Here is a 48,006-nt window from a genome sequence, read left to right as displayed (position 1 = left end):
CACCGCAGGTCCTGCAATGGCCGGCTTCGCCATCCGGACCAGCTTCGCCGGCCACGCCAGCCTTGGCGCAAAGGCCGCTCATGAACTAAGATTTGCCTTGGACCACCCGGTGGGGGCCGACCAAACTCACGTGATGGCATTGCAAACTCCCCTTTGGCTGCTCGAACGGTCGAGCCAGGCAAGAGACACGAAAATGCAAAAGCCCGGGAAAAAAACTCCGAGTCTTCGAGACGCTCCAAGTGGCGCGAAATGTAGGATTGAGCGCTGGCTCACAAAGCTAAGCTATGCGTCGTGCGCAGCGGGCACCGTAAAAGCAAAACGCCCTCGCTGGAAAGCCGAGGGCGTTAACCTTTTTATCTGTGCTTGGTATGCTCCAAGTGTAGGCCGCGCGTCAACCCCTATGGGGACGCGACCCGTGGCAATCGCGGGGGTCCGTGACGAACGTCGGAAAGCCGGCTCGCACACCAAGAGCGATCGGATCATTTCAGGGTGTCGGACGGCACATGCCAGCGCTGCATGAGCCGAATAGGACCAGTCCACAAGATGCACGGGTCCGCGATTGAGTGCCAAAATCAGATCGCGCAGATCCAGAAGCTGTCCCTCGGTCCCGGAGGAGCGCATCCCGTACGGTCCTAATCCTGCATATTTGCGGGATACGGAGATGGCTTCGAAATGCACACCCAGACGGTCTGCGACGGGAGCGAGGGTTTCCACGTCGCGGGCACGCCATGGGCCAACAGCACAGGCCGTCCCGTGCTGATATGGCGCAGCTGCAGGGTAGCGCCTTCCACGATGAACGCTTGGTAGTGTGGCTCAAGCATGGAAATACCTCGGTCAGTGCTTCAACCGGCAAGGCTGGGTGACCGTCACCACTCTTGAACATGAAGACGCAATATCGGCCACTTTACCGGCCCAACGCGGTGCACCTTGGGCGGCCGGGCACCGCGGAGGCGATGACCATGGCCGTTTGTGAAACTACAAGCGGCCCTGGCAGGCACGTCCGTATGACGCTCATGATCTCCTTTTCAGGAGCGGCCAGCAGCACCAGGCAATTGCGCAGATCTGCAAGATCATCAGTGTGGCAATTGCGATTGAATACGCTCGTTCTGGAAACCATTGCGACGTTCGCGAGAGGAATAGCCCTAGGCCATACTGCAAGGCAAAGGTTGTGAGGATGACTGCCGTGTTCATCAGTGTGTTGGAGCGCCCCACGAAGGCAATTGGCTGCGAGCGAGCCACGTGAGCGTAGGAAAGGGTTACGGCATTGTAGGTCAACGCGAAGAGGATCCAGAATGCAGGAGCGATTGGAAGCGGCGCAAGGAGGATGCCAATTTCGGCCGCGACGAACAGGATCGCGTTGCCGAGCACCACGTGCGTCAGATGAAAGCCCATACGCTCGACGAGGACGCTTGCCACGCCGCCCGCAGCCGAGCCCACCGTCAGGGCCAAGGCCATAGCCGTCAGCGACCACGCGATCGCGTTGCTGTCATAGCCGGCTACGTCACGCAGCCAGGTCGACGCCCACAGCCCTTGCATCGCAGTGCCGGTGCCGAAGCAGAGCGCAGTCATCGGCAAATAGCGACGAAACTCCTCGTTGCGCGTTACGACTGCGAGACCTGATATCCGCTCCGCCCACGAAGTTGCCTCGTGCATCGGCGGATCGGGAGTGACCACGGCGACGGCGATGGCGACGAGTGCAGTGCCAACGGCAACGAAGACGAACAACTCGCGCCAACTCATGAAATCCATCATGAACTCCACGGGGGTCGTGGCAGCTAGCACGCCCAGCCCGCCTACGGCTAGGTAAAGGCCGTTGGCGAGTGGCGCCCGCTCCGGTACCACCCACAGGCTCGAGACTTGATAGGCTGCCACAAGGCACCCGGCGAGGCCGATCCCGATCAAGGCGCGTGCGACTACGAGGAGCGGCACAGATTCAAGGAGCCCGAAGGCTCCTATCCCGAGGGCGGCTATGAGGAGAAGGACCGCCTGAACGCGCCGAGGACCGTAGGCGTCAAGGCAGAGCCCAATCGGGATCTGCGTCAGCCCTAATCCCAAAAAGTAGGCGGCAGTGAGAAGCCCGAGCGACGCTGCATCGAGGCCTAGATCTGCCTCGAGCTTCGTCGCAAGTATCGCGTTGACCGTTCGAAAGAACAGAGACAGAAAGTAAGCCACTCCGAAGAGCAGCAGTACGGCGGCCAGCCGCCCTCGGCGCGGATAAAATACGCCTGAGGACCGCTGCATCAGAAGAGCGTTCTGGGGAGGAAAAGAACGATCGCCGGAAACACCGTCAGTATGACCACACCCAAGAGAAGCAGGATCCAAAAGGGAAGAGAGGCATATGCGGCCTGCAGCAGCGTGACACGGTTCCCTGTTATGCCGGTAAGGACATAGAGGTTCATACCGACTGGCGGCGTGAGCATGCCGATCTCGATGAGGATCGTGATGATGACGCCGAGCCAAACGGGATCGAAGCCGACGCCGGTCATGACTGGGAACACGATCGGCAGTGTCATGAGCATCAAAGAAATGCCGTCAAAGAAGCAACCGAGAACGAGGTAGAACACGCTGATCAGGACTAGAACCATGATGGGCGTAAGGTTCATGGATTCGATCCATGACATTACCTCGATTGGCAGGCCGAGGATCGAGATGGCTTGCGCGAGGATAAGGGCGCCAAGCATCACGACGCCGATCGATACAAAAACCTGCACGGAGTGGACAAACGCGTTCCACAATTTCAGAGCCGTGAGTTCGCCCCAGAGGAAGCCGAGGATGGCCGCCGCCGCGACGCCCAGTCCTGCGGCCTCTGTTGGGGTCGCTAGCCCTGTGTATATCGTACCGAGGACGGAAAAGATGAGAAAACCAATCGGCCAGATGGGCAAGAGCATCCGCAGCGCCGGTCGGAGCCCAACACGCTCACCATCGTCCGGGACGACGCCGGCGGTACGGCTCGTGACAATACCGATGTACAGCATCATCATGACCGCCAGCATCAGGCCTGGTACGAGCCCAGCGAGGAACAGCTGACCGATGGAAACCTGTTGTGTCGCTCCGTAGATGAGGAGTGACAGGCTCGGCGGGATGAGCAGGCCCAGCGTACCGCCTGCCGCGAGTGTTCCTACGACTACGCTTGGCTTGTAGCCTCGTTTCTCCAGCTCAGGGTAGGCGACCGATCCGATAGCCGCAGCAGTTGACGTGCTAGCTCCCGAGACCGCGCCGAACAGGGCGCTGACGGCGATGTTCGTATGGAGGAGCTTGCCCGGCACCCGCGTGAAAAGCGGCGCGACAGCCGAGTAGAGTTTACCGCTCACGCCGCTGACGAGCATGATCTCGCCCATGAAGATGAAGAGCGGGACGGCGCTCAGCGTGAAGTCTGTGAAGACGTTCCACACCGCGTTGACGGCAAGGTCGGTTGCGTTGCCCACAACAAACTGGAGGATCGCCATGCCGGTCAACGCGAGGCCAATGCCGATCGGGACTCCCGTGATCGCAGTAATCGCGAAACCGGCGAGGAGGATCCACCACACCATTACTCGGCTCCCAGATGAGTTCGGTCCTCGTGGCCGCTCTCCGGCACTAAGATCCTTAGCAGCGCGGCAAGGCCTGACAGGAAGCAGGATAAGGGAAGCACGGCTGTCCATGGCCATAGAACAAGGCGGCTTCCGGCGCTACGCGCGTCGAGCGCGAGCGTGATCTGCAGGTAGTCCCAGGTGAGCATGCCGAACCAGAGGCAGAAGACGGCGAGGATGGCGTAGGCGCTCCGGTCAATGAACCGCCTCGCCACAGGCCCCAAGAGGTCGGGCACGATAGTCACTGCGATGTGGGAGCGGCGGAGCGTCGCCACCGGGATACCGGCGAAGATCATCGCCGTGAACAAAAGCCCGACGAGCTCTTCGGTGAAAGCGAAAGGAGATCCGACCAAGTATCGCATGACCGATGCCAGGACGACGAAGATCGACATGCTGATGGCAAGGATCGCAGCGATGCTCGCAAGCATTGAGGCGAGCCTGTTTGACCAGCGCAGGATGGGCTGCAAGATTGTCGGCCTCCGGCCATTGTTCGGTGCGCGTGGACGTAATCGAGCGGTCGGGAGGACGCCTCTGGCGCCCGCCCCTCGCCTTGCTTATTCGATCGCCTTACTCAGCGTGTCGTAGGTGGCCTGGCCCGCCTCGCCGCCGGCTGCGGACAGTTCCTGCCAGGTCTCGCGTGCGGCATTCACGAAGGCTTGCTGGTCTTCCTCCGGGAACGGATCGAGGAGTTGGCCGCCGTCCTCCCGAAAGACCTTCAGCGCCGCCTCATCGTTGACGCCGCTGAGATAGGACGCGAAGGACTCCTGCTCGACTTCTGCCGCCGTCTTCGTGACAATCTCCTGCACCTCGGGCGACAGTGCGTCGAAGGCCTCCTGCGAGGCGAGGAGGTTCAGCGGGTGCAGAACATAGGGGAAGAGATAGCTCGCGTACGGCGCGACCTCCTGAAGCGATACCGATACGGCAAGGCCAATCGGATAAACCGCGCAGTCAATCACCCCCGTCTGCATCGCAACATAAAGGTCGTTTTGGCCTACGATCTGCGCCGAGATGCCCAGTTTCTCCAGAACGTCAACATGGAACTGCTCCCAAACACGGACCTTTTTGCCGCGAAGCTGCTCGAGGGAGCTCAGGGGCTCCTTGCACATGATGTGCGTATCGCGAACCGCGTGGCCAACGAAGCCGAGGAGCTTGATGCCAACTTCGTCGTAAGTGGCCTCATAGAGTTCCCGAAGCTCGGGCAAGATCTCCTTCAGGGTCTCGGGTTGCGCCACCACGCCCGGGGGCAGCGTGTAGGCGTATTGTGGCTTGTCGCGAGTCAGATAGCCCGGATAGAGGCCGGCCGCTTGGATGATGTTGCCGCGCGGCAGGATTCTCAGCAGGTCTGCATCCTTGACGCCGAGGCTCCCGCCCGTGAACAGCTTGACGTCAAGCGCGTCACCCGCCTGCTCGCTCACCCGGTCTGCAAAATTCTGGTACGCCTGCGCCTCCGGGCGCGCGGGAACCCAGACAATGTGCATCTTCCACTCGCTGTCAGCCGCGCGCGCGGCATCTACTCCCAGGAGTGCGGCAGACGCCGAGCTCATGAGAAAAGCCGCCAACGTGGCTTTCAGAACCAGTTGCTTGATCATCGCAAATTCTCCTGTGAGACTATTTTAGGTTCGTTCTGCTTCCACTCTCTCTACTCAGTCTCGTCTAGCCGATAGAGCTCTCGCGCCTGCTCAGCAGTGACCTTTCCGTTGGCGACATCGGCATGCACGAGACTCCTTGGTCGGTCGATCGCGGGACCGAAGCCGCCGCCACCGGCCGTCTCGATCAACACTCGGTCGCCGGGGAACAGGCGGGTGACGAGCTTGGAGGGCACGACCTCCTCTTCGCCGCTCGCACGGTAGATCACGGACCGAGCCATCATGCCCGAGTCGCCGCCATCAGCGCCGGCAGGGGCGCAGAAGTGACGCTCGCCGCGATGCGTAAAGACGACCTCCCCCGCAAGAATCTCGTATTCCCGCTCGATGCCGAGGCCGCCCCGCTGCCGCCCGGCGCCGCCGGAATTGCGGCGCAGCCGGGTCGAGTTGATTCGGATTGGGGCATCGCGCTCGAACGACTCTACCGGCAGGTTCATACAGTTCGTCGCGTCGGTCTCAATGACGTCGACACCGTCGCTTCGAGGGCCGGCGCCGCTGCCTCCGGCGATCAGCTCGCCGACGACGTAGCGCCGACCGTCGCGGTCGGTGCCGCCGAACATAAGCGCGAGCATCTCACCCGCCGCGTCCGCGCCGACGACTTCGGGCAGGATGCCGCGTAGCGCTCCAAGGATTGCTCCCGTCGCGCGCTTGATGGTGGCGGTCCGCGAGTTGACCGGCGCCGGCTCTCGCGGGTTCAGGATGCTGCCTTCGGGCAGAACAAGCTCGACCGAGCGGAAGCAGCCGCCGTTTGTAGGTATTTCAACGCCAGTGATTGTGCGCAGCGCGAAGTACGCAGCCGCCTGGCTACCCGACGGCACGACGTTGAAGGGGCCGCGCACCTGCGGGTTAGTGCCCGTGAAGTCGCAGGTGAAAGTACCGTCCTTGATTGTGACGGCGACCTCGATGCGGATCCGCTTATCGAGCTCGATCCCGTCATTGTCGTTGTAATCGACATAGGTGTAGGTGCCCTCGGGGATCTTCCGGAGCGCCTCACGGGTCATCTGCTCGGACCGGTCGAGCAGCTCGGCGAACAGCGACAGCATCATGTTGCCGCCATGGCTTTGAGCAAGCGCCGCCACGCGCTGCGCACCCACCGTGCAGGCCGACACCTGCGCGTGGATGTCGCCCATGAACGTATCGGGAATGCGGCTGTTGAGCCGGAGGATCCTGATAATTGTCTCGTCGAAGCGGTCCGGCCCATCCCGAAACTTGAGCGGGGGTAGGCGCAGGCCCTCTTGGTAGATTTCCGTGGCGTTCGTTGGGATAGAGCCGGGTGACATGCCGCCGACATCCTGGTGGTGCGTCATCGTAGCGGCAAAGGCAATTGGCCGGCCGTCGGCGAAGATCGGCATGACAAGCGCTATGTCGGGGAGATGCGTGCCGCCGAGATAAGGGTCGTTCATCAGGTAGATGTCGCCCTCCGCCATCGTTGACGGCGGGAATTCGCTCGTGATCCGGCGGACCACAGGAATCATCGTCGCGAGATGGATCGGAATGGCGACCGCTTGCGCCAGCGACTCGCCTTCGAGCGTGAACAGGCTCGCGGACGCATCGAGCCCTTCGCGCACGATAGGCGAGAAGGACGACCTGAGGAGCGTGGACTCCATCTCGTTGGCAATGCCGTCGAGCTTATTGCGGACAACCTCGAGGGTGATCGGATCGATCTTCTGCGGCATATTGTTCATCAGCCCTTGGCTCCGTCGCGGGAGAGGAGGACGTTGCCGCCCTCGATGACGCGGATCGACCAACCGACGGGCACGACAGTTGTCGTGTCGGCCTGCTCGAGCACGGCGGGTCCGACCAGCGTCACACCGGGCGCCAGACGCTCGCGGTCGTAGATCGCAGCTTCGAATTTGCCCTCGTAGCCCGGCACCACGATCTGTCGCGTCCCCTTGCACGCATTCTCGCCGGCCGCCGGAGCGGAGGGCTCATCGGAAATTGTTTCGCCGCCGGCGCGGTGGATTGCCCGCAGGTTGACGACCTGGGTAGGTGTATCCGCAGCATGGCCAAAGATGCGGCGGTGGGCGGCACGGAAGCCGTTGCGTAGCTCCGAGGCCGTATCCTCGCCGGGAATAAACGGCACCTCGAGATAGTGTGACTGCCCGACAAAGCAGACATCGGCGAAGTAGCTGATCTCGACGTCTTCCGAGCGGACGCGCTCCTTTTTCATCAGCTCGCCACATCGGTGGTCCAGCTCTTCAAGGGAGGCGCGCATTTCCGGCAGCGACAACTCGTCGACCCTGCGCGGGAAGGCAGCCGACATCTCGTGCTCGACGACTGCGGACAAGAGGCCGGTCGCAGACAGCACACCCGGGTGGCGAGCAATGAGGATACGCGTGATGCCGAGTTCGTCCGCGAGCGGCACGGCGTGGATTCCGCCCGCGCCTCCGAGCGGCAAGAGCGCGAAGTCGCGGGGGTCATAGCCCTGGCGGATCGACACAAGACGGATCCCCTCGGTCATCTGGGTGTTGACGACACGGTGGATGCCGAGCGCCGCCTCCTCGACCGATAAGCCGAGCGGTCGAGCTACCTTCTCCTCTATTACTTTATGCGAAAGTTCGGGCCTGAGCTTCACCGTTCCTCCGGCGAAGTAATCGGGATCCAGATATCCGAGGACGATCGAAGCGTCCGTTACGGTAGCGTTTTCGCCGCCGCGGTCGTAGCAGGCCGGCCCGGGCTCGGAGCCCGCTGAATGGGGGCCGACGCGAAGGCCGCCAGCGGGGTCGAGCCAAGCGATCGAACCGCCTCCTGAGCCGATAGCATTCACGTCTACCATCGGCACGCGGATGTTGTAGCCCGCGACATGACCTTCTGGACGGATCAGCGGCTCGCCTGCGCGGATCAGCGCGATGTCGGAGCTCGTGCCACCGATGTCCACGCTGATGAGGTTCGTGATACCGGCTGACTGACCAACCATCCGTGCACCGACGACTCCGGCGGCAGGGCCAGAAAGAAATAGTCGGACCGGTCGCTGACGAGCGACTTCGCTCGTTGCGATGCCGCCGCGAGATTGCATTATTTGCAAAGGCGCCGGCACGCCTGCCTGCTCCAAGCCCCGCTCGAGATTAGCGAGGTAGCGGTCAATCACCGGCTTGATGTAGGCGTCGAAGGTCGTGACTACCGTCCGCTCGTACTCTCGGAACGCCGGATCGACTTCGCACGATAGCGACAAAGCGAGGTCCGGATAGGCCTCGCGGATGATCTCGGCCGTACGCCGCTCATGCACTGGATTGACGAAGGAGAAAAGGAAGCAGATGGCGATGCCCTCAACGCCGGCCGCGACAAGGGCCGCAGCTGCGTCCAAAACGTCCTGCTCGTCGAGCGGCCGCACAATCTCGCCGTCGAAGGATATGCGCTCGCCAATCTCGAAGCGCAGTGCACCCGGTGCGAGATAGGCAGGCACCTCCGGTTCAAGCACGGCGGCATACATCGTCTGCCGCATCTGCCGGCCGATCTCGAGGATGTCCTTGAATCCCGCCGTTGTCAGAAGTCCAGTCTTAGGACCCTTCCGCTCAAGCACTGCGTTTGTGGCGACTGTTGTGCCGTGTACGAAGCGCGCGACGTCCTCCGGCGCGACATCCCATTGCTCCCTTAGCTGACGGACAGCTTCCAACACGGCACGGCTTGGATCTGCACGCGTGGTCGGGACTTTCATCACCCGCAGTGGCTGATTGGGGGCACGGCAGACGACGTCTGTGAAGGTGCCGCCAATATCAACGCCGATCTCGATCATGGTCTGGTCTGCTTCCTATCGTTCAAAACGGTCGCGGATCTGGTAATAGCGCGCCATGATCCGCATGCCGGTTCGCCGCCACGCGTGGAAGGGAACCGTGGTGAAGTCGTCGTCGCCCATCGGACCGGGATCGATTCTCTCGCCAGAGACGAGGGCCGCGAGGCGACGACCCATAAGACTGGACAGCGCAACGCCCCGGCCGCCATAGCCCAGCGCGTAGAAGACATTGTCCTCGAGCTTGCCGATGTGGGGGAAGGAGTCGAGCGTGACGGCGACCATACCGGCCCATCGTTCCTCAATCTCGATCCCCTGCAGATGGGGGTAGGTCAGCGCCAGCTGGCGCTCGAGCGTGCGGTACACGGCCGGGTCATCGCGGCGCCCGGTGATGTCTCCGCGGCCGCCAAACATCAGCTGGCCCGTAGGCAGTATCCGGAAGTAGCTGACGAGGCGCCGCGTGTCCGTAACCGGCAACTCGCATGGGAGGGTCTTTTTCCTCTCATTCGAATTCAACGGCCGCGTGGTGATGACCGAGGAGGCCACCGGAACGACCCTGCGATTGAGATCGTCTCTGGGAAGAAGAGGCCGTGTGTAAGCGTTCGTTGCCAGCACTACGCTTTTTGCTCGCACGGCTCCGGCTGGCGTCCGGGCAACCCAACGGTCGCCGTCGCGGTGGAGCGACACGACCGGGCTATTTGTCATAATGGGAACGCCCCGCGCCTCGAGTCCACGAGCGAGGCCGCGCGTGTAGTTGAAGGGGTGGAGGCAAGCGCCACGGGGGTCGAGGTAGGCGCCCTTATAAACCGTGGTACCGAGGGCCTCGGAGGTCTCATCCAGCCCCATGATCCTCGCGGTGCTGTCATTCGCGTGACTTCGCAACCAATCGACATCTGCCTGGAGGCCTGTCAGCGCAGTGTGAGTATGTGCTGGTGTCAGGTGGCCGTTTCTTTGAAAGCTGCAGTCGATCTTATAGGATTCGACGGTCTCTGCGACGCTGTCGACTGCCTCCAACGCCTGAAGGTACAGTGTGTGGGCAACCTCGTGCCCGTATTTCAGTGCCAGGGTGGAATAATTCATTTTGAACCGAGGAACGGCAAAGCCGCCGGTCCGGCCGCTCGCCCCCCAGCCGATGTCGTGAGCCTCTAGAACCAGACATTCCCTTCCCCGGCTCAAAAGCTCCCGCGCGGTGGAAAGACCGGTGAAGCCGCCCCCGATGATCAACGTTTCGGTGCTGCGGTCGCTGTCAAGGACGGAGAACTGCTCCCCGCTGTTGGCAGTGGCTCGCCAGAAAGAATCGGGGTGCTCAACACTCATCGATTGCGCGCTTCCTTGAATGACGTTCCAAACCTAGGCGGGTAAATTTTGACTTGCAATCAAAAAATCTTGTCATTTGTCCTGTAGCTTGTCAAAGCGGAGTGGAAAGAGATTGAGGAAGGCTCACATGGTTACTATGGAGCGCCGGCCGGATGAGGCGGTAGGTCGAAGCGTACGCTTCCACCGTAAGCAGCAAGGACTGAGCCTGGAGCAGGCGTCGGAGCTGACGGGTTTGTCTGTCAGCATGATCAGCAAGATCGAGCGTGGTCTGACGTCGCCATCGGTCCGCTCCCTCTATGCCCTTAGTCACGGTCTCAAAATCCCCGTCGGAACGCTGTTCAGCGATCACAGTAAGATGCCTGCAGTGGATCGAGAGGATATTCATGCAGAGGAAGAAGCGGGGCTGGTCGTGCGCAAGAATGAACGGCGAACCCTGGACTTCGGGGAGAAGCGCCTTGTGAAGGAACTGTTGACGCCCCAGCCGATCGGCACCCTCGAATTGCTCATGATCGTCCTGTCGCCGGGTGGGTCGACAGGCGACGACGTTTTCTCACATGACGGAGAAGAAGGAGGGGTGGTCCTGAGCGGTGCTCTCGAACTTTGGGTCGATGATAAGCGCCTCCTTCTCTACCCGGGAGACAGTTTTACCTTTAGGAGCCGACGTCCTCATCGCTTCAGCAATGCTGCGGATGAGGAAACGCGGGTCCTGTGGATAAATACGCCGCCAATATATTAGTAGTTGAGCAGCGGGCCTTAGGCTCCTTAAACTTAAGCGAGTATGGCTATCCACGGGCGGTGGCTAAGCTGCCTTGTAGGCGACCCAGCTCACGGCAATATCCTGTACGGCGACACCCGTGCCATCGAAGATGGTCACGTCGGTCTCGGAGCGGGAGAAAGCTGAGGCATTTGCCAGGACGCTGCCGATCGAGACCGATTTGTCGGCATGGTCCTCGTAGCCTTGGAACTCGCCCAGGAATTCCGACTGGCCTAAGTCATCGTGGAATAGGCGCGCCCTTCCCAAGAGGGCCCTTGGCAACTCGCGCTTGCCGACGGTGTCGGCCCCCATGGCGTTGATGTGCTGCCCATCGGGCACCCATTCGGGCGCAAAGAGCGCTTCTTTAGACGGCGTCACCGTAATAAGCACGTCCGATGCGCGAACAGTATCCTCCGCGCCGGTTACCACGACCTCGATGCCGGGGTGGGCTTGGCGAGTGGCCGCCACAAGAGCAGTGGTTGTCGCCGGGTTACGGCCGCAAATCCGGATCGTCGTGAACTGCCGGGCGAGCAGCGCCGCTTCGATCTGGCTGCGGGCCTGCATGCCCGTTCCGAATATGCCGAGTGTATTCGCGTCCTTTCTGGCGAGCACGTCCATGGCCACCGCCCCGGCTGCCGCAGTGCGGGCCTCAGTGAGCCAATTTGCCTCCACCGAGGCGAGCGCCAGCCCAGACGTCGCGTCGATCAGAAGAGTCGTCGACTGGTGGTTGGTCAGCCGGGCGTTGTTCCCGGTGTTTCCGGGCCAGTAGCCGCCGGCCTTGAGCCCGACAAGGCCAAGGCTGTCGTACTCCGCCGACTTGACGCCAAATGTTCCGAGACGGTTCGAGAGGCCTTCTCGGACGACCGGCAGGAGCCGGCAGCGACCTTCGTGGAGATCAACGAAGCTCTTGCGGACGGCATCCATGGCAGTGCGAAGCCCGACCACTCGACGGGCGTTTTCTTCTGATACGTGAATCATCGAATTCTCTGTGGTTCAGATGCAAAGCGTGACGATCCGGCGAGCCAGGTCGTGGCCAGGGTCGCCATAGCTCTCCATGATGGAGAAGTGGTTCTCGCCCGGCTGCACAAGGAGCCTCGCATCAAGGCCAATCGTTTGGCAGCGTTCGGCGAAGAGAGCCGACTGGGCAATCCACCCCGCACTCTCGTCTCCCCCCACGATAACGTCGACCACCGTGCGATCGCCATTGAGCGGCAGATGCAGGGGACTCAGAGGGGCAACGTCTGCCTGCGTGAGGCCGATGGTCTCGTTGATCGAGATGCTAAGAACGTGGGAGACGTCGTAAATGCCACTGACGAGGGTAACGCTCTTCATCCCGTCCGGGATTCTCGCACTCTCGACCATGCACATCGCAAGAAGTTGCGCACCGGCGCTGTGACCGGACGCCGACAGCTGCCCGACATCGCATCCGGCGTCCGCGGCGACCGCGGGGAAGGCCGACATGCACAGGCGCGTCTGACGAACAATATCGGCGAGTCTTACACTGGGACACAAGTCGTAGTTGGCGACGAAGAGGGAGATTCCGGCGGAGTTGAAGGTATCGGCCAGATAGCTGTAGTCGGCCTTGTCGCGTCCCCGCCAATAACCGCCGTGCAGGAAAAGGTGCGCGGGGCCTCCCGGAGTGCCGGGGAAGATGTCAAGCCGGTCGTTCCCCCCTGGGCCGTAGGGGATATCGTAGATTGCATCCGGTCGTCTTGCCCGCATTGAGGTCGAGGCTGCGGAAGCCCTATCGCGATAGCCGTCGGCGTCCGGGGTCGAGACCCTTGGATTGTACTGCCACTCGTGGTCTCGAAGCATAGCGTCTGTCATGCCGCGTGCTTCTCCATCAGGAGACCCCAGAGAAGCCGCCGGTACTCGATAAACCGCGCCCCCTCGCGAATGCTCTCGCCCTTGCCCGCCCGCGGACGCTCTATGTCGATATCAATGATCTGGTCGATGCGTCCGGGTCTCGCCGACATGACGACGACCCGGTCTGCCAAGATGATCGCCTCATCGATCGAGTGCGTGACGAAGAGGATTGTCTTCTTCATGCGTTCGGAGAGCGAGAGCATCTCATTTTGCAAAATCTCGCGGGTCAGCGCGTCGAGAGCACCGAATGGCTCGTCGAGGAGCAGGATATCAGGATCGATCGCCAAGGCCCGCGCGATCCCGACACGCTGCTGCATGCCGCCCGACATCTGTCTCGGATAGTGATTCCGGAACGCCGCAAGTCCGACGGTTTCCAGCGATGTCGCGATGATCTCATTGTGGCGTGCCTTCTCGACACCCCGGGCCTTCAGCGCGAAGGAGATATTCTCACCGCACGTCATCCAAGGCAGCAGCCCGTACTGCTGGAACACGAACCCCCGTTCGGGGCCCGGCCCGTCGATCGGCCGTCCCTCGATCGATATCCGTCCGCCGGACCGGCTCTCCAGCCCCTGGAGGATGCGCAGCATTGTTGTCTTTCCGCAGCCACTGGGGCCGAGGATGGTGATGAACTCGCCGGAGCGGACGTCGAGGTCGAAGCCCGCAAGGGCCTCGACCGTCGTTCCGCGCTTGTCGACGAATGTCTTCGTCACCTGCTCTATGGAGAGTGAGGACATCACGGGCTCCTGCCTGTTAGCTCGCCTACTTCTCGTAGGTACCGATTTCCGCGATGACTTCCTCGACGATCGAGGTATCGAGGACCTCCTCAACCGGCAGCACCTCGTCTTGCAGGCCTGACTCGACGTTCAACTCCTGCATGTATTCAGCGGCTGCCGGGGCAATGGTGCCGTTGGGATTCCAAATGCGTCCGTCGATGTAGAACTTATAGAACGCGTCGAGATCCTCGTCCGAGTAGTCGAAGTGCCCTTTGGCTACGGCGAGCGTCTCGTCCTTGCTCTCCAGGACGAAGCGGGTGGCGAGAAGCTGCGCCTTGATGAAGCGCTTCAGGACATCGCGACGCTCTTCGATCATCCGGTCCGTTGTATCGAACGGGATCATTACGTAGTCGGGAAGCTCGGGCCCAACGATTTCGAGAATGATGGCGTTACCGCTGCGCTCAACCTCAGGCGAATAGGAGGCGACCGTCGCGTCGACCGCGCCGGCGATGATCCCGTTGACCCGTGCGCTCGAACCCTGGATCGATACCCAGTTGATCTTGTCGATCTCCGACTGCGGAACGCCTTCCTTGTGCAGGAGCGCCAGCGTCACGACGTGCGGCAGGGATCCTGGGCTTGAAATGGCGACGTTCTTCCCAGGCAGGTCGGCAATCGACTCGATACCGGCATCCGGACGCGTCCAGAACGCATAATGCAGCCCGTTATGGATGCCGCCGACTGTCTTCAGTTCTGCGCCGCGACCGATCGCGACGAGCGTCTCGGCCATGCCGGCCTGAATAATGTCCATGTCGCCGGCGATCAGCGTCCGCACCGGGATCGAGCTGTCCGCGATATGGGTGAACTCGACCTCAAGATCCTCCGCTTCGTAGAAGCCCTTTTCCTGCGCAACGAACTCGATGACGTTCAGAAACATCTTTGCTGGGAGCGCCACCTTGACCATGTCGGCGGACAGGGCGGTCGTCACCGGGGCGGCCGCTAGGGCAAAGGCGAGAAGGCTAGTCTTGAGGGTCGATTTCATGGGCTTTCCTTTCGTTGCGAAGTGTCGGGATCGGCTATTGCCAGGCACCCATGCGATCCTCGGCGAGCTTGACCGCGTGGGTCAGCAGATTGCCGAGGATGGCGAGGATAAAGACCGGCACGAAGGCCTTGGCGGTCTGGAACTGGTTTGAATAGTTGATGATGAGTCCGCCCAGACCGGCGATCGACGTCAGGAACTCTGCAACGATCATTGCGATGATACCGCGGCTGACCGCGAGCCGCGTGCCGGATGCGATGTAAGGAACGGCGGAAGGCAACACGATGCCCGTGAAAGTCATCCAGCGGGTCGCGCCGAACGCAACGCCGATGTCGAGATAGCTCTTCTCCACATTGCGCACCCCGGCGAGCGTGTTGATGATCACCGGGAAGATCGCGAACATGACGACGATGATCACCTTGGAGGTGAAACCGACGCCGACCCACAGCATCAGGATCGGGACCAGTGCGATGAGGGGCATCGAATAGAGCGCATTGACATAAGGGTCGAACGCGACTTCGGCGGTCCGACTGGTGCCCATCAGGATGCCGATGGCCATGCCGAGCACCAGTGAAATCAGGAATCCGGCAGCAAAGACGGAGAGGCTTTCGATGGTCGCCTCGAGAAGCTCGCCGGTCAGGAGCATTTCCCAGGTCGCCATCAAGACCTGCGACGGCAGCGCAACGAGAAGCGGGTTGGCATTGCGTCCGAAGAACTCCCAGGATCCGATCAGGACGACGGCCGTGATTATCCTGATCCAATTATCCCGGCTGACGAGGGGCTTGGCAGGCAGAGTCGTCCAGATGTTGGATTTCGCTGCTGCGGCAGTTTCGGACTGGCTCACTTGGCGAAGACTCCTGTCGGCTTTCGGTCATATGAGGTGCGTAAGAAGATCATGACCACGAATTTCCGCAAGTCAAACAGTTTGTCAGACAACATGACATCAGCTATCAGATTGGAGCGTCAATGAACATTCAGGAGGCATGGTGACCGCCATTCAGCGCAATCCTGCGCCAGTTCGCGGGCAGGTCGAGGTTTACCTTCGCTCGGAGATCGAGATCGGAAACCTGCGACCAGGCGACCGCATCGTGGAGCGGACGGTGTGCGAGGCGCTCGATGTCAGTCGGCCCCTCGTCCGTGAGGCGCTACGCTCGCTACAGTCCGAGGGCCTGGTCCGGGCATTGCCCAGAGGCGGGATCGAAGTGACATCTCTCTCTCCGGAGGAGGCGGGACACATCTACACCGTCCGAAAGGAGCTCGAAGGCCTGTCGGCATTCCTCTTCGTCGCGAACGCCACGACCGACGATCGCGAGATGCTCTACCGAGCGGCCAGCGACCTCAAAGCGGCGTTCGAGGCGAACGAGGCCGAACGGCTTCTGGAGGCAAAGAACCGCTTCTATGCCATCCTTTCGGCGGGTTCAGGTAACCCTGTTCTTCAAGCGATGCTCCGCAACATCCACGGACAGATCCGGCTCCTGCGGGGAACGTCCCTGTCGGAGCCCGGACGAGCGGGCCGGATGGTCGGCGAATTGTCTGCCATCGTGGAGGCGGTGCGGACGGGAAATGCCGAGGAAGCGCGACGACTAACAGAGGCGCATGTCGCAGCGGCCTTGGACGCAACAAAGCAAGCTCTTTCCGACCGTAAGGAAAAGCGCGTGGCAGCGGCGTAGCGCGTCATTCCAGCGGTTTCCCCTGGCCATGGGCACGGCCGGGCACGTTCTGACTCGGTTCGACCGTGGCGACGGGAAAACCCCGGCCACGCCCGAGCTGAGCATGGAGCTTCCTCTCTTTCGTTCGGCGAACGTGATTCCGGAATCGCGGCGTCGGCAGTGTCGATCTTCGGCTGGCGCCGGGGCGAATCGCCCTCCGGGGCGCGCTCGCCGGCTCCGGCCCGTCAGCCGTCGCGCCCGAACTCGTAAGCCGGATCCAGATTTCGCCGCTGGATGAGGGCGGGAACTGTCGGCCCAGCTCGGGGACCCTACGAGACGGCCAGCATCGCATCGAGTGCGGAACCAGATCCGCGAGGCGATACCGCTCCGGCGAACTGGAGAAGGTTCGAGGTAAGTCCCTCTCCCACCGCCATTGGATGGCTTCGAGCCGTTGTTTCCCCCAGATCCTCACTCCCATCCCGGTGTATTCCGATCAACGGCGGATACGATTGATGTTCTTGTTCTTTTCCAATCGCTTGGGCTGCTTGGGATCCATTGCCATCTCCATCGTCCTTAGTGTCGTGGTGATGGCCCTGCTCGGCCTGTTCTGAGCGTGGCACGCAAGGCACCCGCCACGCGAATGCAAGCAGATCACAGACTGGTCTCCTGAAGCTGCATCTCTCGGTGAGCCGCCTTTGCCAGCGCTGCCCGGAGGCTGATGCCCCGGCCAGGTTCACTTTCGTATAACTCCTGCGTCCGGACGACCTCGGACTTGATGCCGAGATCGAACGCCTCGCGCTGTCGGATTATCTCTCCCGGTTCCGCTACAAGAACCCGCCGCGGCTGGACCAGCACGAGCACAAGAGAAGCTGAACGTAGGTGTCTCGGTTTTCACGTCGACACCCAGGAGATCCGCGGGGAAAAGCTTTGGTGTCGTCAGCCCGCTCCTGGGGTTGATAAACGCTGCGCCGGCTGGTTCGGCCGGCCGTCTTTCTTTTCCGCAACGTCTTCTTGGACGCTTGCTAAATCAATACAATGCTGCGTACACTCAAGCCATATAATTCCGCAAGGGAATACATGCGCTGCATTCTACCAAGAGGCTGGTCCAGACTTTAAATTTCCGTGTCCTCACCAAAGGACTACGATGTCATGAATGTCGCCGCTTGGCTGGATGGCATCGGTCTCGGCCTTTATGCGGATTTGTTTGCTGAGAACGCAATCGACGACGATGTCCTGGGCGAGCTGACGGAAGAGCACCTGAAGGAACTGCAGGTGCCGCTCGGCCACCGCCTCAAGCTGCTGAAGGCGATTGCCAAGCTGCATGGTGTCCCGCGCTCCGTCGCGTCTGACGCCGAGGCGCACAATGGGCGAGAGCCCGCATCCGAGCCGTCATCCGGTGTACCGGCCACCGAGGCGGCATCCGCCGCAGAACGCCGGCACCTGACAGTGATGTTCTGCGATCTCGTCGGCTCGACGGCCTTATCCGCCGGGCTCGATCCAGAGGACATGCGGGATCTGATCCTCGCCTACCAGGACACTGTGGCCGGTGTCGTGGCCCGCTTCGAAGGCCACGTCGCCAAATTCGCGGGCGACGGTGTGGTGGCCTATTTCGGCTGGCCGCGCGCACATGAGGACGCTGCCGAACGGGCCGTGCGGGCGGCGCGCCTGATCGTCGAGGGCGTCGGCGAAATCCAAACTCCGTCACTAAAGCCGCTGGCGGTGCGAGTGGGCATCGCCACAGGCCTTGTCGTGGTCGGCGATCTGGTCGGAGAGGGAGAAGCGCAGGAGCGCTCCGTCGTCGGTGACACGCCGAACCTGGCAGCGCGGCTGCAGGGGGTGGCGGAGCCGGGCGAAATTGTCATTGCCGCGAGCACACGTCGGCTCATCGGCGATATCTTCAGCGTCGAGGATCTTGGCGTGAGCGTTCTCAAGGGGATCCCGCAACCGATGCACGCCTGGAAAGTGCTCGGCAAAGGTGACGCCGAAGGACGCTTCGAAGCTCTGCACGGCAAGTCGCTGGTGCCGCTCATCGGACGGGAGGAGGAAATCGATCTGCTGCTGCGGCGCTGGAGTCTTGCCAAGGCCGGCAGCGGACAGGTCGTCATGCTGACCGGCGAGCCCGGCATTGGCAAGTCGCGCCTGACCCAGGCGCTGCTAAAGCGCCTGGGCAGCGAGACCAAACGCGACGTGCGGATGTTCTGCTCGAACTACCACGCCAACAGCGCGCTGTTTCCCACGATCGAGCACTTCGAACGCGCCGCCCACTGGCAGCCGGGCGAGACGCCCGAAGTCAGGCTCAGAAAGCTCGAGACCTTCATCGAAGCCTCTGGCTGCGACCTTGGCGAAACCGTGCCGCTGGTCGCCGCGATGATGTCCGTGCCGACCGGCGACCGATACCGGGTGCCCGATGGCGATACGCGCGTGCTGAAACGCGAGACGCTTGCCGCGCTTGTCCGCCTGATCGAAGGGTTTAGCAGCGACCGGCCGATCCTGATGATCGTCGAGGATGCCCACTGGCTGGATCCGACCTCGATCGAAATGTTCAACCTGGTCATCGAGCGGGCGCCGGAACTACGGCTGCTGCTGATTGTCACGTTCCGGCCGGAATTCACGAGCCACTGGGACGGTCAGGCGCATATCTCCTCGATCACGCTAAGCCGACTGGGGCGGACGGAAGGCACAGCCATCATCAACCGCGTCGCCGAGGGCAAGACGTTGCCGGCGGAGTTGGTCCAGCACATTCTATCGAAAACCGACGGTATCCCACTATTCGTCGAGGAATTGACCCGAACGGTGCTCGAAACCGGACTGCTGATCGACGCCGGCGATCACTATGATCTGAGCGAGCCGCTGTCGGCCTTCGCGATTCCAGACAGCCTGCAGGACTCGCTCATGGCGCGGCTCGACCGGCTGGCGCCGGCGCGCGACGTGGCCCAGATCGCCGCCTGCATCGGGCGGGTTTTCGACTACGCCCTGCTCGCTGCCGTCGCTGAGCCGAAGACCGCGCAGGAACTCGACTCCGCCCTCGCCTCCCTGGCCGAGTCCGAGCTCATCTTCGCCTACGGCGTGCCGCCGGAATCGACCTACAAGTTCAAGCACGCGCTGGTCCAGGATGCTGCCTATCAGACTCTGCTGAAGAGCCGCCGAGTGTTCTATCATCTGCGCATCGCCCGGATGCTGGAGACGATATCGCCGGACATCGCCGCTGCCGATCCGGAAATCCTGGCCCACCACTACACGCAGGCGCGCCAGCCCGACAAGGCGATCTTCTATTGGGTGCGCGCCGGGCAGAAGGCGATGGCCAGATCGGGTAACCGCGAGGCGATCGATCATTTTACCAAAGCGCTCAAGCAGATCGACGCTCTGCCGCCCTCGCCGGAGCGCGATCACCAGGAACTGAAGATCCTGATCACGGTTGCCGTCCCGCTGGCCTCGGCCGAGGGATACGCGTCGCACCAACTGGAGCAGACTTACACACGGGCGCGCAAGCTGTGCGGCGGCATGGGAGAAACCCCCGATCTGTTCCCGGTGGTCTACGGCATGTGGCGCTTCTACCTATTGCGGGCGAACTACCGGGAAGCGCTCGAATTGACGGACCAACTGTCGAACCTGGCGCGGCAATCCGATGACCTCGTGTTCGACATCGCCGCCAATCGCGCGATCGGCGCGACGCTGTTCTACATGGGCGAAATCGAACGGGCCAGGTTGCATTTGCAGCACGTCATCGACACCGAGGCGACGCCGCAGGCGCGCACCCGGCTGCTGACTTTCGATGTCGTCGATCCCTGGGTCGCCTCGTATGCCTATGCCGGCTGGGCCGACTGGCTGCTCGGCTATCCCGACCGGGCGCGGCGCGAGAGCGAGCGCGCCATCGAAATCGCCCACGACATCGAGCACAAATTCAGCATCGCCCTGTCGAAAAGCTTCGCTGCTTGGACCTATCAGTTCTGCGGCGACCGCAAACGCACCGCCGAGTTGGCGGAAGAAGCGCTGAAATTTTCCAAGGACCGCGCATTCCAGTTCTGGGTCGGCTGGACAGAAGTGCTGCTCGGCTGGGCTGCCTCGAACGCACACGAGCCCGCGGCCACGTCGGAACGCATCCGCCGCGGCCTGACCCATTGGCAGGAAACCAATTCACGGCTGGGACTGAGCTATTTCCTCAGCCTGCTCGCGGAGGCGGACAAAGATCACGGCCAGACGGAGGCGGCGCTCCGCTCGATCGAGGAAGCGGTCGAGTTCATCGCTCGCACCGGGGAGCATTGGTGGGCGCCGGAAATTGAAAGGGTGCACTGCCAGTTGCTACTGGACCGGTCGGACCTCGACAACGAGGCGGTCGTCGTGCGCCTGTCGGAGGCGATGGCCGACGCGAGATCGCGTAAGGCCCGCGCGCTCGAACTCCGCCTGGCACTGATGCTGGCACGACTGCACATGCAAAGCCAAGACTTCGCCGGCGCGCGCGCCGCGCTCTCGGATGTCTTCGCAACATTCACCGAAGGCTTCGACACCGACGACCTTCGGTCCGCGCGCAGCCTGCTACGGGAAACCCAGGAAAGCGTATTGCCGGCGACGGCAGCGAATATCGGAGGGAGAAAGTGATGACAGAGTCCGGCGGCGTTCAAAACACCATGCCGACACCCGGCAATCCGCCGTTCTGGTACGGCTCCTTTTCGGCCCTCTGGGTCTATTACGCCGTGCCGATCGCGGTCCTCGATCCGATCCTGGCGACCCAGTCGGCGAGCCTGAAGGCCTTCGCCTTTGACGACCTGGCGACCGACGAGCCGATGGGGATGATGAATATCAACTTCATGGCCTACAGTTCCGATTCCGGCGTCAACGATCCGCAGGCCTATGCCGACATCACCAAGCCGATCGCCTACGGCGACAAGCCACCGGCGAGCCTCGGCACCGAGCCGACGCATGAATGCGAGATCAACATCGTCTCATACGGCGCAGAGCGCCGCGCGCAGACGCCCTTCGGATTGAGCAGTTCGGATTTCATCCTCGGCCGCGACCACACCAAGACGATCGGCAACTACCGGCTGTGGGTGCCCTGCGACGACCGTATTGCGGTCTATTGGGGGATGCACAATTTCGGCGAAAACAAAGTGATGACCCACCCGTTTACCTACACGACCCCGGCGTTGAACAACCTCACATGTACCCGCTGGGACTTGACGATTCCGGCGCCGGTTACGGAACCGGCGGGGGGCAGGCTGTTCAGCCTCCAGATCGACGATCTCGACGGGCGCGCGGGTGTCGTCGCCTCCAACCAGTCGGAAATTCTCGACTTCAGCCTCTACCCGCATCGCGAGGAGGGCGTGGGCCAGCGCCTGGTCGGTTCGCGCAGGAACATCTTCGGAGCGTTCAGGTGCATGACCAGGGCCGGCGGCGGCACCATGCCCACCCCGGATTTCGACATCGGGTCCTCCAGTCACGGGATTGTCAGGCATCTCAAGAAAGTCTTCAGCGCCAAGCGAGAGACGTGCGGCGTGATGACCTACGCGACGCCGCCCGCGATCGCCGAAAGCTCGCTTTACTACGCCGACATCTGATCGACACAGCCAAGGCGCCGAGCCATGCAGATTTCCAAAGCGGGGTATATCGCCGGAGCGGCGATCCTGGTCGCGGCGGCGGCGGCGGGGTTCGGGTTGTTCACGGGGAGTCCGAGCGCGCCGGAATCGACGCTGGACGGCGCGGTGGCGCTGAGTAGTCGCGTCCCCGCCGATGTGGCCGCCGGAAATCCGGTTGGCGACCGATCCTACTACGACACATTTTCCTGGAAGAGCTTCGTCTCGCTCAACTGGCCGGTGCGAGCCGACGGCCGGGCTGACTCGCAAACGATCGGCGCGAACGGCGACAACGCCACCGTCTGGGGCACCTGGATGGAGGATTACCGGATCCTGGTCGTGGACGGCGAGACGCCGCCCGCCTGGGGCACTCCGCAGGTCCCTCCGCCGGCCTGCCAGGCCATCGGGGCCGCCGAAACGGCGCGCGTGCTGTATCACGCCACCAAGGCGGAAGGCGTTGTGTCGAGTTCGGTCCAGGCCCAGGCCGGGCCGCTGATCGATCTGAACGCCAGCTACGTGCGTTACGAGATCGTCGTCAACCGGCTGATGTACGACTATATCGTCGACAACCGGCTGTACACGCAGGCCGGACTGAAAGCGTTCGGCACCATCGACTTCCCGGCCCGGTCGCGCGCCATGGGCGCGGAAGGCGCCACCATGGTCAAGGCGGCGTGGAAACCGCTCGGTGACGGCGACGATCCGGCGCGCTTCCACACCATCGACGCCTATGTCGTCAGCGGCGACCAGTGCACCCGCATGCGGCTTGGCCTGGTCGGCATGCACATTTCGACCAAGACCGAATCCGCACCGCAATGGATCTGGTCAACTTTCGAGCATGTCGACAACGCGCCCGACGCCGGCGCCGAAAAGACCGGACACTACAATTTCTACGATCCCGACTGTCGGCAGAGCCGATCGGGGGAGTCCTGCACCCCGAACGCGCTGCCGGACACACCTTGGGACCCGACACGCCCGGGCCAGGTTCCTGTCCAGGTGGTGCGCGTGACGCCGGTGGATGCCGAGACCGCCGCCCTCAACGCCAAATTCCAGGCCGAGCTGAAAAAAGCAAACCCAGATACGGTCTGGGCCAACTACATGCTGATCGGCACCCAGTACCCGCAGAAACCGACCGACACCACCGACCCGACCGGCCGGCCGTTTCCGCCGTATCTCGCCAACACCGCCATCGAGACCTTCATGCAGGGCGACACGCCGATGGTGTCGTCGAGTTGTATCGGCTGCCACAACCGCGCCACCGCGACGCCCGCGGCCAAGCCCTCAGACTTCACCTACATCCTGTCGCGCGTCATGGCGAAGGAGTGAGCGATGACCACCGCCCCGCCCAAGGAATTCTTCGCGCTGTCCAGCCTGCTGACCGGATTCTCCGAACAGACGCTGCAGTTCGCGCAGCAATCGGCGGATTTCTACGGCGAGTTCGTCAAGATCCACGGCAGCGCCGCCGACGATCTGCTGGGCCTCTACCGGACGGGGCTCGCAAGCGGCCAAACGCCCGACGACATCGCCCGCGGCACCCTGGACGATGAGGCGGACAAGGCCGTGGCCGACACCGCCCGAGCATTGATCGTGTTCTGGTACCTGGGCCAGATCGCGCCGCCGGGCGGCGATGCTGCGATCCCGTCAGCCAACATCTATGCCGAGGGCTTGGCGTGGCGAGCGATCCAAGCCCATCCCACCGGAGTCAGCCACCAGAAATTCGGCTATTGGGCCACGCTTCCCGCGCCCCTCGACGACTTTCTGTAGGAGCCCGCCATGCCCGCGAACGCGACTTACGACGTGGTCATCGTCGGTGCCGGCATCGCCGGCGCGATCATGGCCAAGGAACTCGGGACGCAGGGCAAGCGCGTGCTCATTCTGGAATCCGGTCCCCTTGATCGCGACAATCGCAAGGCGTTTTACGGCACCTATCTGACGGCGACCGGCAAGCTGCCGGAGACCCCCTACCCGCCCTATGCCGATGATCCGGCGTCGGAAGCTGCCCCGCGCGCGACGACGGCGATGACCTTCGGCTGGCCGACACAGAATGACAAAGACAGGTCAAAGCGGATCGCCGCTCTCAACGAGAAAAGCTACCTGACCTATCAAGCCAGCTCGGACCTACCGTTCCTGTCGACCTACGAACGGCTGGCCGGTGGCACCACCTGGCACTGGCTGGGCACGTGCCTGCGCCTCGTGCCCAACGATCTCCGGATGAAGTCGGCCTATGGCGTGCTGGTCGACTGGCCGCTCGATATCGCCGATCTGTTCGACGACTACGCCAGGGCGGAGGACGAGATCGGCGTCTCTGCCACCATCGCCGACCAGCAGCGCGCGCTGCAGCCCTATCTCGGCGAGCAGTTTCCGCCCGGCTACGAATATCCGATGGCGCGTATTCCGCAGAGCGTCTCCGACACCCGGCTGGGCGAGGATATCGCCGGCCTGACGGTCGACGGTCAGCCGCTCGAAATGACCTGCACCCCGCAGGGGCGCAACTCGCAGTACCGCAATGACCGGCCTGCCTGCCAGGGCAATTCCAGCTGCATCCCGATCTGCCCGATCCAGGCCAAGTACGACGCGCAGGTAACGCTGCGCGCGGCCGAGGCGACCCACAACGTCACGACGCTCACCCAGGCGGTCGCCTGCGATCTGACGGTCGGCGCCGACGGCCGTATTTCTAGCGTCAGCTACCTGAAATATACCGGCGAGCCGGGAAACTATGCCGTGAGCCGCGAGCAGGTGACGGCGAAGATCGTCGTTCTGGCGGCTCATGCCGTGGAAACGGTGAAATTGCTGCTGATGTCGAACGGCCGTCGCGGCGTCGCCAATTCGTCCGGCCAGGTCGGCCGCAACCTGATGGATCACCTGTGCTATCTCGGATGGGGACTGAGCACGCGGCAATATTTCCCCTATCGCGGTCCGCGCAGCGGCTCCGGCGTCGAGAGCCTGCGCGACGGACCGTTCCGCAAGGAGCGCTCGGCCTGGCGGATCGATGTCGGCAATGTCGGCTGGGAATGGGCCGACGACGATCCTGCGACCTCGCTCCGGGACTTCGTCCAAGGCAGCAACAAGTCACAGCTCAACCCGGACGGCGACAAGCTCTACGGCCGGGCGCTGATCGACCGGCTGAACGACTTCAACACCCGGATGGTCCGGCTGTGCTATCTGGTCGAGCAGGAGCCGCAAGAGACCAATCGTATCACCCTGTCGGAGCGCTACACCGATGGCCTCGGCCTGCCGCGGCCGGAGGTCAACTATTCGATTTCGCACAGCGAGTACACGCTGCGCGGCTTCGTCTCGGCACAAACCACGACCGAGAGGATCTTCAGGCAGATCGGGAAAAATTACACCCGCTTCGTCGATGATATCGGCCTTCCTGCAGTCGCATTCGACATGGACGGGAAGCACTACGACATCAACTTGTACGGCGCCGGCCACATCATGGGCACATACCGGATGGGCGTGACGGCGGCCGACTCGGTGGTCAGTTCGAACCTGCGCAGCTGGGACCATAAGAACCTCTACCTGCTCGGCAGCGGCACCTTTCCCACCGTCGGTACCGGCAACCCGACGCTGACCATCGCCGCCCTGACCTATCGCGCGTCGCGCTCGGTGCTGAAGGATCTCGCCGGCCTGTAGACGCGGCAGCAACCGAATCGGATCCCGACGCGCTCTACGCCGCCGACAACGGCGCGCCGCAGCCGCAATTCGCGAGCTCCTGCTTCAGTTGGTACAGCGCCGATTTCGCTTCGAAGCCGATGCTCGGGATCTATGGCAAGCCGACGTAACCATCCTCCACGGCGCTACCATCGGCGTAGTCGCGGGAACACGGTAGGATGGCTCTCATTGCCGCCAAGATGCAGACCTGCCGCGATGTTCAGCGACATTGGACGGCCGCCATGCGGCACCAGGCGGCGCAAGGATAAGCCAAGCTGGCGCATCACATCGGGCGTGCGCAAATGCTCGATGAGGCCGTAGGATACCGCAGGCGGAACTGGATATGAGACGGCGAGCGCCATCCCCGCGCGAAGGCATCGCGCTGGGGTTGCTGTCAGGGCGAAGCCGGGACGACAGCAGCCATGATCACGCGCCGCCCGGGCCTGCCGTGGATCATCAACCACAAATCGTTCGTCTGGCTGAGTCAGTCGGCCGGCGCCTTCGTTGCGAGAAGCGTCGCCAATGCGGTCACATCCGCGGCCTCGCCGAGGCTGTCGACCGCCTGCAGGAGAGCGCCCGACAGGTCATCGCCGAGGAGCGTGGCGGATTTCGCGGCAAGCCGCGTCTCGATGGTGTCGGGGTCGGCGGCGGCTAGAAGGTCGTGGCGGGCGGTCAGTTGCCGGCCGTCTCGCGTCTCTACGGATACGCGGGACTGCGTGTCGGTCAGCGTCGGGTCGGCCTCGACCGTAACCCGGTCGCGCAGTGCCACGAGATCGGGGCGCACGCAATTGGCCGCGTCGTAGACGGCGAGGTCCGCCGTATCGAGCCCGTAAAGGGCCATGGCGGTAACGAGGCGATAGCTGAACTTCGCTTCGAGACCCGTCGCCGGTTCCGGCTTGTTGCAGACGTCGAACCAGCGCGGGTTGGTCGAGATCGTCACGCTGCGAATGGCGTCGGGCGCCAAACCGTCGTCCCGCAGGCTTCGCAATGCCTCGAGCGTCGCGTGCAGGCCGTGGCAACAGGCGTGGAACTTGTAGGAGATGTCGGGGAAGACCCAGGTTTCGCCGAGCCCGTCGAAGGCAGCCATGTGTCCGCTCCCCGCATGGGTCGGCCCGAAACCCTGGCGGTCCTCGAACCCGTTCGGATTGGAGGCGACGCCGGCCCGCGCGAGGAGCGCGCAGGTCACGCCGGCTTCGGCGGCAAAGCCCGCGTTGAGCGGTTTCGCCATCGTCCCCATCTGGCTTTTCAGCCCGGATGCGCGTGTTGTCGCGAGGCCCAGCGCGAAGATCATCGCGGCCTCGTCGAGCCCGGCGATGCGCCCGGCCGCCACGGTTGCGCCGAAGGCGCCGGCGGTGCCGGTCTGGTGGAAGCCCGCCTCGTAATGCGACCGGCCCAGCCAATCGCCCACCCGGCAAGTCGCCTCGAGCCCGACGACCAGCGCATCGAGAAAGGCCTGGCCGGACGAACCTTCCATCTCCGCCATCGCAAGGGCTGCCGACATCACGACGACGCTCGGATGGCCGATATGCAGGAAATGCGTGTCGTCGTAATCCAGCGCGTGGCTGGTCGTGCCATTGGCGAGCGCCGCCGCGCGCGGCGTCGCCGTCCCGCCGCCGATGAGGCTTGCCCCGGCGCCGGATTCACTTACCGCCATGCGCCGCGCCGCGATCGCCACCGGCTCGCTGCGCCCGGCCAGTCCCGCCGTCGCCCAGTCGAAGAGCGACAGCCGGGCAAAGCGGCGGGCAGCGGGCGAGCCGGGATCTTCGGCGAGCGCGAAACGGGCGAGAGGGGCGGCGATCGACATCAATAGCTCCGCGGCATGCCGAGCACGTGCTCGGCGAGGTAGGAGAGGATGAGATTGGTGGAGATCGGCGCCACCTGGTAGAGGCGCGTCTCGCGGAACTTGCGCTCCACGTCGTATTCCTCGGCGAAGCCGAAGCCGCCATGGGTCTGGACGCAGGCCTCGGCCGCCTCCCAACTCGCCTCCGCCGCCAGCATCTTGGCCATGTTAGCCTCGGCGCCGGGATTCTCGTTCGCCTCGTAGAGCCGGATCGCCTCGTGCAGCATCAATTCGGCCGCGCGCATGCGGGCATAGGCCTTGGCAATCGGGAACTGGATGCCCTGGTTCTGGCCGATCGGCCGGCCGAAGACGACCCGCTCGCCGGCATAGGCGGCGGCCTTGTCGATGAACCATTTGGCGTCGCCGATACATTCGGCGGCAATCAGGATCCGCTCGGCATTCATGCCCGAAAGGATGTAGCGGAACCCCTTCCCTTCCTCGCCGATCATGTTGGCGGCCGGCACCGGCACGTCGTCGAAGAAGAGCTCCGTCGTGGCGTGGTTCATCATCGTGCGGATCGGCCGGATGGTCAGGCCGTTCGCCTTGGCCTCGGGCATGTCGACGAGAAAGACCGACAGCCCTTGCGTCTTCTTCTCGACCTGGTCCAGCGGCGTCGTGCGGCAGAGCAGGATCATCAGGTCGGAATGCTCGGACCGCGAGATCCAGATCTTCTGGCCGTTGATCCGGTAGACGTCGCCGTCCCGGCGGGCGGTGGTGCGCAGCGAGCCGGTGTCGGTGCCGCTGGTGGGCTCGGTGACGCCGAAGGATTGCAACCGTAGCGTCCCCTCGGCGATCTGCGGCAGATAAGCCTGCTTCTGGGCGTCCGAGCCATGCCGGAGCAGCGTGCCCATCGTGTACATCTGCGCGTGACAGGCGCCGGCATTGCCGCCCTGACGGTGGATTTCCTCGAGGATCACCGCGGCGGCCGAAAGCGGCAGTCCCGATCCGCCGAATTCTTCCGGGATCAGTGCCGAGAGAAAGCCGGCCTCGGTCAGCGCCTTCACGAAATCGGTCGGATAGGCGCGGCGCTCGTCCAGCTCGCGCCAGTAGCTGCCGGGGAAATCCTGGCAGAGCCGGCCCACCGCTTCGCGGATCTCGTCATGGGTGTCGATCGTGGTCATGCTGCGCTCCTGTGCTCGGGACAGCATAGCGTCCGGCGCGGAAACCGGCAGACCGCGCGGGCGATGGAGGCAATAGCCGTCTCCTATGGACGTCGCACGAGTGTCCGCGATTGACGCTCGCCGCTTCCAGTCCTGATCGAACCGGCTGAATCACTTTTGCAAGGGTTGGCGACAAGCCCCTGATGTCACTGACGATGCGTGATGGCGACGACACCCGGCGGGCGCGCTGCGGTCAGCCGGTGGATAGGGCCCGACTATCGGGTCGATAGACGCCAGCCCGTTTCGTAGGGCGGTCCGGCTAGGTAGGATCGGCCATCGGATGAGGCCGCATCATGCCAGCGGCCCGCCCTGCCCGCCATTGTCGAGACGAGACCTTTCATGCGCGATCCCGCCAACGCCCGCAGCTTCCTCTTCGTCCCGGCGACCCGCCCGGAGCGGATCTCCAAGGCGTTCGCCTCGGGGGCCGATGCGGTCATCGTCGATCTCGAGGATGCGGTTGCGCCGGCCGACAAGGAGGCGGCGCGGGCCAGCCTGCTCGCCGCGCTCGCCGCCGACGCAGGCGTGTTCGTCCGGATCAATGCCGCCGGCACGCCATGGCATGATGGCGACATGGATTGTCTCGACCATCCGGGCATTGCCGGCGTGATGCTGGCCAAGGCCGAAACGGCGGATGACGTCGCCCGGATGCCGAAGCCGGTCATTCCACTGATCGAGACCGCGCGCGGCCTGGCGGCAGCGCGCACCATTGCAGAGGTCGCCGGGGTCGTGCGGCTGGCCTTCGGCACCATCGATTTCATGCTCGATCTCGGCCTGCCCGAGGACGCGGAGGCCATGGCGATCTACCGCGCCGAACTGGCGCTGGCCTCCCGGCTCGCCGGTCTCGCGCCGGCCATCGACGGAGTGACCCCGGCGATCGACGATGTCGATCGCGTCATCGCGGAAACCCGCCGCGCCCTTGCCTTCGGCTTCGGTGCGCGGCTCTGCATCCACCCGGCGCAGATCGGTCCCGTCCACGACACGATGCGGCCCGGTGACGACGCGAGCCGCCGGGCCCGCCGCATCGTTGCGGCGGCGGAGGCGGCCGGTGGCGGCGCGATCCAACTCGACGGCGCCATGCTGGACCGGCCACTGGTCGCCCAGGCCGAGGCGCTTCTCGCCCGCGCCGGAGAGCAGAAAGGCCGCTAAGGGAGGTCGTCCCTCAGGCGGTTTCGAGCGTCGCCTGCATGGAGATCACGCCGTCGGAGCGCTCGATGCGCCCCTCGCCGCCCGTGCCGGCGGCCGGGTGAACCAGCCGGATCGGCGTCGTGTCGAAGACCGGCGCCAGCGCCCGGAAGGCGAAGCGGCGGACGGATGCCGTGCCCGCCATGGCGTCGCAGAGCTTCGTTGCCATCAGCGGGCCGTGGACGATCAGCCCCGGATAACCCTCGACCTCGCGGCAGAAGTTCCGGTCCCAGTGAATCCGGTGGCCGTTATGGGTGAGCGCCGAATAGAAGAACAGCTCCATGTCCGGATGGACGACATAGCCGTCGGGAACCGGATCGCCCGGCGCGCGCAGCGCCTTTTCAGGCAGTCCGCGGTCGCGATAGACGATGGTCTGTTGTTCGGCGATCGCCAGTTCGCCATCCTGTTCGATCGCATGGTCGACCGTCACGAAACAGAGGTCGCCGGTCCGCCCGCTCTTGAAGGCCACATCCGTGATGGTCGAGCGCCGCGTCGCCGGCACGCCGATGCGCAGGGGACGATGCACCGTCACGTCGCCGGCCGCCCACATGCGGCGGTGGAACGGCGCCGGCGGCAGGAACAGGCCCAGCCGCTCATGGCCGTCTTCGCCCTGGTTCGAAATGGGAAAGCCGTGGTTGAAATAGGCCCAGTGCCAGGTCGCCGGCAGCTCGGCCTCCGGCGCCGCGACGCCGAGGACATGCGCCTGCTTCGCCGCCGTCTCGGGCGCCATGCTGTCGGTCGCTTCACGCTGGCGCCCGACATAGGCCATGCATTCCTTGCGGATCGCCTCGTCCATAGATCGTCTGCCTTTCCTTGCCGCCGGACCGCCAGCGCGACTTGCGCAAACCGGTGATCTTCCGCCCTGGCGGTGCCTCGAAGTGACCGCCCCGTGAGGAGGCAAACTAGAGCGCGCTGCGGAGCGCCGTCCAATAGGCCGTCTTCGCGGCTGTCATAGGCTCGCACTCTGACTGTCCGGGAACTCGGCCTGCCAGATCCCGCGCCGGACCAGATCTTCGATGACCCGGATGCAGTGGGTTTCGATGGCCCGGGTCGCCGCCGAGATCGGCCGTCTGGCCGAGCGCACCAGATAGACCGGGCGGCGCATGCGGGGCGAGACGATCTGGCTGCCCAAGAGCCGGCCGGTCTCGGCCAGATCATGCACCGCCGCCGGGGACAGGATGGTGTGGCCGCTGCCGCGGGCGACCAGCGCCTTGATCTGCTGCAGCGAATCCATCTCGGTGACGACCCGCGTCTGCAGCCGCTCGGCCTTGACCACCCGGTCGATCAGCCGCCGCAGGCCGTGACGCTGCGACGGCAGGACGAGGTCGAGCGCCATCACCTCGGCAAGCGGCACCGGAACGCCGGGCGGCGTCGCAAACGGCCAGTCGTCCGGCGCGGCATAGAACCAGAGGTCCTCCATCAGGATCAGACGCGACGGGCAATCCCCGATCCCGTCCTGGTCGTAGAGCAGCGCCAGGTCGATCTCGCCGCTGGTGACGAGTTCGCGGATATGACCGCTCATCGCCTCGGTGGCGCAGAAGCGCACCTGCGGCATCTCCACCCGCACCGTCTCGGCCAGCGGAATCGACAGCGCCATGGACACCGAGGCCGGCATGCCGAACTCTACCCGGCCCGACGGTTCGGCCCCGATCGCCCGCACCGCGTCCTCGGCCTCGGCCATCAGGCTGCCGATCCGGCAGGAATGGTCGTAGAGCACCTGGCCCGCCTCGGTCGGCACCACGCCCCGTGCGGTCCGCGACAGGAGTTCGGTGCCCAGATGGGTTTCCAGATTGCGGGTCTGCTGCGACAGCGACGGCTGGGCGATGCCGAGCACCCGCGCGGCCGCGCTCATCGATCCGCTGTCGACGATCTGGCGGAAATAGGCGAGCTGGCGTGAGTCCAAGGGAGGCTCCGGGAAATAGGAACACCCTATTGGTAGCGCCCGCGCGCAGCATCTGTACAGGGCCCGCTTCCGCCGGCCGCGTCGCTGCTCTCTAATGCCCCCATGCGAAACCACGATCTCTTCTCCCTCGCGCTCTTCGTGAACATCTGCGAGACGCGCAGCATCAGCCGGGCCGCCGAGCGGATGAACATCGTCGCCTCGGCCGCCAGCCGGCGCGTCGGCCTCTTGGAGCATGAGGCCGGGCTGCCGCTGCTGCTGCGCCGGCCGCACGGGGTGGAGCCGACTGCCGCCGGCATGATCGTGCTGCGCTATGCCCGCGACGTCATGCATCTCGGCCAGCAGGTGGAGGCGGCGCTGGAGGATCATCGCTCCGGCGCGAGCGGCATCGTCCGCGTCTTCGCCTCCAGTTCGGTGCTGGTGGAGTGTCTTGCTTCGCATCTTGCGGAATTCGCCAAGGCGCATCCCGGCATCAAGATCGATCTGGAGGAGCGGCCGACCAGCGACACGCTGCAGGCGCTCTATCACAAGCAGGCGGATGTCGGCGTCGTGGTGGCCGGCAGCGAGATGTCGGGCCTGTCCAGCTATCCCTATGCCAGCGACATGCTGGCCGTCGCCGTCCCCTGCGACCATCGCCTTGCGGCCGCGCGGCGGCTGAGATTCGACGAGCTCTTCGAGGACGACCACATCGCCCTGGAGCCGGGCACGGCGGTGCACCGCCTTCTGTCCGAGCAGTCGCGGGTACACGGCCGGGCGCCCCGGGTCCGGGTCCAGGTCCGCAGCTTCGAGGTGATGTGCCAGATGATCGGGCGCGGGCTCGGCATCGGCATCATGCCGCGGCGGGCGATCGGACCGCTGGCGGCAGCGCTGCGACTGTCGCTGGTGCCGCTCGACGAGCCCTGGGCGCAGCGCCGTTTCACCATCTGCGCCCAGCCCTCCGACACGCCCAATGCGTCGACCCAGCGCCTCATCGCCTTCTTGCGCGAGCGCGCCTCGACCGCCGGTTAATCGGCCTTCCGGCAAGTCGCGACCAGAACGAAAGCAACCGGCGCCCACGGTTTCACCAAATTCGAAACCAGATGACGCTGAATTCTCATTCCCCGAACCAGATTTCGCACATAGGCTGAACAGGCTCAAGAAACAGGCATCCGAAAGGCGCCTCGTTGATGTCCCTGCCGACGCTTCCCCAATGGACCGCTCTGACGCGGCAGCGCCGCGTCGCCGAAGCGGAGCGTTGCCGGGCCGCGCGGGACAAACTCGACGCGGCGTTCAGCCTGTTTGCCGCAGACGGCGACACCTGCGCCTCCGGGGCGGCTCCCTCCACCGATGGGCCTCTGGCCGGCCTGCCCTATGCCGCGAAGGACATGTTCGACCGGCCCGGCCGCGCTCCCTCCTGCGGTCTTGCCGCGCCCTTCGAGACCCCGCCCAAGCAGTCCGCCGCGATCCTCGACCGCATGGACGCGGCCGGGGCCGACTGCATCGGCTTCGCACGGATGGCAAAGCTCGCCTACGAGCCCTCCGGCTTCGCCACGGCTCGCAATCCCTGGAACCCGGACTTTGCGCCGGGCGGCTCGTCATCGGGCTCCGCCGCAGCCGTCGCCAGCGGCGCCGTCTTCGTTGCCCTCGGTTCCGATACCGGCGGTTCGGTGCGCATCCCAGCCCATTGCTGCGGTGTCACCGGCTGGAAACCGTCCACCGGCCTCGTGCCGGCAAACGGCGCCATGCCGTTGGCCCCGAGCCTCGATACGATCGGCATTCTTGCCCGCGGGGCCGCCGACATCCTGATGGTCGCCGAGGCGACAGGCCTTCTGCCGTCCGGCGATGCCGGCACGCCCCACCGCGGCATCGCAGTCGCCGAAGACCTCCTGCAACGCGCGGAGCCGTCTATCCGCGTCGCCTGCGAGGCCGGCATCGACCACTTTCTCGGCCTCGGCTACCCGCTAGGAGGCCGTTCGGCCGGCCCCGCCGTCGACGCCAATGGCGACGCCGCCCTGCGGGTCCTGCAGGCCGAAGCCGCACGCGGTCTCGGCGCCTCGACCGCACTGGCCGAACAGGACCCGGAACTGGCGCGCCGGCTGGCGAGCGGCGGCCGGATCGACGACGCCACGCTCAGACGCGACCTTGATGGGCGCGACGCGGCCCGGGCGGCCTTCCTCGCATCGGTGTTCGGCGACAGCGCGTTTCTTCTGACGCCGGTCATGGCGATCCGCACCCCCACGCTGGCGGAGGTCGATCCTGCCGCGCCGAGCTTTTCCGGCTGCACACTCTACGCCCTCAGCGCCTTCCTGCGCTTTGCCAATTATCTCGGCCTGCCGGCCCTCGCGCTGCCGACCGGCATCGACGATCGCGGCATGCCGGTCGGGCTTCAGCTCGTCGGCCGGCCGGGCAGCGACCGCGCGCTTCTGGAACTCGGCACCGCTTTCCAGGCGACGTCCTCCTGGCACGGCCGGATGCCGCCGCTCGCCCAACCGATCCTGCAATCTACCGAGAGTCTCGTCGCATGAGCTCCGCCCTCTCCCATCTCCGCGTGCTCGACCTGACCCGGGTGCGCGCCGGGCCGACCTGCTGCCGGATTCTGGCCGATTTCGGCGCCGACGTGATCAAGGTCGAGGCCCCGGTGGGGGTCGATCCCAACGCCAATATGAGCGGCGCGCGGCATGGCTACGACATGCTCAACCTGCACCGCAACAAGCGCTCGCTCACCCTCAACCTCAAGACCCCCGAGGGTCATGCCGTGTTCATGCGGCTGGTGCGCGATGCCGACGTGGTGGTCGAGAATTTCCGGCCCGACGTGAAGGACCGGCTGAAGGTCGCCTATGAGGACCTGAAGGCGGTCAATCCGCGCATCATCCTCGCCTCGATCTCGGGCTTCGGCCAGACCGGCCCCTACAGCATGCGCGCCGGCTTCGATCAGATCGCCCAGGGCATGGGCGGCCTGATGGGGGTTACCGGCCTGCCGGGCCAGGGTCCGGTACGTGCCGGCATCGCGGTCGCCGATTCCTCGGCCGGCGTGTTCGCCGCTTGCGGCATTCTCCTGGCGCTGCAGGAGCGCGAGACGTCCGGCGAAGGCCAGTGGCTGCACACCTCGCTTCTGGAAGCGATGATCTCGATGATGGACTTCCAGGCCGCGCGCTATCTCATCGACGGCGAGGAACCGGCCCAGGCCGGCAACGACCACCCCTATGTCACGCCGATGGGCGTGGTGCAGACCGCCGATGGCCACATCAACATCGCCGTCGGCGGCGAGAACCAGTGGCGCCCCTTCTGCGAGGCGATCGACCGGCCCGCCCTGGCCGACGATCCGCGCTTTCGCACCCAGCCCGACCGTTTTGCCAACCGACCGGCGCTGAATGGCCTGCTGCAGGAGATCTTCACCAGCCGCAACTCGGCCGAATGGCTCGATCTTCTCGACCGCCACGGCGTGCCCTGCGGTCCGATCAACGGCCTCGCCGACGTCTTTGCCGACGAGCAGGTCCGCCACCTCAACATCGCGGTCCCGCTGGAGCATCCGGCCCGTGGCCCGATCAGGGTCGTCGGCCAGCCGATCACCATGACCCGCACGCCCGCCGCCTTCCACAGCGCCGCCCCCGATGCCGGCGAACACAGCGACGCCATTCTCGGCGAGGCCGGGCTGTCGGCGGATGAGATATCCGCCCTGCGCGCCAAGGGAGTGGTCTGAGCCATGGCCGGTTCGATCGAGCTTCGCCGCGACGGGCACGCCGCCATCCTGACGATCAGCCACGAGGCGCGCCGCAACGCGCTCAGCCTCGCCATGTGGCGGATGCTGCCGACCCTCGTCGCCGAGGCATCGGCCGATCCGGAGATCCGCGTGATCGTCCTCGAAGGCGCCGGACCGAAGGCGTTCTGCGCCGGAGCCGACATCTCGGAATTCGCCACCCTGCGCGACACGCCGGAGCAGGTCGCGGCCTACGAAGTCGGCGTCGACCGCGCGCTGACAACGTTGGCCGCCTGTCCCAAGCCGACCGTCGCTGCCATTCGCGGCGTCTGTTTCGGTGGGGGGCTGGAACTCGCGCTGGCCTGCGACCTCCGGCTTGCCGACGACAGCGCGGTCTTCCGCATGCCGGGGGCCCAACTCGGGCTCGGCTACACCCTCTCGGCAATCGAGATGTTCGTGCAGCGGATCGGCCAGGCTGCCACCGCCGAGATCATGTTCGCCGGTCGCGCCTTCGGCGCCGCCGACGCGCTGCGCTTCGGCGTCGTCCAGAACGTCCATCCGCGGGCCAGCTTCGAGACCGAGCGCGACGCCTTGGTCGACACCATCGCCGGCAACGCGCCGCTGACCCTCATCGCCACCAAGCGGGCCCTCATAGAACTGGCCCGCCCGGCCGGCGCGCGCGACGCCGCGGCGGTTGATGCCCTCGTCGCGGCCTGTTTTGCCAGCTCCGACTACGCCGAAGGCCGCAAGGCCTTCAGCGAGAAACGCCGTCCGCTCTTCAAGGCCGCTGCCGAGACGGCCCCGATTGAGCGAAAATGACCTCTTCCTCGGCGCGATAGGTGACGACATGAACAGACGCAGCATCATACGCCACTCCCTCGCAGTGGCGGCCAGCCTCGCGGTCGGCCTCGTGCCGCTCCGGGCCTTCGCGCTCGGACCGGCTCCCGAGGCTCTCGCCGATCCGGTGGAGCTGACGGTCGGCTATCAGAAGGTCGGGCATCTGGCGCCGATCACCCTGATCTCGGACGAGCTCGAAAAGCTCGGCGTGACCCTCAAAACCGTCGAATTCGCGCGCTACGCCGACGCCCGGACCGCGCTCCTGTCCGGCTCCCTCGACATGGCCACCGTCGGCCCTGCCGACCTCGCGATCTCGCTGTCGCAGGGCTCCAAGAACGTCGTCGGCCTGATGGGCGTCGGCTCCTCCAAGAAATACGTCATCGGCCGCAAGGGCGTCGAACTGAACTCTTGGGAAGACCTGAAGGGCAAGAAGGTCGGCATCGCGCCGGGCTCGGCCGTCTGGTTCCAGTTCGCGGCGACGGTCACCGAGAACGACATCCCCTATGACAGCTTCACCGCGGTCAACATCCAGGGTGGCGGCGCCAATTTCGACCAGGCGCTCAAGCGTGGCGAAGTCGACGCCATCGTCACATGGGAGCCGTTCGAATCCGTGCCGGTGATCGAGGATTACGGCTACTTCGCCAAGAACCTCGAATACAGCGCATCGGAAGCCGTCGGTGCCGAACTCGGCATGCTGATGGCGACGAAGGACGCGCTGGAGGAAAAGCGCGGCGCCGTCGAGCGCTTCGTCTGGTCCTATCTGAGCTCGCAGGAAAAGCTCGCCGCAGACCCCGAAGCCTTTGCCGCGGCCTATGCCGACCTCACCGGTCTCGCACCGGACGTGGCGGCGGAAGCGGCCAAGCCGATCACCCTCGGCTCGGTGGTCGACCAGGAGCAGATCGAGCGCCAGGCCAAGGCCTTCGCCGAACTCGGCGTGATCCAGCAGGACGTCTCGGACCAGATCGCCGATCACTGGGATCCGTCCATCGTCGAAGCCGCCAAGGGTCAGTAATCCTTGCCGCCTCGCCCCGCGATCAGACGCGGGGCGAGGCACCCGTCCCGCAGCCAGGAGACCCCAATGTCCGATACCTCCGTCAAGCAGCCCGTTCCGGACGGTGCCGGACTCGCCGCCCCGGGTGCGCGAACGCTGGGCAGCACATTGCCCCAGCTCATTCTCGCCAGCAGTGTCGGCCAGTTGCTGCTCGGCCTTCTGCTGCCGGTCGCGATCATCGCCATCTGGCAGTTTTCCGGCACCGACGGCTCGCTCTTCGGCGGTGTCCTGCCCACCCCCGACCGGGTCGTCTCGGCCTGGTGGGTCTGGGCCTTCGGCGAGGCCGGCATGGGGCTGAACCCCTATAGCGGCACGTGGTTCGCCAATGTGGTCTTCTCCACCCAGCGCGTCGCTCAGGGCTTCTTCGTGGCCATCGCCGTCGGCGTGCCCGCCGGCATCCTGATCGGCTGGAGCCGCCTCGGCGCCCAGATCCTCGATCCGACCGTCCAGATCATGCGCCCGGTGCCGATCACCGCCTGGCTGCCCTTCTCCGTCGCCGTCTTCGGCATCAGCGGCTTCAGCGCCATCTTCCTGATCGCCCTCGGCGCCTTCTATCCGATCGTCATCAACACCACCCAGGGCGCCCGCCATGTCGAGCGCAATCTGATCCGCGCCGCGCTGATGATGGGCGCCAACCGCTTCGACATCCTGCGGCGCGTCGTCCTGCCCGCCGCCCTGCCCTCGATCTTCACCGGCCTACGGATCGGCCTCGGCATCGGCTGGACCGCCGTCATCGTCTCCGAGATGATCGCGGTGAAGTCCGGCCTCGGCTATGTCCTGTGGGACGCCTATTATGTCGGCCGCATGGACGTGGTCATCGCCGACATGGTGTCGATCGGCGTCATGGGCCTTCTGAGCGACCAGCTCATCCTCCTCGCCGAACGCTGGGCCCTGTCCTGGCGCCTCGCGCAGACCCGCTGAGAAGGAATTCCCGATGGCCGAAATCAAGCTTCGCCAGGTCGCCAAGGTCTACAATGCGGCCACCCCGATCCGGGCGCTGGACTGCGTCGACCTGGATATCGCCGAGGGCGAGTTCGTAGCCCTGCTCGGCCCTTCGGGCTGCGGCAAGTCCACGCTCCTCAACATTCTCGCGGGCTTCGAGGACAACAGCGAGGGCAGCGCGCTGATCGATGGCAGCACCATCGGCCGACCCGGCCCCGATCGCGGTGTCGTCTTCCAGGAAGCGGCTCTGTTTCCGTGGCTGACTGTCTGGGAGAACGTCATCTTCGGCCCCAAGATGCAGGGCGTGGCGCGCGCCGACTACGAGGAGCGCGCCCGCGAGCTTCTGGAGATCGTCGGCCTGCAGGATTTCGCCAAGGCCTATCCCTCGCAGCTTTCCGGCGGCATGCGCCAGCGCGTCGGCATCGCCCGGGTGCTGGTCATGCGGCCGCGCGCCCTCCTGATGGACGAGCCCTTCGGCGCGCTCGACGCCCAGACGCGGCTGGCCATGCAGGAATTGCTGCTGAAGGTCTGGGAGAAGCTGAACACCACCGTCGTCTTCGTCACCCATGACATCGACGAGGCGATCCTCCTGGCCGACCGGGTCTGTGTAATGACCGCGCGGCCGGCGCGGATCGGCCGCGAGATCCCGATCGAACTCGCGCGTCCGCGCTCCATCGACGACCTGATCACCCCCGACTTCACGCGCTACAAGGCCGAGATCATGGCCGAGATGCGCAGCGCCCACAGACACGCAGAGACGCAGGCCGCATGAGCAATCCCCGCATCCCCTACCGCATGTCGTCCGAGCGACCGTCCCTGCCGCCGATGCAGGGGCGCCGGATCCTGGTCAATCTGGTGGTCAATGTCGAAAACTGGCAGTTCGACCAGCCAATGCCGCGCACCATCATCACCCCGCCGCACGGCAAGGAGACGGTGCCGGACGTGCCGAACTTCAGCTGGGCCGATTACGGCATGCGGGCCGGCCTGCCGCGCATCCTGAAGCTGTTCGCCGATCTCGGCCTGCCGGCCTCCACCTCGATCAATGCCGGCGTCATCGCCGCCTATCCGCAGGCGGCCCGGGCCATGCGCGACGCCGGCTGGGAGTTCATCGGCCACGGCCTGCACCAGCGCGCGCTGAACCATGCCGGCGCCAGCGAGGAAGCGCTGGTCATCGAGACGCTGCGGCTGATCAAGGAATTCACCGGCGCGCCGGCGCGCGGCTGGCTCAGCCCGGGCCTGCGCGAGACCCTCGAGACCCCGGACATCCTGCGCCGCGCCGGCGTCGATCACGTCTTCGACTGGGTGGTGGACGATCTTCCGTCATGGATCGCCACGCTGGACGGGCCGCTGATCGCGATGCCCTACAATCTCGAGATCAACGATTCCATCGTCTACGCGATCGAGAAGCATGCGACCGGCGAGATGCTGAACCGGCTGCAGCGCACGCTTGCCCTCTTCCGCAACGAGATCGACACCAATCCCCGCGTTCTCGCCATCGGCCTCCATCCGCATCTGATGGGCGTGCCGCATCGCCTGCAGGAACTGCGCGACATGGTGGAACTGCTCAAGGCCAGCGACGACGTGCTGTTTACCAGCGGCTCCGAGGTCGCCGACTGGTACGCCGCGGCCGAGCCCTTTGGCGCAGGTGCTGGCTGATGGACCTGCACCTGTCCGGCAAGCATGTGCTGATCACCGGCGGCACAAAGGGCATCGGCTTCGCCATCGCCGATCTCGTGGCCGCGGAAGGCGCCGCCTTGACCATCGTCGGTCGCGATGCCGATCGCCTGGCCGATGCGAAAGCGCGGCTGGCGCCCCACGGCGCGCCGGTCAACGCCATCGTCAGTGACCTCGCCGAGGCGGGCGCCCGGGCGGCTCTCGTCGCGGAAGCTGGCGATGTCGACATCCTGGTCAATTGCGCCGGCGCCATTCCCGGCGGCGACCTCTTCGCCCTGCCGATCGAGATATGGCAGGACTCCTGGCAACTCAAGGTGTTCGGCTATATCGACCTGACGCGGCTCTATCTGGAGCGGATGAAGGCGCGCGAGAGCGGCACCATCGTCAACATCATCGGCGATCTCGGCCGGTCGCCGCGCTTCGACTATGTCTGCGGCTCGACGGCCAATGCGGCGCTCATCGCCTTCACCGAAGCGGTGGGCGCCAAGAGCCCCGACTGGAATGTCCGCGTCTTCGGCGTCAATCCGACCGCCACGCGGACCGAGCGGATCGTCACCGTCGCCCGGGGCCGCGCCGAAAGCGCGCTCGGCGATCCCGAACGCTGGCGCGAAATGATCGCCAACCGGCCCTTCGGCCGCCTGTCGGAGCCGGAAGAAGTCGCCCGCATCGTCGCCATGCTGGCGTCGCCGGCGGCCGGCTATCTGTCGGGAACGGTGGTCGATCTGGATGGCGGCATGCGCCATCGGGGATGAGCCCGCTCGCGCGGCCCCAGCCCGATCGATGGCTCAGAGCGCTGCGGGACGATCCCGCCGTGTCGCCAGATAGGAGCGGTCGCGGCTGCGGTACTGGCCGTCGCCCTTGCGGCCGACGAGGGCCCCGTCGGACACCATCAGCTTGCCGCCGAGAACCACGATCGTCGGCCAGCCGGTGAGCTCCAGCCCCTCATAGGGCGTGTAGTCGGCGCCGTCGTGCATCTCTGCGTGCCGGACCGTGCGGGTCATCGCCGGATCCCAGATCGCGATATCCGCATCGGCGCCGATGGCGATCGTGCCCTTGCGGGGATAGAGGCCATAGGTCTTGGCCTGGTTGGTCGCCGTCAGCGCCACGAAGCGCGGCAGGTCGATCCGGCCCTTGTTCACCCCTTCCGAGAACAGGATGGGCAGCCGCAGCTCGACGCCCGGAATGCCGTTCGGAATGTGCCGGAAGCTGGTCATGCCCTTCGGATTGCGCTTTCCGGCCGGGTCGTCATAGCGGAACGGGCAATGGTCGGAGGAGAACAGGTCGAAGACACCGCGTTCGAGCCCGTCCCAGCAGGCCTCCTGGCTCTCCGCGTCCCGTGGCGGCGGCGAACAGACGAACTTGGCGCCTTCCCAGTCCATCCCGTCCAGATCGTCGGCGGTCAGCATCAGATATTGCGGACAGGTTTCGCCGATCACCTTGCGGCCGCGGCGACGCGCCCGCTCGATCTCTTCCATGGACTCCCGGTTCGACACATGGACGATCACCAGCGGCACGTCGGCGACCTCGGCCAGCGACACGGCGCGATGGGTCGCCTCGCGCTCCACCGCCGTCGGCCGGGTCGACGCATGGGCGCGCGGCGCGACATCGCCCTCGGCCTCGTGGCGGCCGATGAGATAGCGGATCGCGTCCTCGTTCTCGCAATGGACCATGACGAGGGCGCCGGTGCGGCGGGCCACATCCATCGTGTCGAGGATCTGGCCGTCGCTGAGCCGCAGATCCTCGTAGGTCATGAACACCTTGAAGGAAGTGTAGCCGTCCTCCACCAGCGCCGGCAGTTCCTGGCCGAGCACCGCGTCAGACGGGTCCGAGACGATCAGGTGGAAGCTGACATCGGTGTAGCAATTGCCGTCGGCCAGCGCGTGATAGGCCTTCAGCGCCTCGCGCAGCGGCCGGCCCTTTTCCTGCAGGCAGAACGGCAGGATGGTGGTGTTGCCGCCGAACAGCGCCGAGCGGGTGCCGCTCTCGAAATCGTCGGCCATGACGATCCCCTCGCCCGAAGGCTGGGCGATATGCACATGGCTGTCGATCCCGCCCGGCAGAACGTAGCGCCCGGTGGCGTCGATGGTCTCGACCGCCTCACCGAGATCGCGGCCGATCTGCACGATCACGCCGTCGCGGATGCCGATATCGGCCTGGAACACGTCGGATGCGGTGGCGATCGTGCCGTTCTGGATGACGAGGTCGTAGGGCATGGGCGGTCCGGATCGATGAAACGAAGGAAGGGCCGCCCGGCGCGATCTCGGCCGGGCAGCGGGATAGGACAAGCGCGGCTAGAGCGCCGGTTCGAGGGCGGCGATCAGTCGATCGACCTCGTCCAGCGTGTTGTAGTGAACCATCGACACCCGCACGACGCCGTTCTGCGGTGCAAGGCCGAGATCCTGGATCAGGCGCTTGGCGTAGAAATCCCCGTGCCGGATGCCGATCATGTGCGGATCGACCTGGTTGACGATGGCCTTGGAATCGCGATCCCCGGCAATGAAGCTGATCGTCGCCACCCGGTCCTCGACGGCGCTCGAATTGCGGCCGACGATGCGGATCGAGTTGCGGCTGCCGAGGAAATCGAGAAGCCGCGCGGTGATCGCCCGCTCCTGTTCGGCAATGTCGCGGAATCCCGCCTCGATCGCCCCGCGGCCCGCCGTCGCGCCCGCCATGACGCCCAACTCCTCGACATAATCGATGGCGCCGACAGAGCCATGGGCGAGCTCGTAATTGATGTTGCCCGGCTCCAGCTTGTGCGGCACGGCGTCCTTGCCGAAGAAGAAATGGTAGATGTTGTCGAGCTCGAGGAGCCGGTCCCGCCGGCCCCACATCACCCCGAAATGCGGGCCGAAGACCTTGTAGGCGCTGAAGATGTAGTAGTCCGCGCCGAGCGCCTGGACGTCCACGGCGCGGTGCGGCGCGTAGGCGACGCCGTCGACGCAGACCTGGGCGCCGCCCGCATGGGCGATCTCCGAAATCTCGGCGATCGGGTTGATGGTGCCGAAGATGTTCGACGCATGGGTGACGCAGACGAGCTTGGTGCGCTCGTTCATCAGGCCTTTCAGATCGTCGAGATCGAGCTCCAGCGTTTCCGGATTGCAGTTCCAGAACCTGATGACGACGCCGCGGGCCTCGTGCTTCAGCCACGGGCCGATATTGGCCTCGTGGTCGGTGTTGGTCACGATGATCTCGTCGCCGGCGGACAGGCTGCCGGTCATCGCCTCCGACAGCACCCGGATCAGCATGGTGGTCGAGGCGCCCATGACGATCTCGCCGGCATCGGCGGCGTTCAGATAGCGGGCGAAGGCGTTGCGCGCCTCGCGCACCCGTTCCGTCGAGCGCTGGCTCGGCGCGTAGGTCGCCCCGGTCTGGACGTTGGACGTCAGGAGGTAGTCGGAGATCCGGTCGGCAACCCGCGACAGCACCTGGCTACCGCCGGCATTGTCCATGAAGACCCAGTCGCCGGAAAGCGCCGGAAACTGCCGGCGGACGAAGTCCATGTCGAGTGCCATCGGATGTGCCTTTCGGTCTCTGCCAGAATGTGCGGACTTGCCCGCGCGCGTCAGTGGTTGAGGACGGCGTCGAGGAAGGCGCGGGCGCGCTCGTTCCGGGTTGCCGTGAAGAAGGTTTCGGGCGTCGAGATCTCCTTGATCTCGCCGGCCTCCATGAAGACGATGCGATCGGCCACCTGCCGGGCGAAGCCCATCTCGTGGGTCACCAGCATCATGGTCACCCCCTCGCCCGCCAGCCCCTTGATGACGTCGAGCACCTCGCCGACCATTTCCGGGTCGAGCGCCGAGGTCGGCTCGTCGAAGAGCAGGATGCGCGGCTCCATGGCCAGCGCCCTAGCAATGCCGACCCGCTGCTGCTGGCCGCCGGAGAGCTGGACTGGATATTTCTCCGCCTGTTCGGCAATGCCGACCCGTTCGAGCAGGCGTCGGGCGCGGGCGCGGCTCTCCTGCCAGCTGAGGCCGCGCACCCGCACCGGGCCGAGCGCGACATTGTCGAGGACGGTGTGGTTGGGAAACAGATTGAAGGCCTGGAAGACCATGGCGACTTCCTGGCGCACGCTCTGCAGCCTGCGGCCCGCCTCGACCCGCGTGCCGTCGACGATGACGTCGCCCGCATCATATTGCTCGAGAAGGTTGATGCAGCGGATCAGCGTCGACTTGCCGGAGCCCGAGGGCCCGAGCAGCACCACCACCTCGCCGGCGGCGACCTCGAGGTCGATGTCCTTCAACGCCTCGAACTTGCCGAAGCGCTTGCTGACGCCGCGCATCTCGATGATCGGCCGGGTCGCCTCCATCAGCGGGCTCCCTTCTTGGCATGGCGCGCCTCGAAGACGGCGACGAGACGCACCAGCGGCAACAGCAGCAGGAGATAGAGGATCGCCGCGCCGATCAGCGGTGTCGGATTGGCGGCCAGCGCCTGCGCCTGCGTCGCCTGCTTCAGAAGGTCCGGCAGCGCCACCACCGAGGCGAGCGCGGTGTCCTTCATGACGTTGATCGAATTGTTGGTCAGCGGCGGGATGACGATGCGGATCGCCTGCGGCAGCACCACGTCGCGCATCAGGAACCACTGGCTGAGCCCGATCGACTGGGCCGCCTCGAACTGGCCCCGCGGGATCGCCTCGATGCCGGCGCGGTAGATCTCCGCCGTGTAGGCGCTGGAGATCATGGTCAGCGCCGTCGTCGCCGAGGCGAAGGCCGACAGCCGGATGCCGACGAAGGGCAGCGCGTAATAGACGATGACCAGCCAGACCAGCACCGGCAGCGCCCGGAACACGTCGACATAGGCAACGACCAGGAATTTCAGGATCGGGTGCCCGTAGATCCGCATCATCGCCAGAGCGAGGCCGCCGACCAGGCCGAGCACGATGGACAGGGCTCCGAGCGCAATCGTCCGCCACAAGCCTTCCAGGAGCAGCGGGTAATAGCGCAGGAGAACGTCGATATTGAAGAAGGTGTGGACGATATCCATCAAGCCGCCGACTGTTCCGGGAGAGGCGTCGGGGCCGGACGCGAAGCGCCCGGCCCGTCGGTCGGATTAGGACTTCGGCTTCGGCATCTCGCGCACTTCCACCGTGCTCGTGGTGGCTTCCGGCTGCGTGCCGAACCATTTCTCGTGCAGATCGGCGATGTAGCCTTCGTCCTTGAGGGTCGTCAGCACCTCGTTGGCCTTGCCGGCCAGTTCGCTGTCCTTGGCGAACATCATCGAATATTGCTCGCCCGTGGCCAGCCGCTCAACGACCTTCATCTCGGGCTTGTCCTTGAGATAGTAGGCGACCGCCGGAATGTCGGAGACATAGGCGTCGATGCGCCCCGCCGCGAGATCGAGCATGGCCGGGCTCAGGCCCTCGTAGCGGCTGATGCCGGCCAGGCCCCACTCGCTCTCGCGCTCGGTCGAGTAGATGTCGCCGGTCGAGCCCGTATCGACGCCGACGGTCTTGCCCTTCAGGTCGCCGCTGCCGGCGATGCCGGAATCGGCGCGGGTCGAGAGCGACTGGTCGCTGTCGTAATAGGGCTGCGCGAAGGACACCGACTGGAGCCGCTCGTCGGTGATGGTGATCGAGGAGATCGCCACGTCGATGCGGCCGGACTGGACGGCGGAGAAGAGGCCGTTGAACGGCACGTTCTGGATGTCGACCTCGTCATAGCCGAGGCGGTCGGCGACTTCCTTGAGAAGATCGACCTCGAAGCCGACGATCTCGGAATTCTCGTCCTGGAACTCCCAGGGCACGTTGCCGATATTGGCGCCCGCCGTCAGCGTTTCGGCGAGCGACGGACCGGCGACCAGAAGGAGCGCGGTGGTGGCGGCGGCGATCATGTGGGTCCGGATCATGCAAGTCTTCCCTGTCTCGTTGGTGGAGCGCACCGGCGCGTGGCCGGCCTGGAGATCGAACTGGATGGCGTGACGTCCCGCGGCACCTGCTTCTACCGTCGGCATGCAGATGCCTATATTTTTCGCATGCACTTTAGAGCACAAAGTGTATGCGAATTATCCCGGCGCGCAATCCCGCAGGGCGATTTTCTCCAGATTTTGGGAATGATCGGCGAAAGCACCTCCAGGATGCGGTTCCGGGCTCGAACGTCGCGATGGCGACAGGGAAGCGTCCGGCGCCTGCTCACAGGGAGGTCCGGCGACGGGCGAACCAGCGCTCAGTGTTGGCGCTCCGGATGCCGGGAGCCTTAACCCGGGGGGCGCCACTTCGAAGCCAATCTGCTCCGCGCCGATGGCCCTCGGGGATAGAAAACGAGTGGGCGCGGCCTGCACGAGACCGCACGACCTTTCCAACCGCGCGCGCCATTGAGCCCGCCGGGCCAGCATCTGCGTTCGAATGTTGACTGACTAAAAACGCGGACGCACCGCATCAGTCCTCGACGTAGGGCGCCAGAATATCGACGAGGTTCTTCGTGCCCCGGTCGGCATCGGGCAGGAACGCCCGGTCGGCCACGGCCTCCAGATGCCCGGCCATCAGCCGCATGGCCGCGTCGCGATTGCCGTTGGCCAGGGCCTCCACCAGCGAGCGATGCTCGTTGACGGCGCATTCGGGCGAATGCGGGCGGCCATAGGCCGAGAGCGACAGGCCGCTGCGATAGGCCACCTCGCTGACATAGCGGATGAGGATCGGCTTGCCGGTCATCCGGGCCAGCAGCACGTGGAAATCCGTCGCGAGCCGGATCGACGCCGCCTCGGGGCCACCGGCGGCCTTGTCCTGCGCCGCGATATGGGCGTTGAGCTCGGCGATCTGCTCGGGGCCGAGCGCGCCGGCCAGATGACGGACCACCAGCCGCTCCAGCTCGACACGGATGTCGAACGTGTCCCGCGCCTCCTCGAAAGTGGGCGTCGCCACCACCGCGATCCGGTTGCGCCGCAGATCGACCAGCCCTTCGCCGGCCAGTTGGCCCAGCGCCTGCCGTGCGATGGTACGACTGACGCCGAAGCGTTCGCCGAGCGCGTCCTCTGGCAGCTTGTCGCCCGGCGCCAGAGCGCGCTCGATGATCGCGCGCCGGATGGCGAGGCAGATCCGATCGACCCGGCTGGCGGAATCCCGTGACAATGCCATCGGTGAAGGATGCTCCTCTTCGCAGTTCCCGCCTGACCGCATACCACACGGTATCAAAAGTCCATACATGTCGCCGCGCTGGACGCCGCCCGGTCCTAATGCGGCCCGGACCGCTAACGGGTCCGGGCTATCTCCGAAACCGCAGAATGTTACGCATCGACGTGCACGCGCCAGACGAAGTCGCGGCTGGCCCTGGGCGGCAGGACCAGGATCCCCGGCTTGTCGATGAAGGCACCATCCCAGCCGACGGGGCTCGCCATCGAGAACCAGGGCTCGATGCACACGAACGGCGCACCGCCGGATCGCGACCAGATGCCGAGATCCTTGTAGCCCTCCCAACCGATGGTGATCGAACGGACAATCTCACCGTCCGGCGCCTGCGCGGCGTAGGTCACGCTGCGGCTGGCGACATCCGGCATCACCAGCGCGTCCCGCGCAAACAGCGCCTCCGACAAGGGCAGCCTCCGGCCGTCGAAAGGCAGCGGCTTTTCGGCGCCGAGCAGCGCATCGCTGACCGACAGGGCGACGCCCGTCTCCTGGCGGTCGAAGTGGATTGCGTGGTCCGTCTTGGCCACGCCGTCGACAAGCGGCCAGCGAAACCCGGGATGCGCGCCGACGCCGCAGGGCAGCGGCTCCTCACCGGGATTGCTCACCCGCGTCGTCACAGCCAGGGTCGCCTCGGTCACCTCGTAGATGAGTTCAAGGACGAAGGGATAGGGATAGATGCGCTGGGTCACCGCGTCGTCGGTAAGGCGGAGCACGCACCGCCGAGACGATTGCTCGATCCAGGTGAAGCGGCAATCCCGGGCAAAGCCATGCTGGCCGAGTATGTACGTCCCACCGCCGTTGCGCAGGACGTTGCCGGCGAGCTTGCCGACAATGGGGAACAGGACCGGCGCCTGCCGCGGCCATTCGGGGCCGCCCTGCCAGAGGAGTTCCTCCCCCGCCGCGTCGCGCAGGCTGACCAGTTCGGCCCCTGCGTCACGGATGACGGCGCGAACGCCCTCGGCTCCGAACTCATGCGTTTCCATCAACGTCCGCCTCCCCTCACTTCATAGCCCCTGAACGCAAAAAGCCCCTCGGCTGTGGAGCGCGAGGGGCTTTTTGTGGTGCGTTGTGAAGAAGGTGGTCTCAATGGACAACTTGCGATTTGCAGACCTGGCGGCGACCGACTTTCCCGCGTCTT

At 64.9% G+C, this 48,006-nt stretch carries 40 protein-coding genes; 17 read left to right on the top strand and 23 right to left on the bottom strand.

Features of this window, described 5'->3' with window-relative positions; translation table 11 throughout:
* Positions 1-1,011: 1,011 nt before the first annotated feature.
* From H9Q09_RS20700 to H9Q09_RS20670, 7 genes are all read right to left on the bottom strand, one after another.
* Positions 1,012-2,241 (bottom strand): MFS transporter, encoded by a 1,230-nt coding sequence (locus H9Q09_RS20700; protein WP_187392623.1) that lies wholly within the window; start codon positions 2,239-2,241, stop codon positions 1,012-1,014.
* Positions 2,241-3,530, bottom strand: coding sequence for a TRAP transporter large permease (locus H9Q09_RS20695; protein ID WP_187392622.1), 1,290 nt, complete (start codon positions 3,528-3,530; stop codon positions 2,241-2,243). The genes H9Q09_RS20700 and H9Q09_RS20695 overlap by 1 nt, the downstream gene beginning before the upstream one ends.
* Positions 3,530-4,036, bottom strand: a complete 507-nt coding sequence (locus tag H9Q09_RS20690; RefSeq protein ID WP_187392621.1) for a TRAP transporter small permease subunit — start codon at positions 4,034-4,036, stop codon at positions 3,530-3,532. Before H9Q09_RS20690 ends, H9Q09_RS20695 begins: the two co-directional genes overlap by 1 nt.
* 87 nt (positions 4,037-4,123) lie before the next feature.
* Positions 4,124-5,158: a TRAP transporter substrate-binding protein DctP gene (gene dctP, locus H9Q09_RS20685; protein ID WP_187392620.1), complete on the bottom strand. Its 1,035-nt coding sequence runs from the start codon at positions 5,156-5,158 to the stop codon at positions 4,124-4,126.
* Positions 5,159-5,208: 50 nt separating this feature from the next.
* Positions 5,209-6,897, bottom strand: a complete 1,689-nt coding sequence (locus H9Q09_RS20680; protein ID WP_187392619.1) for a hydantoinase B/oxoprolinase family protein — start codon at positions 6,895-6,897, stop codon at positions 5,209-5,211.
* A complete protein-coding gene (locus tag H9Q09_RS20675; protein WP_187392618.1) occupies positions 6,897-8,945 on the bottom strand; it encodes a hydantoinase/oxoprolinase family protein in 2,049 nt (682 codons plus the stop codon). Before H9Q09_RS20675 ends, H9Q09_RS20680 begins: the two co-directional genes overlap by 1 nt.
* A 15-nt stretch (positions 8,946-8,960) precedes the next feature.
* Entirely contained in the window at positions 8,961-10,256 is a 1,296-nt protein-coding gene (locus tag H9Q09_RS20670) for an FAD-binding oxidoreductase (RefSeq protein ID WP_187392617.1), read from the bottom strand.
* Positions 10,257-10,383: 127 nt separating this feature from the next.
* Here H9Q09_RS20670 and H9Q09_RS20665 point away from each other — a divergent pair, with 127 nt between their 5' ends.
* Entirely contained in the window at positions 10,384-10,992 is a 609-nt protein-coding gene (locus H9Q09_RS20665; RefSeq protein WP_187392616.1) for a cupin domain-containing protein, read from the top strand.
* Positions 10,993-11,055: 63 nt separating this feature from the next.
* Here H9Q09_RS20665 and H9Q09_RS20660 read toward each other — a convergent pair whose 3' ends face one another.
* Genes H9Q09_RS20660 through H9Q09_RS22825 form a run of 5 tightly spaced genes read right to left on the bottom strand, consistent with a single transcriptional unit; the run spans position 11,056 to position 15,469 of the window.
* Complete coding sequence (locus tag H9Q09_RS20660) at positions 11,056-11,988, bottom strand: ornithine cyclodeaminase family protein (protein ID WP_187392615.1); 933 nt, start codon at positions 11,986-11,988, stop codon at positions 11,056-11,058.
* A gap of 15 nt (positions 11,989-12,003) precedes the next feature.
* Positions 12,004-12,837: an alpha/beta hydrolase gene (locus H9Q09_RS20655; protein WP_187392614.1), complete on the bottom strand. Its 834-nt coding sequence runs from the start codon at positions 12,835-12,837 to the stop codon at positions 12,004-12,006.
* Positions 12,834-13,610 carry an ABC transporter ATP-binding protein gene (locus H9Q09_RS20650; protein ID WP_187392613.1) on the bottom strand — a complete coding sequence of 259 codons (777 nt, stop codon included), beginning with the start codon at positions 13,608-13,610 and terminating at the stop codon, positions 12,834-12,836. Before H9Q09_RS20650 ends, H9Q09_RS20655 begins: the two co-directional genes overlap by 4 nt.
* A 25-nt stretch (positions 13,611-13,635) precedes the next feature.
* The gene (locus H9Q09_RS20645; RefSeq protein ID WP_187392612.1) at positions 13,636-14,628 is read right to left on the bottom strand and encodes an ABC transporter substrate-binding protein; all 993 of its coding nucleotides are present in this window, start codon (positions 14,626-14,628) and stop codon (positions 13,636-13,638) included.
* Positions 14,629-14,662: 34 nt separating this feature from the next.
* The gene (locus H9Q09_RS22825) at positions 14,663-15,469 is read right to left on the bottom strand and encodes an ABC transporter permease (RefSeq protein ID WP_187392611.1); all 807 of its coding nucleotides are present in this window, start codon (positions 15,467-15,469) and stop codon (positions 14,663-14,665) included.
* Positions 15,470-15,608: 139 nt separating this feature from the next.
* On the opposite strand from H9Q09_RS22825, the gene H9Q09_RS20635 reads away from it, so the two are divergent.
* The 6 genes from H9Q09_RS20635 to H9Q09_RS20610 all read left to right on the top strand — a co-directional run bounded on the left by H9Q09_RS20635 (position 15,609) and on the right by H9Q09_RS20610 (position 25,474).
* On the top strand, positions 15,609-16,295 hold the full coding sequence (locus H9Q09_RS20635) for a GntR family transcriptional regulator (protein WP_187392610.1): 687 nt from the start codon (positions 15,609-15,611) through the stop codon (positions 16,293-16,295).
* Positions 16,296-17,423: 1,128 nt separating this feature from the next.
* The gene (locus H9Q09_RS20630; protein WP_187392609.1) at positions 17,424-20,870 is read left to right on the top strand and encodes an adenylate/guanylate cyclase domain-containing protein; all 3,447 of its coding nucleotides are present in this window, start codon (positions 17,424-17,426) and stop codon (positions 20,868-20,870) included.
* A complete protein-coding gene (locus H9Q09_RS20625; protein WP_210315452.1) occupies positions 20,870-21,826 on the top strand; it encodes a hypothetical protein in 957 nt (318 codons plus the stop codon). Before H9Q09_RS20630 ends, H9Q09_RS20625 begins: the two co-directional genes overlap by 1 nt.
* 24 nt (positions 21,827-21,850) lie before the next feature.
* Positions 21,851-23,164, top strand: a complete 1,314-nt coding sequence (locus tag H9Q09_RS20620; RefSeq protein ID WP_187392607.1) for a hypothetical protein — start codon at positions 21,851-21,853, stop codon at positions 23,162-23,164.
* Positions 23,165-23,167: 3 nt separating this feature from the next.
* Positions 23,168-23,602 carry a hypothetical protein gene (locus tag H9Q09_RS20615; protein ID WP_187392606.1) on the top strand — a complete coding sequence of 145 codons (435 nt, stop codon included), beginning with the start codon at positions 23,168-23,170 and terminating at the stop codon, positions 23,600-23,602.
* Between the two features lie 9 nt (positions 23,603-23,611).
* Positions 23,612-25,474, top strand: a complete 1,863-nt coding sequence (locus tag H9Q09_RS20610) for a GMC family oxidoreductase (protein WP_187392605.1) — start codon at positions 23,612-23,614, stop codon at positions 25,472-25,474.
* 502 nt (positions 25,475-25,976) lie between these two features.
* Here the strand turns inward: H9Q09_RS20610 and H9Q09_RS20605 are convergent.
* On the bottom strand, positions 25,977-27,296 hold the full coding sequence (locus H9Q09_RS20605; RefSeq protein ID WP_187392604.1) for an MmgE/PrpD family protein: 1,320 nt from the start codon (positions 27,294-27,296) through the stop codon (positions 25,977-25,979).
* A complete protein-coding gene (locus H9Q09_RS20600) occupies positions 27,296-28,453 on the bottom strand; it encodes an acyl-CoA dehydrogenase family protein (protein ID WP_187392603.1) in 1,158 nt (385 codons plus the stop codon). The genes H9Q09_RS20605 and H9Q09_RS20600 overlap by 1 nt, the downstream gene beginning before the upstream one ends.
* A 378-nt stretch (positions 28,454-28,831) precedes the next feature.
* Here H9Q09_RS20600 and H9Q09_RS20595 point away from each other — a divergent pair, with 378 nt between their 5' ends.
* Positions 28,832-29,638 carry a CoA ester lyase gene (locus tag H9Q09_RS20595; protein WP_187392602.1) on the top strand — a complete coding sequence of 269 codons (807 nt, stop codon included), beginning with the start codon at positions 28,832-28,834 and terminating at the stop codon, positions 29,636-29,638.
* 13 nt (positions 29,639-29,651) lie between these two features.
* Here the strand turns inward: H9Q09_RS20595 and H9Q09_RS20590 are convergent, their stop codons facing one another.
* Entirely contained in the window at positions 29,652-30,470 is an 819-nt protein-coding gene (locus H9Q09_RS20590; protein WP_187392601.1) for a MaoC family dehydratase N-terminal domain-containing protein, read from the bottom strand.
* 153 nt (positions 30,471-30,623) lie between these two features.
* Complete coding sequence (locus H9Q09_RS20585) at positions 30,624-31,577, bottom strand: LysR substrate-binding domain-containing protein (RefSeq protein WP_187392600.1); 954 nt, start codon at positions 31,575-31,577, stop codon at positions 30,624-30,626.
* Between the two features lie 102 nt (positions 31,578-31,679).
* On the opposite strand from H9Q09_RS20585, the gene H9Q09_RS20580 reads away from it, so the two are divergent.
* The 9 genes from H9Q09_RS20580 (at position 31,680) to H9Q09_RS20540 (ending at position 40,506) form a co-directional block, all read left to right on the top strand.
* Positions 31,680-32,582 (top strand): LysR family transcriptional regulator, encoded by a 903-nt coding sequence (locus H9Q09_RS20580; RefSeq protein ID WP_187392599.1) that lies wholly within the window; start codon positions 31,680-31,682, stop codon positions 32,580-32,582.
* 158 nt (positions 32,583-32,740) lie between these two features.
* Positions 32,741-34,078, top strand: coding sequence for an amidase (locus tag H9Q09_RS20575; protein ID WP_187392598.1), 1,338 nt, complete (start codon positions 32,741-32,743; stop codon positions 34,076-34,078).
* Positions 34,075-35,253 (top strand): CoA transferase, encoded by a 1,179-nt coding sequence (locus H9Q09_RS20570; protein WP_187392597.1) that lies wholly within the window; start codon positions 34,075-34,077, stop codon positions 35,251-35,253. Before H9Q09_RS20575 ends, H9Q09_RS20570 begins: the two co-directional genes overlap by 4 nt.
* A gap of 3 nt (positions 35,254-35,256) precedes the next feature.
* Entirely contained in the window at positions 35,257-36,069 is an 813-nt protein-coding gene (locus H9Q09_RS20565; RefSeq protein ID WP_187392596.1) for an enoyl-CoA hydratase, read from the top strand.
* Positions 36,070-36,097: 28 nt separating this feature from the next.
* Positions 36,098-37,099: an ABC transporter substrate-binding protein gene (locus H9Q09_RS20560; RefSeq protein WP_187392595.1), complete on the top strand. Its 1,002-nt coding sequence runs from the start codon at positions 36,098-36,100 to the stop codon at positions 37,097-37,099.
* Positions 37,100-37,165: 66 nt separating this feature from the next.
* The gene (locus tag H9Q09_RS20555) at positions 37,166-38,059 is read left to right on the top strand and encodes an ABC transporter permease (protein ID WP_187392594.1); all 894 of its coding nucleotides are present in this window, start codon (positions 37,166-37,168) and stop codon (positions 38,057-38,059) included.
* A gap of 13 nt (positions 38,060-38,072) precedes the next feature.
* Positions 38,073-38,852, top strand: a complete 780-nt coding sequence (locus tag H9Q09_RS20550; protein WP_187392593.1) for an ABC transporter ATP-binding protein — start codon at positions 38,073-38,075, stop codon at positions 38,850-38,852.
* Entirely contained in the window at positions 38,849-39,736 is an 888-nt protein-coding gene (locus H9Q09_RS20545; protein ID WP_187392592.1) for a polysaccharide deacetylase family protein, read from the top strand. Before H9Q09_RS20550 ends, H9Q09_RS20545 begins: the two co-directional genes overlap by 4 nt.
* The gene (locus H9Q09_RS20540) at positions 39,736-40,506 is read left to right on the top strand and encodes a short-chain dehydrogenase/reductase (RefSeq protein ID WP_187392591.1); all 771 of its coding nucleotides are present in this window, start codon (positions 39,736-39,738) and stop codon (positions 40,504-40,506) included. Before H9Q09_RS20545 ends, H9Q09_RS20540 begins: the two co-directional genes overlap by 1 nt.
* Positions 40,507-40,539: 33 nt before the next feature.
* On the opposite strand, the gene hydA is transcribed toward H9Q09_RS20540, so the two are convergent.
* The 7 genes from hydA to H9Q09_RS20505 form a co-directional block, all read right to left on the bottom strand.
* Positions 40,540-41,967: a dihydropyrimidinase gene (hydA, locus tag H9Q09_RS20535; RefSeq protein ID WP_187392590.1), complete on the bottom strand. Its 1,428-nt coding sequence runs from the start codon at positions 41,965-41,967 to the stop codon at positions 40,540-40,542.
* A 78-nt stretch (positions 41,968-42,045) separates the two neighbouring features.
* A complete protein-coding gene (locus H9Q09_RS20530) occupies positions 42,046-43,266 on the bottom strand; it encodes a cysteine desulfurase-like protein (RefSeq protein WP_187392589.1) in 1,221 nt (406 codons plus the stop codon).
* A 50-nt stretch (positions 43,267-43,316) separates the two neighbouring features.
* On the bottom strand, positions 43,317-44,060 hold the full coding sequence (locus H9Q09_RS20525; RefSeq protein WP_187392588.1) for an amino acid ABC transporter ATP-binding protein: 744 nt from the start codon (positions 44,058-44,060) through the stop codon (positions 43,317-43,319).
* Positions 44,060-44,734, bottom strand: coding sequence for an amino acid ABC transporter permease (locus H9Q09_RS20520; RefSeq protein WP_024350448.1), 675 nt, complete (start codon positions 44,732-44,734; stop codon positions 44,060-44,062). Before H9Q09_RS20520 ends, H9Q09_RS20525 begins: the two co-directional genes overlap by 1 nt.
* A gap of 66 nt (positions 44,735-44,800) precedes the next feature.
* Positions 44,801-45,580 carry a transporter substrate-binding domain-containing protein gene (locus H9Q09_RS20515; RefSeq protein WP_187392625.1) on the bottom strand — a complete coding sequence of 260 codons (780 nt, stop codon included), beginning with the start codon at positions 45,578-45,580 and terminating at the stop codon, positions 44,801-44,803.
* Between the two features lie 544 nt (positions 45,581-46,124).
* On the bottom strand, positions 46,125-46,820 hold the full coding sequence (locus tag H9Q09_RS20510; RefSeq protein WP_187392587.1) for a GntR family transcriptional regulator: 696 nt from the start codon (positions 46,818-46,820) through the stop codon (positions 46,125-46,127).
* A 149-nt stretch (positions 46,821-46,969) separates the two neighbouring features.
* Positions 46,970-47,851 carry an aldose 1-epimerase family protein gene (locus tag H9Q09_RS20505; protein WP_187392624.1) on the bottom strand — a complete coding sequence of 294 codons (882 nt, stop codon included), beginning with the start codon at positions 47,849-47,851 and terminating at the stop codon, positions 46,970-46,972.
* Positions 47,852-48,006 lie beyond the last annotated feature (155 nt).

Origin of the sequence: Aurantimonas sp. DM33-3, assembly GCF_014334315.1 — a bacterium.
GTDB classification, from domain to species: domain Bacteria; phylum Pseudomonadota; class Alphaproteobacteria; order Rhizobiales; family Rhizobiaceae; genus Aurantimonas; species Aurantimonas coralicida.
This window is presented reverse-complemented; position numbering and strand designations above follow the sequence as displayed.

What these genes read in the sequence shown, in the direction of transcription:
- H9Q09_RS20560 (WP_187392595.1), top strand. Translation starts at nt 36,098, where the DNA reads ATGAACAGACGCAGCATCATACGCCACTCCCTCGCAGTGGCGGCCAGC.
- H9Q09_RS20530 (WP_187392589.1), bottom strand. Translation starts at nt 43,266, where the DNA reads ATGGCACTCGACATGGACTTCGTCCGCCGGCAGTTTCCGGCGCTTTCC.
- H9Q09_RS20605 (WP_187392604.1), bottom strand. Translation starts at nt 27,296, where the DNA reads ATGTCGATCGCCGCCCCTCTCGCCCGTTTCGCGCTCGCCGAAGATCCC.
- H9Q09_RS20545 (WP_187392592.1), top strand. Translation starts at nt 38,849, where the DNA reads ATGAGCAATCCCCGCATCCCCTACCGCATGTCGTCCGAGCGACCGTCC.
- H9Q09_RS20660 (WP_187392615.1), bottom strand. Translation starts at nt 11,988, where the DNA reads ATGATTCACGTATCAGAAGAAAACGCCCGTCGAGTGGTCGGGCTTCGC.
- H9Q09_RS20505 (WP_187392624.1), bottom strand. Translation starts at nt 47,851, where the DNA reads ATGGAAACGCATGAGTTCGGAGCCGAGGGCGTTCGCGCCGTCATCCGT.
- H9Q09_RS20680 (WP_187392619.1), bottom strand. Translation starts at nt 6,897, where the DNA reads ATGAACAATATGCCGCAGAAGATCGATCCGATCACCCTCGAGGTTGTC.
- H9Q09_RS20645 (WP_187392612.1), bottom strand. Translation starts at nt 14,628, where the DNA reads ATGAAATCGACCCTCAAGACTAGCCTTCTCGCCTTTGCCCTAGCGGCC.
- H9Q09_RS20595 (WP_187392602.1), top strand. Translation starts at nt 28,832, where the DNA reads ATGCGCGATCCCGCCAACGCCCGCAGCTTCCTCTTCGTCCCGGCGACC.
- H9Q09_RS20615 (WP_187392606.1), top strand. Translation starts at nt 23,168, where the DNA reads ATGACCACCGCCCCGCCCAAGGAATTCTTCGCGCTGTCCAGCCTGCTG.
- H9Q09_RS20635 (WP_187392610.1), top strand. Translation starts at nt 15,609, where the DNA reads ATGGTGACCGCCATTCAGCGCAATCCTGCGCCAGTTCGCGGGCAGGTC.
- H9Q09_RS20620 (WP_187392607.1), top strand. Translation starts at nt 21,851, where the DNA reads ATGCAGATTTCCAAAGCGGGGTATATCGCCGGAGCGGCGATCCTGGTC.
- H9Q09_RS20515 (WP_187392625.1), bottom strand. Translation starts at nt 45,580, where the DNA reads ATGATCGCCGCCGCCACCACCGCGCTCCTTCTGGTCGCCGGTCCGTCG.
- H9Q09_RS20610 (WP_187392605.1), top strand. Translation starts at nt 23,612, where the DNA reads ATGCCCGCGAACGCGACTTACGACGTGGTCATCGTCGGTGCCGGCATC.
- hydA (WP_187392590.1), bottom strand. Translation starts at nt 41,967, where the DNA reads ATGCCCTACGACCTCGTCATCCAGAACGGCACGATCGCCACCGCATCC.
- H9Q09_RS20695 (WP_187392622.1), bottom strand. Translation starts at nt 3,530, where the DNA reads ATGGTGTGGTGGATCCTCCTCGCCGGTTTCGCGATTACTGCGATCACG.
- H9Q09_RS20670 (WP_187392617.1), bottom strand. Translation starts at nt 10,256, where the DNA reads ATGAGTGTTGAGCACCCCGATTCTTTCTGGCGAGCCACTGCCAACAGC.
- H9Q09_RS20600 (WP_187392603.1), bottom strand. Translation starts at nt 28,453, where the DNA reads ATGACCACGATCGACACCCATGACGAGATCCGCGAAGCGGTGGGCCGG.
- H9Q09_RS20550 (WP_187392593.1), top strand. Translation starts at nt 38,073, where the DNA reads ATGGCCGAAATCAAGCTTCGCCAGGTCGCCAAGGTCTACAATGCGGCC.
- H9Q09_RS20655 (WP_187392614.1), bottom strand. Translation starts at nt 12,837, where the DNA reads ATGACAGACGCTATGCTTCGAGACCACGAGTGGCAGTACAATCCAAGG.
- H9Q09_RS20665 (WP_187392616.1), top strand. Translation starts at nt 10,384, where the DNA reads ATGGTTACTATGGAGCGCCGGCCGGATGAGGCGGTAGGTCGAAGCGTA.
- H9Q09_RS20625 (WP_210315452.1), top strand. Translation starts at nt 20,870, where the DNA reads ATGACAGAGTCCGGCGGCGTTCAAAACACCATGCCGACACCCGGCAAT.
- H9Q09_RS20650 (WP_187392613.1), bottom strand. Translation starts at nt 13,610, where the DNA reads ATGTCCTCACTCTCCATAGAGCAGGTGACGAAGACATTCGTCGACAAG.
- H9Q09_RS20540 (WP_187392591.1), top strand. Translation starts at nt 39,736, where the DNA reads ATGGACCTGCACCTGTCCGGCAAGCATGTGCTGATCACCGGCGGCACA.
- H9Q09_RS20590 (WP_187392601.1), bottom strand. Translation starts at nt 30,470, where the DNA reads ATGGACGAGGCGATCCGCAAGGAATGCATGGCCTATGTCGGGCGCCAG.
- H9Q09_RS20570 (WP_187392597.1), top strand. Translation starts at nt 34,075, where the DNA reads ATGAGCTCCGCCCTCTCCCATCTCCGCGTGCTCGACCTGACCCGGGTG.
- H9Q09_RS20510 (WP_187392587.1), bottom strand. Translation starts at nt 46,820, where the DNA reads ATGGCATTGTCACGGGATTCCGCCAGCCGGGTCGATCGGATCTGCCTC.
- H9Q09_RS20555 (WP_187392594.1), top strand. Translation starts at nt 37,166, where the DNA reads ATGTCCGATACCTCCGTCAAGCAGCCCGTTCCGGACGGTGCCGGACTC.
- dctP (WP_187392620.1), bottom strand. Translation starts at nt 5,158, where the DNA reads ATGATCAAGCAACTGGTTCTGAAAGCCACGTTGGCGGCTTTTCTCATG.
- H9Q09_RS20565 (WP_187392596.1), top strand. Translation starts at nt 35,257, where the DNA reads ATGGCCGGTTCGATCGAGCTTCGCCGCGACGGGCACGCCGCCATCCTG.
- H9Q09_RS20700 (WP_187392623.1), bottom strand. Translation starts at nt 2,241, where the DNA reads ATGCAGCGGTCCTCAGGCGTATTTTATCCGCGCCGAGGGCGGCTGGCC.
- H9Q09_RS20520 (WP_024350448.1), bottom strand. Translation starts at nt 44,734, where the DNA reads ATGGATATCGTCCACACCTTCTTCAATATCGACGTTCTCCTGCGCTAT.
- H9Q09_RS20580 (WP_187392599.1), top strand. Translation starts at nt 31,680, where the DNA reads ATGCGAAACCACGATCTCTTCTCCCTCGCGCTCTTCGTGAACATCTGC.
- H9Q09_RS20675 (WP_187392618.1), bottom strand. Translation starts at nt 8,945, where the DNA reads ATGATCGAGATCGGCGTTGATATTGGCGGCACCTTCACAGACGTCGTC.
- H9Q09_RS20575 (WP_187392598.1), top strand. Translation starts at nt 32,741, where the DNA reads ATGTCCCTGCCGACGCTTCCCCAATGGACCGCTCTGACGCGGCAGCGC.
- H9Q09_RS20630 (WP_187392609.1), top strand. Translation starts at nt 17,424, where the DNA reads ATGAATGTCGCCGCTTGGCTGGATGGCATCGGTCTCGGCCTTTATGCG.
- H9Q09_RS20525 (WP_187392588.1), bottom strand. Translation starts at nt 44,060, where the DNA reads ATGGAGGCGACCCGGCCGATCATCGAGATGCGCGGCGTCAGCAAGCGC.